The following is a 55,820-nucleotide window of genomic DNA, read 5'->3' as shown; positions in this document are numbered from 1 at the left end:
TGCGGTCCTCGTCGCCGAAGATCACCTGCAGCGGTTTGCCGAGGACGGCCGGCCGGTCCGGGAGCGCCTGTTCGTCCAGATAGGCGCGGGACGCCTGCATGGACGTGGCGACCGAGTGGAAGGTCATCCCGCGCAGATCGTCCACGACCTCTTGGGGAATCCGGTAGCCGGCGGGGAAAGCCGTGCCGGCGAACCGGCGGATCTGTTCGTCGGCCGGTGGCCACTGCGCCGGTGTGAACGCGGCGGGCTCCGGCGCGATGAAGGCGTTGAGACCGGGGCCGTGTTGATGAGCGAAAGGGCGGCCACCAGGTCGGGCCGCTGTTCGATGAGAGCGGTGGCGGCATAGCCGCCACTGGAATGGCCGACGACGAGGGCGCGCTCGACGCCGAGCCGGTCCAGCGCCGCGCCGACGGTGCGCCCCTGCTCGGGGACCTCGTAGCCGCGGTCGGACGGTTCGGCCGAGCGGCCGTGTCCGGGCAGATCAATCCGGATGACGCGGTGGGACCCGGTCAGCAGCGGAACCAGCTGGTCCCACGAGCGGGTCGAGGAGGCGGAACCGTGGATCAGCAGGAGCGCGGGAGCATCGCGAGGGCCGTCCTGGCACACGAGGATATCGCCGCCGGGCAGGGGCAGAATCGAAGCCTCGGTGGCCTCGGAGTCGGCGTTCACATCAGGTTGTCCGTCAGGGAGAGCCATGGGCCCACCGTCGTCGCGGGTGTGCGTCGATGGCTTGGACAAATGTTCCCGGCCGCACTTCCGTAGTGTCCGCTGCCATCCAAGCGAGGCGTTTGACAGTGAACCCAGTCGTTTCGGCTTCCTTGCCGGCGAACCCAGTCGTACGAGGTGACGCTCGGGGTGCTGGGTTGCCCTACCGGTCGGGGTGGATCTTGCGCTCCGTGTCCAGTCTGGGCGTGCTGCGCGGATGCTCGTGCGGGCCAGGCGGAATGCCGCGGGCGAGAAATCGCCCGCGGCAGGTCGGGGCTCCGCGTGGCGGGGTCAGAACTGGTTCTCGCCGCCGTTGACGTGCAGGGTGGTGCCGATCATGAAGCTGCTGTCCGCGGAGGCGAGGAAGGCCACGGCGGCGGCGATCTCCTCCGGGCGCCCCCTGCGGCCGATCGGCACTCCCGCCGCGAGTTCCGCCTTGACGGCGGTCGCGTTCTCCTCGCCGATGGCGATGTCGACTCCGGGGGTGTCGATCGCGCCCGGCGCGACCGTGTTGACCCGGATGCCCCTGCCTTTCAGCTCGTTGGCCCAGGTCCGCGCGAGGGACCGGATCGCGGCCTTCGACGCCGCATACAGGCCGAAGGTCTCCCTGCCGTCGTCGGCGCGGATGGAGTCGTTAAAGATCACCGAGGCGCCGTTGTTGAGCAGCGGCAATGCCTTCTGCACGGTGAGCAGTGTGCCCCGGACGTTGACGCCGAAGATCTGGTCGAACTGTTCCTGGGTGGCCTGCTCCAGCGGTGCGAGTGCGGCCATACCCGCGTTGGCGAAGAGCACGTCCAGACCCCGGCCTCGGTCACGGATGGCGTCGTACAGCCGGTCCAGGTCGGCCGGCTCCGATATGTCGCCCGGCACCGCGGTGACCGCGGAACCGATCGACTCGACGGCCCTGTCGAGCGCGTCCTTGCGCCGACCGGTGATGAACACATGGGCACCCTCGGACGCCAGCCGCGCGGCGGTGGCCAGGCCGATTCCTGTGCTGCCGCCGGTGACGACGGCGGTCTTGCCTTGCAGATGTCCCATTGCTTGAACTCCCGAAATTTAGATACCGATCGGTGCAGAAAGAAAACGTAGCACTTCTGCACCGATCGGTATCGAGGCGGTAGGATGAGCCCGTGGAGATCACCCGGAGAGCGCCGATCGGCCGGCCGAGAGGCTTCGACGCAGACGAGGCCCTGGAGCGGGCGATGATGGTCTTCTGGCAGCAGGGCTACGAAGGCGCCAGCCTGACCGACCTGACCAGCGCCATGGGCATCACCCGCAAGAGCATGTACGCGGCCTTCGGCAACAAGGAGACGCTGTTCCGTAAGGCCCTGGAGCGCTACACCGAAGGCCCCGCCGCCTATGCGGCCCGCGCGCTGGAGAAGCCGAGCGCCCGGGAGGTGGCCACGGCGTTCCTCGCCGGCTCGGTCAGCACGACCACCCGCCCCGGCTGCCCCGCCGGATGCCTGGGCGTGCAGGGCTCGCTGGCCGCCGGCGACTCCGGACGGGCGGCCCAGGATGCCCTGATCGCCTGGCGCGACGACGGCCGTGCTCGCCTCCGCCACCGGTTCCAACAGGCCGTCGACGAGGGTGATCTGCCCTCGGGCGCGGACCCGGAACTGCTCGCCCGCTACATCATGACCGTGGCGAACGGCATCGCCGTCCAGGCCGTCGGCGGCGCCAGCCGCTCCGAACTCCAGCAGGTGGCCGACGCGGCGTTGCGAAACTGGCCACCCGTCTGACAGCAGACGCCCGCAGGAGCGTGTCGCGACCTCGGAAGCGAGGAACCGCACCCAAATTGACATCGCCAGCCCACCAGCTTGGACAATGAAGTTAGTCGCCGCAGGTCACAGGAGCGTCGTCGACTGACTTCGCTGTCCACGGAGACGTAGCAGCAGCGTTGCGGATCTTGGGGACCGTGGATGTTCACGAGAGAGAGCAGCAGGCGGGCGGTGGTCGGTCAGCGAGGCGGTCTCCGGTGGAGATCTGTCGCTATCGTGTTTCCGTGACCGGCCCTGTGCAGCGTCCCCTGTTGTTTCTCGATGTCGATGGGCCCCTCATCCCATTCGGCGCGGTGTCCCATCCCTATCCGGTCTATGCGACAGGTCCTGAACCGCTCGGTGCCGACGCGAATCCGCTTCTCACCAGGATCAATCCCGAGCACGGACCCCGGCTGGCGGCACTCCCGTGCGAGGTGGTCTGGGCGACGACATGGATGGCTGACGCGAACGATTGCATCGCCCCCCGCATCGGTCTGCCACAGCTGGCAGTGGTGGGCTGGCCGGAGCCGTCCGACCTCGATGACCAGGACGAGCGGAACGGACTGCACTGGAAGACCCGCGCACTTGTTGAATGGGCTGCGGGGCGCCCGTTCGCCTGGGTCGACGACGAGATCACGGACACCGATCGGTCATGGGTCGCTGCCCACCACCAAGGACACGCCCTGCTGCATCGTGTCGATCCCCGCCACGGTCTGAGGGACAGCGACTACGTGGCTCTCGACTCGTGGCTGCGGCAGCCGCGCTGACACGGTCGGAATCGCTCATCCAGGGGCCGGGAGGCGCTCTACCGGCGGACCGCCGAGATCAGCCCGCCGGGCCGTTCCTCGCGCTGCGGCGGGGTACTGATCGGGCGGCCGTAGGCGGCGGCGCGTTCGCGCAGGGTGTGGCTGTCGGCCTCCCAGCCGTGCCCGGCCAGCCAGCCCACCGGGTCGTCGGGCATCTCCGAGATCCACATGGACGCCGCCGACCCCGGTGCGGCGTCCGCGCCGAAGCGGTCGATCACGCCGCGTGAGCCCAAGGTCAGTCCCGTCCGACCGCCTGCCGCCGACTGCGCGCTGATCCGGGCCATGAGTAGCTCCACCGCATCCTCGGGCAGATAGATCAGCAGTCCTTCGGCGACCCACGCGGTCGGCACGGCCGGGTCGTGTCCTGCGGCGGCCAGTGCGCCCGGCCAGTCCTCACGCAGATCCACCGCTACGGTGATCCGCTCGCAGCGTGCGACGGCCTGCTCCTGGCGCAGCACCGAAGCCTTGAAGTTCAGTGGCGCGGCGGTGTCGACCTCGAACAGCCGGGTGCCTGTGACGCGCGGTTTCCGGTGGACCCGGAGGTGGCCTGAGCCTGGAACCGGATCGTCCTCAGCCGCGGCCGCGTCCGGGTCGGCCACCTGGCGGCCGAACTGGGATGGAGCCGCAAGCCCCTGTGGTCCCGGTTCCACGCGCAGACCGGTATGCCGCCCAAGCGCGCGGCGAACCTGGTCCGCTTCGACCACGCCGCCCACCAACTGGTCTCGGCCAGGTGAAGGCCGCTACGGCCGAACAGCGACGGCATCGATCCCAGACGCCCGCAGCTTGCGGGCCAGGAACTCCATCTCGGGCATCGTCCCTGAGTAGGTTCCCGCCGCGACGTCGCTCAGCACGGACTTGACGTCGGCCAGACCAAGGCCGAGCTCTGCCCGCAGAACGCGCATGATCTCAGCGTTCCTCGCCGATGGATCCACCTGAAGGCGCGCCGGCCCACACTCGGAGAGCAGCCGGTCCCGCAGCGTGGCAGGCAGGTCACCACTGCACGAGGCCACCGCCGATCCGCAGGCTGGACAACTGGACTCCGTGTCCCAGCACAAGGAGCCATTCACCAGGGCCTGGACGCCCCAGCACTCCAACTCCGCACCACAGTCCGGGCACCCAGCCGAGTACCTGATGGACTGGACGACCGTCTGCTCCATCCCCGCCCCCTCAGGGAAACGAGGTTAAACGACAAGCCGGGAGATGGTCCCGGCACTTCACTGTTCTCCAAGGCTGCGGAGAGGAGCGGGCGATGGTCCTGGCCCCACAGTGCCGGCTGGACTCCGGCGCGTCTGCGGGCCCAGTGGCGGTTGCCGGGCCCGCAGCGTGATCATCACGTACGGTGATCGGGAACGTCGGCCGCTGCGCCACGAATCCCGTCATCGAGTCATCGAGTGACCGAGGAGGACTGAGTCCCCATGACAGCAACTGTCGGCAAGGCCGCTCTGATCATCGGCGCGTCACGTGGGCTGGGCTACGCGCTGACGGCGGAGTACCTGGCCCGGGGCTGGCGGGTGACCGCGACCGTGCGGGGAACAGGGCGGAGCGACTTGCGCGACCTGGCAGGGAACGCCGGTGACCGCCTCGTGGTGGAGACGGTCGACATCACGGTTCCTGAGCAGGTCGCGGCGTTGCACGAGCGTCTGGCCCAGACGACGTTCGACTTGCTGTTCGTCAGTGCCGGGGTGACCAATGCCCCCGAGGAGACCGTCGCCGACGTGCCCACGGAGACCTTCGTCCACCTGATGGTGACCCATGCGCTGAGTCCGATGCGCGTGGTCGAGACGCTGCAGGATCTCGTCGCCCCGGAGGGCACGATCGCGGTGATGTCCTCGGGCCAGGGCAGTGTCGCCAACAACGACAATGGCGGCTTCGAGGTCTACCGGGCGAGCAAATCCGCGTTGAACCAGTTGATGCGCAGCTTCCCCCGTCTGCTGGTAGGGCAGCCCTGGAGGGCGGCTGCACGGTCGGCGGGGTGCGTTCGTCAGGCCTGCGGAGCCGCGTTCCGGGCCCGGGGCCTCAGCTGTTGGTCAGAGTGCGGTCGAGGAGGGGGAGCAGGCGTTCCCAGTGGTGCTGCAGTGCGGAGGGGCTGAAGGCTGCGGTGTCGGACATGGTGAAGCCGTGGACGGTATCGGGGTAGATCTCACAGGTGTGGCTGACACCTGCGGCGTCCAGGGCCTGGTTGAGCTCGCTGAGGGTCTCGGGGGACATGTCGCCTTTGGCGAGGCCGAGGTGCACCTGGGCGGTGACCTCGGGGAAGTCACGGTGCGGGCTGTCGGGCGCGTCGGTGACCAGGGGGCTGGGGTGGAACCCGGCGACGGCGGCGACCTGGCCGGGGTGTGCCGCTGCGGTGCGCATCGCCAGGGCACCGCCCATGCAGTAGCCGACCGCGGCGACCGGTCCGGCGCTGACCTCGGGCTGGGCGGTGAGGAACCTGAGGTAGGCGTCGGCGTCGAGCAGGGCACGTTCGCTCGTGTGCGCCTTGACCATGGGCATCACCTGGGCGAAGACCGCGGGCCGGGTCTCCGCTCCGATGTGCTCGGGGAGTTCGATCACCGGTGCCCGGCCGTGGCGGTAGAAGATGTTGGGGACGAGCACGTAGTACCCGTGCCCGGCCAGCTCACGGGCCATCTCCTCCACCACGGGCCGTACGCCGAAGGCGTCCGGGTACAGCAGCACCCCGGGGTGCTGCCCGTCACGGTCGGGGAAGGCGGCGAAGGCGTCGGCCTGGCCGTCCGGGGTGGGAATCAGCAGCGTCTTGGTCTTGGTGGGCACGTTGTTCCTTCCTCGGGCCGATGCGTGTGCACAGGCCCTTTGCAGAACAGAGTCGAGGTCGCTCACAGCGGTGTCGGATGTCCGCCGGGTCCTCGCCTTGATGCTCGCGCGCTTCGCGATCGCAAGTACGGTACAACCAGCATGGTAATCAACGCAATGATCGTTGTACTTTATCCTCGGCGCATACCTTGACCAGGGCAGTAGCGGCAGAGAGGGAAGCCACCCATGAGGCAGGGCATGGCGGAGAAGCGGTCGGCCATCGTGCAGGGCGCGCGCAAGGTCTTCGGGCGTGACGGCTACACGCGCACGAGCATCGACGCGATCGCCGAGCAGGCCGTGGTCTCCACCCGCACGATCTACAACCACTTCCCCGGCGGCAAGGTCCAGCTCTTCAGGGCCGTGGTGGTCGAGGGTTCGGAGCCGGTCGTCGAAGCGCAACTCGACGCGATCGACCGGCGGTTGCACAAAGTGACCGCGGCCGACCTGGAGCAGGACCTCGTCGAGTTCGTGGCAGCCTGGATCGCCGCGTCGCACCGATTCGCCGACCACTTCGCGGTCATCCGGCAGTTGCGGGCCGAAAGCGCTCATGTCCCGCGGGAGTTCCTCACGGCATGGCGGCGGAGCGGGCCGCAACGGGCGTCCGACGCGCTGTCCGGGCGGTTCGCGGCGCTGGCCGCCGACGGCCTGCTCGCGACGGATGATCCGGCGCGAGCGGCCCGCCATTTGCTGCTGCTCACGGTGGACGAGATCAACGAGGTCGGTTTCGACGGGGCGTTGCCGCTCTCGGAGGAGGCGGAACGCGCGATCGTCGAGTCGGGCGTACGGGCCTTCCTGCGGGGATACGCGCCGCGTTGACTTGGCTTTCGCCGTGCGTCCGATCGACATGCCACTCGCACAACACCACACCTTGGCACGGTACTTGATCGCCGGAGGGTACCGGTTCGCGCCGGTGCGAGACCCGCTGCATGCCAGGCCGTACGGGCTGGTGGGCGATGAGTGTCGGATCACGGAGGTACCGTGTCCGGACTTGAGTTCGAGCTGGCTGTGGCAGCCGCGCGAGGAGACAAAACGATGAACGAGAACACGCTGTCCGCACCGCATCCCGCGAACGCGCATCCAGCCCGCGTGTACAACGTCTGGCTGGGCGGGAAGGACCACTATCCGGTGGATCAGGAGGCGGCGGAGCTCGCCGCTCGGGCCAACCCGACGATCGTGCCGTCGGTCCGCGCCAACCGCGCCTTCCTCGGCCGCGCCGTACGCCACCTCACGGGGGCCGGGGTCCGTCAGTTCCTCGACATCGGTACGGGGATTCCCGCCGCGGCGAACACCCACGAGGTGGCGCAACAGGCCGCCCCCGAGTCGCGTGTTGTCTACGTCGACAACGACCCGATCGTGCTCTCCCACGCGCGGGCGCTCCTGGTCAGCGGCCCCGAAGGGCACACCGACTATGTGCAGGCCGATGTGCGGGACGTCGACACGATCCTCGACGCGGCCTCCCACAACCTGGATCTGAGCCGGCCGGTCGGCCTCATGCTCATCGCCGTCCTGCAGTACATCAAGGACGCCGAGGACCCCTGGGACGTCACCCGCCGGCTGCTGGACCGCCTCGCGCCGGGCAGTTACCTTGCGCTGTCGCATCCGGCCGCCGACGTCACGGCTCCCGAGGTGGCCGAGTCCATGCGGATCTACAACGAGCGCGCCGCCAACCACGCCTCGGCCACTCCTCGCACCCACGCAGAGGTGAAACGATTCTGCGATGGCCTGGAGATCCTGGAACCGGGAGTGGTCACGCTGACCCGCTGGCGTCCGGGCCCGACCGACGCCCCCGACGACACCCTTCCCATGTGGTGCGCCGTCGCACGCAAGGCGTAACCGGGACGTCCTCGGCGACCGCCGTACCCGGCCACCAGCAGTAGAGGCTGAGGCTCCCGTGAGACCCCCCGTCGGCCCGCCGCAGCGGAGACCGGCGGGGGCTCTTCGTGTCGTGAGCGGGGTCCTCTCGTTGGTGGAGCTGTGACCCGGTTCTGTCCGGCCGGTAGCTGTTTGTACGGGTACCGGGACGCGGTGCCGGGGATGAAGGAGGAGCACGATGGGCGTGGAGACATGGGGCGCGGGCGGCGGCGCCGGGCGTACGGGTGCGCGGGCGGCCGCGGTGCTTGGCGCGGTGGCCGGGGCGGCACTGCTTCCGGCAGGTGCCGCTCACGCGAACGTCATCGGGATCGGGAACGCGGCGTTCGGCAACACCTGCGTCAGCCAGGGCAGCGCGCGGACCGCGGGAGCCACGGTGAGCGGGAGCGGGCTGGGGAGCGGGAACCAGGCCGGTCTGCCGCTGAGCCTGCCGCGCAACCACTGCGGCAACAGCGGCATCGTCTGCACCGCGGTATTCATGTCAAGCGTGTGAACGGGACGGAGAGCGGGCCGGTGCGCGACCGGACGGTCGCCGGCGGGGCGGCAACGGTCACGCCCGTGGGGGAGCGGGCGGTGGCTGCGCTTCTGTCCCTGAGCGGGCAGGCGCTGCCTCTGCTGCGCCAGTGGGTCGGCGCGGAACCGGACTGCGGTGTGGCACGGGCACTTCTCGCGCTGGCGACCGCCGACCGTTGGAGCGATGCCGAGCTGAAGGCGCAGCTGACGATCGCGCACCGGGACGCGCGGTCCACCGGTGAGCGGGAGGCGAGCCTGGCGTACGGGGTGTTCCTTCATACACACCGGCAGTACCCCATGACGGCCGATCACCTGGTGGAGCACTTCGCCCGCTGGCCCGCCGATGAGCTGGCCGGACTCATGCTGGGCGCGTTCTCGTCCTGCGGGGATGCCGCCTACCGCGCGCACGGCGACGCCCTGACGGAGCGGCAGGCTGCGCTGGCCGGACCCGAGAGCTGGCCGTGGCTGAGCTGGCTGGCGTCGGCCAGGGCGGAGCAGGGCCGGGTGGAGGAGGCGCACGAACTGGCGGAGCAGGCCTTGGTCCTGCATCCCCGCTCGGGTGTGGCCGCGCACGCCCTCGCCCACGCGGAGCACGAGCGGGGAGGCGGCGGCGCTTCCGTGGCGTTCCTGGACGCGTGGCTGCGGGCGGATCCCGAAGCGGTGCAGTCACGGCACCTGAACTGGCACGCCGCGCTCCAGGCCATCGCCTGCGGCGATTTCCCGGACGCGCGTCGGCGCGCGGACACGGCACTGGCGCGTACGGATGTCGGCATGCGCGCCGCGACGAACTGGCGCCTGCTTCTGGTCGGACAGTCTCCGGCCGACCGAAGCGATACGGACCACGTCCGGGCGCTGCTCGCCGCACCGGGCGGGATGGCGGAGATCTTCCACACCTTCAACCTCGCCCTGGCGCTGGCAGTGGAGGCCGCCACCGACGACCTGCGCATCCTGGCCCGCAGGGCTGCCGCCGACGAACGTCCCGACTACCGCGACGTCCTGGCTCCTGTCGTCCTGGCCCTGGCGGAGATCACCGCGGGCCGCCCCCGCGCGGCGGTGGACCTGCTCAGCCGCCTGGGCGACGACGCGGAACGGATCGGTGGTGTGCGGGTGGAGCGCGAGATCATCCAGGACACACTCGCCCGCGCCCTCGTCGACGCGGGCGAGCACGTTCGCGCGGCCGGGTTGCTGCACCACCGCACCACCACCCGCCGCCATCACACGTACGAGGACCTCCTCCTCGTCGCACGGGCGTCATCCGCACCTGCTCAGGCCGCGGTCGTGAGCGCCGCGCGGGTCACGGGGTGAGTGAACTCCTGCCCGGCCCCGTAGCGTTCGACCGCGTGCAGAGTTCCACCGCGCGGCGCGGCGTGAGACGGCGCGGACGTACGTCAGGACGTGCGCTCGTGGACCATCTGGCGCCGGAGGCTGAGAGCCAGATGCTCCGTCATGGCCTCGGCGGCGCGATCCGCCTTCCTGCGGAGGATCGCGCGCACGACACGATCGTGTTCGGCCAGCGTCGGATCCTCGGTGGCCTCGGCGCTGGTGAGCCGGAAGATGTGCAGATGTGAGTGAAGCCTCTCGACCGCGTCGGTGAGCAACGGCCGGTGCGACGCTGCGGCGATCGCTTCGTGGAAACGCTGGTCCAGAGCGGCGAAGTCGCGGTAGTCCGCGTACCGGCCCGTGGGTCCGGGAAGCGTCCTCATCTCATCCGTGATCCGCTCGATCGCGTCGAGCTGCTCCTCGGTGGCGTTGGCCGCGGCCAGTGCCGTCGCCCTGGGCTCCAGCAGCATTCGCATCTCGAAGAGTTCCTCCAGCCCCTGTCGCGTCAGCAACTCGGTCGCGCGGTACCCCGAGAGCGACCGCTTCACCACCAGACCGTCGGATTCGAGCCGGGCCAGGGCCTCGCGCACGGGCGTCGGCGACACGCCCAGGGCCCGTGAGAGGGCGTCGATCCCGACGCGGGCGCCCGGCGCGATCTCATGGTCCATGACCATGGCCTTGATGTCCTCGTAGACACTGTCGGAGAGCACCTGCCTGGCGGGCGCAGCGCTCGGCGTCTTTCCGCCCGATCCCGCGGAACGGTCCTGTGGTGGCATCCGTTCTCCTGTTGCTCGGGACTCTTCGGGACATACGTAGTTTAGCCAAGCGGCGACGGGGGCCGGGCCGAACTCCGAGGTGGGGGCTGCCGGACGCGATCGGGCCGGTGCCGGCCGGGCCGGGAACTCCCGTCGTGACGGCACCCCCGGCCATGACCGGTCACTCCATGAGGAACACCTGCTCCATCGACGCCCACCGTTCCCCGGGAGCCGCTTCCGGCACCGGCTCCTGGCACGGATCGGTGAGCCGCCACCACGCCTGGGTGGACTCGTCCGCGGCCATCAGGGCGAGATCGACGGCCAGATCGCGGCCGTGGTACTCGAAGTATCCGAAGAGGCGGTCGCCGAGGAGATGGATCGAGTAGTTCGTGATGTGACAGGCACGCAGCCGGTCCAGCACCGGCTGCGGCACCTGGCGGTGCAGCTCGCGGTACCGCCAGCCACTTCGCCAGGCTCACCCTCTGCTGGTTGCCTCCGGAGAGCTCGCCGGCGTTCTGCCCGAGGCCCGAGGCCCGAGGCCCGAGGCCGGATACGCGGATACGCGGATACGCAGACGGTCGACGAGATCCTGCGCGACACCCCGCTCCTCGCGCGCGGAGACGAACCCCAGGGCCCTGGCCGGCTTCCGCCACACCGTCACCGTGATGTTCCGATGGATGGGCTGGTCGAGGAAGACGCCCTCCTCCTCGCGGTTCTCGGTCAGGTACCCGATACCGAACCGGTGCAGCGCCTGCCGGGGCGAGCTGATCCGGACGGGTTCGCCGTGCACCCGGATCTCCCCACCGGTGCACCGGTCCAGCCCCAGTACCGCCTTGACGAGTTCACTGCGACCGGCTCCCACCAGACCGTACAGACCGACGATCTCGCCGGGACGGACATCCAGGGAGATCTCCTCGTGACCGTCCGCGGTGGAGAGCCGGTCGAGGGAGAGCACCGGGGGCGCGGACGTGTCGACAGCGCGGGGCTCCATCTCGGTGGCCGAGTGGGAGCGGCCCACCATCAGGCCGACCACGTCGTCGTGCGTGTGGTCCGCGAGCGGTGCGGACTCCAGCACCGACCGGCCGTCACGGAGCACCGTGACGGTGTCGCAGACGGCGAAGACCTCTTCGAGCTTGTGACTGACGAACACGACACAGGTCCCCTCGGCGGTGAGCCGCCGCACTACCTCGAACAACCGGTCCGCCTCCTGCGGGGAGAGCGAGGCTGTCGGCTCGTCGAGCAGGAGCACCTTGCTGTCGGTGTGGAGCGCCTTCGCGATCTCCACCAACTGCAGCTGTGCAAAGGAGAGTTCGATGACCGGGTGGTGCGGATCGATGTCCGGGCCCAGCTCTGCCAGGCACCGCTGCGCGGGCGCTGTCATGCCGTCACGGTCGACGAGCCCGCGGCGTGGGGGAGGGGCTTGCAGCGTGATGTTCTCCGCGACGGAGAACCCGGGGATGAGGTTGCGCTCCTGGTGGACGACGCCGATGCCGGTGCGCGTGGCTTCCAGCGGGGAGCGCAGCTGGACCTCCTCGCCCCGCCAGCTGAGCCGGCCGCCGTCGGGGGCGTGCACACCTGTCACACGGCTGGAAGTACGGGTGCGCCCCGCCGGGAACGAGTGCCACCTTGGTGCCGGATCCGTCGGCTGGGCGGGCGCCGCCGCCGGCCTGGCCCGCCGCCTGTGTCCGGTCACCCGCGGGCTCTCCCGAGGTCCGTACGGTGCACGCGGAGGAAGCCAGGAGAACCGCGACGGCGAGAACGCCCGGAACAACAGCTGTGGCTGGGGTACGCATCTCCACCACCTCCTCAAGAATCAAATAGGAAATTGCTGTGTGATGGTTGACGAGAGGGGGCGCCCCGTCAAGGTCTGCGACGCGATTCGTCGGCCCGCTGGAGCGCGGCGCCGTCGACCTGAGGGCGAATGGCGCACCAAAGTCCCCAAAAACCGCAGGTGAAGGGCGTGTTCTGATGGTTGGCCACTGTGTGACGCACCTGTCCGGCATCGCTGTGGAGGTCTAGTCGGCGGCTGCCTCAATTGAATCGATCGATAAAAATCGTATAGGAAAGCTTGTCAAAATCATTGACAGGACGTGCCCGAGCCGCTGCACTTCTGCCCAGGCGCCGCCCCGCGGCCGTCGGACCCCCATGATTCGAGCACCGCTGCCCCTGAAGGAGCCGCAGTCCATGTCCCGTCGTTCGCCTGCTCAGCCCCCCGCCCAGGACGAGATCGGTATGTCGCGTCGCGGCGTGCTGCGCGCGGCAGCCTCGATGACGGCGCTCGTCGCGCTGTCCGCACTGCCGGAATTCAGCACGGCCGCTGCCGCGGTGACACGGCCCCAAGCCCTCTCGTTGGTGCCCGAGAGCGAGGCGGTGACCCTCTGGTACACCAAGCCCGGCGCCGAGGACCACAGCGTCGAGCAAGGACTGCCGATCGGGAACGGCCGGCTGGGCGCGCTCGTCACCGGCGATCCCTCCCACGACGCGATGATCCTCACGGACGCGACTCTGTGGACGGGCCACGCCAACGCGGCGCTCCAGGCGGACGGACAGTTCCCTTACGGCGCGGGCGACTTCGGCACGTTCGGGATGCTGGCCAAGACCGTTCTGAAGATCCCGGCCCACACCATCGGGGCGATCAGTGGCTACCGCCGCACGCTGGACATGAGCAACGGCCTGGTGACCGCTTCGTACCAGGCGGGCGGTGTGACCTACCGCCGCGAGGTGTTCTCCAGCCATCCCGACGATGTGATCGTGGTGCGGCTGTCGCAGAGCGGCGGCGGCTCCTACACGGGGTCCCTGGCCCTTTCCGGGACGCGCGGCGAGACCGTGTCGGTGAACGCGGGCTCCGCTGAGGCGTCGTTCTCGGCCGCGCTGCCGAACGCCCTGAAGTACGCCACGGTGGTGAAGGCGAGCGGGAAGGGCGGCACCGTCTCCGCGTCCGGCACGGAGGTGACGTTCAGCAACTGCACCGAAGTGCTGCTGGTCCTCTCCGGCGGCACCAACTACAAGGCGGACGCGTCCGTCGCGTACAAGGACACCTCTCTCGTGCCCCTGGACGTCGCCCGTACCAAGGCCTCGCGGGCGGCGACGGCCGGCGGACCGGCGCTGCTGGCCACGCACGTGTCCGACTTCCAGCGGCTGCAGCAGCGCATGACGGTGAACGTGGGCACGTCGTCCGCCGCGCAGCGGGCGATGGACACGCCCGCCCGACTGACGGCCCGCGCTGCGGCCGGTTCCGCACCCGACCCGGAACTGGAGGCCTCGTACCTTCAGTACGGCCGCTACCTGACGATCTGCGGCTCGCGCGGCAGCCTTCCCACCAACCTCCAGGGGCTGTGGCTCGACAGCAACGCTCCGTCCTGGATGAGTGATTACCACACCGACATCAACGTCCAGATGAACTACTGGCTGCCGGACCGCGCGGGCCTGTCCGAGTGCTTCGACGCGTTCACCGACCACTGCGTCGCCCAGCTGCCCGGCTGGCAGGCCACGACGAAGGACCTGTTCCAGGACTCCCGCAACCGGTTCCGCAACACCTCCGGCAAGGTGGCCGGCTGGACCCTGGGGATATCCACGAACATCTGGGGCGGCAACGGCTGGTGGTGGCACCCGGCCGGCAACGCCTGGATGTGCAACTCCCTGTACGAGCACTACGAGTACACCCTGGACGCGGCCCACCTGGCGAAGATCTACCCCCTGCTCAAGGGCGCCTGTGAGTTCTGGGAGTCACGGCTGATCACCACGACCGTGACCGACCCCGCGACCGGTGGAACGAAGCAGGTCCTCGTCGACGACCACGACTGGTCACCGGAGCACGGACCGGAGGACGCACGCGGCATCACCTACGCGCAGGAACTGGTCTGGCAGCTGTTCCAGAACTACCGGGCCGCCGCGGCGGCACTGGCGAAGGACGCCGCCTACGCCGCCACCGTCTCCGGGCTCCAGGACCGGCTGTACCTGCCCGAGGTCAGCGCCACCAGCGGCTGGCTGGAGGAGTGGATGAGCGACGACAACCTCGGCGAGACCACGCACCGCCACCTGTCCCCGCTCATCGGGCTCTTCCCCGGCGACCGCATCGACCTCGAACACGCACCGGCGGAGCTGATCGCGGGGGCCACCAAGCTGCTGGAGGCACGAGGCATGGCCAGCTTCGGCTGGGCCAGCGCCTGGCGGGCCAGCTGCTGGGCGAAGCTGAAGCACGCGGACAAGGCCTACGAACTCGTCCTGGACGTGATGAGGCCGTCGGTGAACTTCAGCAACGGCAGCGCCATCAACATGTTCGACATGTACAGCTTCGGCAACAGCTCCGTCTTCCAGATCGACGCCAACTACGGCACCCCCACGGCGATGATCCAGATGCTGGTGGAGTCCCGTCCCGGCCAGGTGGAGTTGCTGCCGGCGCTGCCGCGTGCGTGGGCCGCCGCCGGTGCCGTCACCGGGATCGGGGTCCGCGGCGGCCTCACGCTCGACCTGCGGTGGAAGGACGGACAGGTCACCGAAGCGACGCTGCACGGGGCGGCGGGCACGTCCACCGACGTCGTCTTCGGGGACTGGACCGGTCACGTCACCATCCCCGCCGCCGGCTCCGCGACGCTCGCCCCGCCCGCTCAGTACACCGTCTTCCAGCTGGTCAACCGCAAGACGGGCAAAGCGGTCGACGTTCCCGGCGCCTCCACCGCCAACGGCACCGGACTGATCCAGTACACCCCGAGCACGGCCGTGAACCAGCAGTTCAGGTTCGTCCCCGTCGGCGAGGGGCGGTACGAGATCTACACCACGCACGGCAGCACCCCCCTGGTCTGGGCGGTCTGGGGCGGCTCCTCGGACGCCGGCGCCAAGATCACCCAGTGGACGCCCGAACACAGCACCAGCCAGCAGTGGAGGATCGCCGACGCCGGCGACGGATACGTGACCCTCACCTGTGCCCGTAGCGGCAAGGTCCTCGGGGTCACCGGCGGCTCCGCCGCCGACGGCGCCACGGTCGAGCAGCAGACGGCCGACGGCGGCACGGGCCAGCAGTGGCGGCGCGTCGGTAGGTGAACCCCCGGGCAAGGCGGTAGCCGAACCACCGTATGGCGGTAGCCGAACCACAGGAGGGGCGGTCGGTGACCGCTGCGGACGGACCTCAGGAGGAATCAGTGCACCCCCCCCACGCACGCGGCGGAACACCGACCGTCCACCGACACCGGTCGGCATCGGGTCGTCCCCGCTCAGGAAGGGCGGTCGCGTCGGACTGTGGGCGGCGTTGCTCGTCGGCGCCGTGCTCGCCTCGCTCGTAGCGCCCGCGCCGACAACGTCTGCCCGGCGCCCGGCACCACCACGCAGGTGCGCGCCGTCCCGTCCGCCGCGCCCTACTCCACCTCACTGTTCTTCTACCGCGGCTCCTCCGGGGTCCTGATCAAGGACAACACCTTCGACAACGGGCTCAACCTGCGTGCCGACCTCAGCTCCACCGACGCCGCCCAGGTCAGCACCGACGAGGTGACCAAGGACGGCACCGACCGGATCCTGCCGCTCGTGCCCTCGGTCACCTACGTCAGCGGCGACCGCCACGTCGCCACCGTGGACCGGAACGGCAAGGTCACCGCCAGGGCGGCCGGCACCGTCACCATCACCCCCGTCACCAGCAGCCGGTTCGGCGACACCCGTGGCACACCGGTCACGCGCGACGTCGGCAAGCACGACTGCGGCACGCCCGCGACCACCGCCGCCGTCGGGAACGGCAGCCGAGCCGCGGGACCGGCCTCCGCCCCTGCACGAGCAACTCCCTGACCACCGGGGGAGCGGGCGTGTCGGTCAGGCGAACCTGGCCGACACGCCTCCGTCGACGGCCCAGTCTGGGAGGCGTTCATCGCCGGGGACCTGGCCTTCCACCAGGCCGTGGCCGCCCTCGCCGCGTCGGGCCTCTTCTCCTTCGTCCTCACGGCGATGAACGGGATCCTGCTCGATTCCCGGCGCGCGAGCTACCGGGGGAGGGAACGCCGCGGCGCCACGCACGAATCCACCATCGAGGCACACCAGCACATCGTCGATGTCATCGCCGACGGCGACGGCGACCGTGCAGCCGAGGCCATGACCGCCCACCTCGCGGAGACCGGTCACGACCTCGGACTATGACGCCGCCCGGACGGCTGTCAGGGCAGCAGCCTCAGCCGTGCGGTGCCGCTCCAGCCGGCGGGCAGGGTGATCGCCGGATCGACGTAGTTGCCCCAGGCCAGGTCCGGGTAGTTGAGGCGGGCGCTGACGATCAGGCCGACCCCGGGGGCCCGGCTCGGGAACGCGTCGCTCGTGAGCGCCTCGAACGCGTCGAGCACCACATGAGCCCCGGTGGCCGCCGTGTTCCTGCGGCCCGTCACACGGAGGGTGACGGTGTGTTCCCCCTCGGCCAGCCCCGTGCGTTCGAAGACCCGCTGCTGGAACTGCTTGCCGGAGGCGTAGAGGTCCACCTGCTTGGCTGCGCCGCCGTCGACGGAGACCTCCGCGATGCCCTCGCCGGGGCCCTTGGGGGAGATGACGCGGATGCCCGTACCCCAGAACGTGGCCGTCGCGCTGTCACCCGGACCGTCGTTGAACGACTCGGTACGCCCGAGGTCGCCGCTCGTCCATGAGGCGGACGAGTCCGCATGCGTCCACGACCCGCTGTAGGTGACCTGTTCCGAGACGTCGTCGATGACCGCGTTCACCACCTGGAAGGCGTCGACGAGCGCATGGGCGCCCTTGGACGAGGCGTTCTTGGTACCGGTGCACTCCACCGTGACGACGTGCTGACCATATGTCAGCTGTGCGCTCCGGTAAACGAGTTGGGCCGGAGTCTTGCCCGGTCCGTAGAGGTCGACCGTCGCCGCGGGCTTTCCGTCCACGGAGATCTTCACGATGCCGAGGTTGTCCGCCTTCGTGGAGTACAGCCCTACGCCCGTGCCCGTGAACTTCAGCTCCGCCGTCGCCCCGGCCGCGTCGGTGAAGGACTCCGTGCCGAACAGATCGCCGGCGGTGTAGTCCGCGCTCGCGTCCGCGTGGGTCCAGGCGCCCGTGTAGACGACCGCCGGGGACGCGTCGTCGATCAGGGCCGGATGATCCATGGGTGGCAGCCGTACCGAGTCGGTGCCGTCGGACTCGACCTGAACCCCTGCTCCTGCCGCGCCCGTTGTGGCCTTGGCGACCCTGATCCGGGCCTTGGCGCTGCGGAAGTCGTTGGTCCAGTGTGCGGCGCCGTCCTTGCCGAACAGGAAGTAGCTGCGGGTGTCCTTCGCCCACGCCCAGTCGGGCCGCGTGCGGTATCCGTCGGTGCCGGAGGCCCGGTTCTTGGTCGCTGTGCCGCAGGCCCGTCCGATGTGGTCGTCGGGGTACGCCGTCCACTGGGCGTCCCGCTGCCAGCTCAGGGTGTCCGTGCGGTCGGCGAGGACGTACCGGACGCCGACGTCGCTGACCTGTCCGGAGGGCGGATTGGCGATCGTGTAGGCCGTCGTCAGCAGGCCACGGGGGCTCACGGACACCTTGATGGTGGTGTCGATGGTGCCGAAGCGCCCCTTGAGGGTGATGACCGCCTGGCCGTCGGACGTGGCGGCGGTCGCCGACGTGCCCTTCCGCTGGCCCGGAACCGAGCGGGAGACCACCAGGTCGGGGCCGCTGGAGAGGACCTTGTGGCCGTCTGCGGACGCCTCGGCGAGACGTGCGGTGAGCTTGTCGAACACGACGGTGAACGGCGCGTCGACACCCGTGACCGTGATCGCGTCCGTGGTCTCCTCGACGGTGGGCGCCGCGCCGCTGTCCGACGGGAAGGACGGCGTCGTACGGGTGTTGAGCCACAGGCGGTACTCGTCCACGAGTGCCGTGCCGCGCCGGAAGGTGAGCCGGAGCGTGTCGCCCGGTGACCAGGGGCCGGCCGGGACGGTCAGGGTGCCGCTCTGCCTGGGAGCGATGTCGATCCCCTGGAGGGTGCCCGATCTGCTGCCGATCTGCCAGCTGACGGCCAGTTCGCCGAGGTTGCTGTGGTCGTGCCAGTTCTTGACGGGCACCGCGATGGCCTTTCCGGCGGTCAGACCGGTGAGCACCCCGTCGGCGATCTGCACGGGGGAGAAGGCCTTCTGGGTCAGCCAGAACTCGGGCTTGCGGCGCCGCCACAGGTCGATGATGCCCCATTCGCCGTACCCGACGGGCCCGTTGGACAGATGGAACACCTCGTCGATGGCCGCCCAGATGGCGCCGCCCACGACGCCGTCCGTGTCGCGGAACCTGGCCGCCAGCTTGGCGATGCTGTGGCCCCAGAAGTCGCGTACTCCCGGGTCGGCCTTCAGCGTCTGCGTGTTGTAGCACGGCACATGGGCGAACTCGCCGTACTGGATCGGCTGTCCGGGGTTGCCGTTGGCGTTCTGGAGACTGGGGTAGTGGCCGCTGTGGATGTCGGTCTGGTCGCCGCCGTTGTGCTGTCCCATGTCCTCGAAGAGCGTCGGACGCGACGGGTCGGTCTCGTGCGCGTAGGTGTTCTCCGAGGCGAAGTTGCGCCCCATTCCGCTCTCGTTGCCGACGGACCACTCGATCACGCACGCGTGGCCGCGGTCGCGCTCGATCATCTTGGCGAACTGCGTCATGTACTGCTCGGTGTAGGCGGGATCGTCGACGGTCGCCTGCTCGAAGCAGACCGGCGCCTCGACTTCCACGTAGAGACCGAGGCGGTCGGCCGCGTCCAGCAGCGCCGGTGTCGGGGGATAGTGCGAGGTCCGGATGAAGTTGCAGTTCGCCTCCTTGTAGAGACGGGCGGCCTGCTCCTCCATGGCCGGGTTCGTCGAACGGCCCCGCTCCTCCGTGATGCTGTGGTGGCAGACCCCCAGCAGGTGTACCGGATTGCCGTTGACGACCAGGCGGTTGCCCTCGACCTTGACCCGGCGGAAGCCGACGGCCCGCGTCACGGTCTGCGACATGCCTCCAGCGGTGAACTTCGCCTTCAGGGTGTAGAGGTTGGGGTGCTCGGCGTCCCATTTGAGTGGCGCCTTGACCGGGATCACGGCTTGTTGCTGCGGATCCGTGCCGGTCGGGGTGATCTTCGACGGCGTGATCGCCGCCGGCCGGCCGCTCGGGTCGGTGAGCGTGAGCTCGGCTATTCCGCTCTGGCCGGTCCGGAACGCGGCCGCCGCGGTCACGGTCAGCGTGGCGTCCTTGTAGGCGCTGTCGAAGGCCGTGTCGGCGTGAAGCCTCGTGAGATACGAGGCGGGCGGCGCCACGAGCGTCACATCGCGCAGGATGCCGCCGATGATGTGGTGGGCGTAGTCGGGCTGGCCCGCGATGCTCGTCGGCCGGTCGGTCACGCCGAGCGTGACGACAGCCTCACGGCCGGGGACGACCAGCGAGGTGATGTCGGCGTACCACGTGGTGAAGCCGCCGTCGTGGGTGCGCACGGCGGTGCCGTTGACCCACAGCCGGGCGTAGTTGTACACGCCGTCGAAGCGGAGCGTGACGCGCTTGCCGGCGAAGTCCGTAGGCACGGCGACTTTCACCGCGTACGTAGACGTCGCCGGCGAGGGTTCCGGCTGCTGCCAGGCCCTTCAACGCGCTGCGACGGGAGAACGTGCCGGTCGGATCGGCGGGGTCCGGGGAATCTGAAGGCTTACTGCGGTGAGGGAACGTCACGTCAGGCCCTTCTTGGCAACTAGGCTGCTAAGTGGATATAGGGGTGTTCGAAGCGGGTGGCAATACCTGGGGGAACACCGCTGAGGATTCCCGGGAGGACGTGCACTCCCGGCCTGCCCAGGGGGAAGCGACCCCTGATGCGGTGGCAACGGCTAATTCTGGGTGATCGGCGGATTCCCACTCCGCGCTTTCCGGCGCAGGCCTCCGAGGGCGCTGCGACCGTCACGGTCGCAGCGCCCTCGTCCGTGCCCCGGCCCGGGAGGGTTCTCCGCGCGGGGGCGGATCAGTGCGGTAGCCCGACGGCCCTCTCGCCGCTGCGGCGCTGCTGGATGACGACGGCGACCACCAGCAGGGCGCCCTGGGCGACGTTCTGCCAGAAGGAGTTGATGCCCTGGACGGTGAGGCCGTTCTCGAGGGCCCCCAGGAGCGCGACGGCGAGCAGGGTGCCCCCGATGCCGCCCTTGCCGCCCTTGAGGGCTGCGCCGCCGAGTGCGGCGGCGGTGATGGCCTTGAGTTCGAGGCCCTCGCTGCCGGAGGTGGGCTGGCCGGATCCGGTGCGTGCGGTCAGCAGGATGCCGGCGATGGCGGCGACGATCCCGATGAGGGCGTAGACGCAGATCAGGTACTTGTTGATGTTGATGCCGGCCAGTCGGGCGGCGGTGTCGTTGCCGCCGATCGCGTAGATGTTGCGGCCGATGTCGGTGTACCGCAGCAGAAGATGGACGAGCACGGCGACGACGATGAGGATCCAGACCATGACGGGCAGTCCGGCGATCTTCCCGCGGCCGAGGAAGATGAAGAAGTCGTTGTTGAGGACATAGCCCTGGGCCCGGCCGTCCGACAGGAGCTGGGCGAGGCCCTTGTAGGCGGCGAGACCCGCCAGGGTGGCGATGGTGGGGTTGACCCGGCCGTAGACGATGATCAAGCCGTTGAGTATGCCGATGAGCAGGCCCACGCCGATCGCGGCTGCCATGCCGAGGAAGGCGTTGGTGTTGGTGCTGGTGAAGACCATGGCACTGACGACGGATGCCACACCGGTCTGCGAGCCGACGGAGATGTCGAGCCCGCCACAGATGATCACGACGGTCTGCACGATCGCGAGCAGGCCGGTGATGGTGGCGGCCTCGGCGATGACCTGCATGTTGGACAGGCTCAGGTAGTTGTCGTTGAGGATCCCGAACAGAACGAGCACGAGGATCAGCGCGCCGACGAGGCTGATGTTTTGCCCGCTGATGCGGGAGAGCAGCTTCGGCCGGGAGGAGGCCGGTCCTTCCGACGGCTCCTTGACTGCTGGGGAAGGGGCGCTGGTGGTGGTCATGTTGTGGCTCCGGGGGTGCGGGTGCTGATGATGTCGTCGGCCATCGCGAGGGCGAGGATGGATTCTTCGGTGGCCTCGTCGTGGTTGAGCTCGCCGGTGATACGGCCTTGCTGCATGACGACGACCCGGTCCGCGAGACCGAGGAGTTCGGTGAGTTCGGAGGAGATGACCAGCAGGGCGACGCCCTCGGCGGCGAGGTCGGCGATGATCTGGTAGATCTCGGCCTTCGCGCCGACGTCGATGCCGCGTGTCGGCTCGTCCAGGATCAGGACCTTCGGCTTGCGGGCCAGCCACCGGGCCAGCACGACCTTCTGCTGGTTGCCGCCGGACAGTTTGCGCACCTCGTGGTCGATGGACGGTGTGCGCACGCGGAGCCGGTCGGTGTAGTGCTGGGCGAGTTCCCGCTCGGCGGCCCGTCGCACGAAGCGGGAGCGTCGCAGCCGGTTGAGCACGACCAGGGAGATGTTGGCCCGGACGGACTGCTGCAGGAAGAGGGCCTGGGCCTTGCGTTCCTCCGGTGCGAGTCCGAGTCCGGCCCGGATCACCGCGCCGGGGCGGCCGCTCGGCAGGGGGGTGCCCTCGAGGGTCGCGCTGCCGCTGTGGACGGGCTGGTCGCCGGCGAGGGCCAGGGCGAGTTCGGAGCGTCCCGCGCCGATGAGGCCGGCCAGTCCGACGACCTCGCCGGCGTGGACCTGGAGCGAGATGTCGTGCACGTCGTCGGTGGTGAGGTTCTTGACGTCCAGTACGAGCCGGTCGGTGGCGACCCGCTGACGTACGAACATGGTGGACAGGTCGCGGCCCACCATGAGGCGCACCAGCTCCGCTTCGTTCGTCGTGTCCGCCTGCTGGACGCCGACCAGGCTGCCGTCGCGCAGTACGGCGATACGGTCGGCGAGCTGGAAGATCTCCTGCATGCGGTGCGAGACGTAGACGATCGCGATGCCCTGGTCCCGCAGCCGCCGGATCAGGGCGAACAGGGCGTCCACCTCGTGCTCGGCCAGGGAGGAGGTGGGCTCGTCGAATGCGATCAGACGGGCCGTCGTACTGCCGGTGAGGGCGCGCATGATCTCGACGAGCTGGCGTTGTGCCGGGGTGAGTTGTGAGCCGAGGAGATCGGGGTCCAGGACGCCGGCGAAGCCGAGCCGGGCCAGGTCGGCGTTGATCCGGCGGCGGAGCTCTGCCCGGTCGAACCGCCTGCCCGCCTTGCGGGGCAGCGCGCCCGCGTAGACGTTCTCGGCGACGGAGATGTGCGGGATGATCTCGGGTTCCTGCGGGATGATCCGGATCCCCGCCGCGCGCGCCCTGGCGGGGGAGTCGAGGGTGATGCTCTCGGCACCCTCGACGACGTGGCCCTCGGTCGGCTGGTGGTCCCCGGTGAGGATCTTGAGCAGGGTCGACTTGCCCGCACCGTTCTCGCCCATCAGCGCGGTGACCTGACCCGGTGGGAAGTCGAGCGTGATCCCGCTGAGCGCCTGCACGGCACCGAACCGCTTGGTGACGTCCGCTATCCCGATGGACCCGGAAGGAGGTACGGCGTCGGGTGGTCCGTCGGAAGGGTCTGGGCCGGCTGTCGAGTGGGGGGCACTTGTCATCTGTCGATTCACCTCGAAGGCATGGCGCGCAGTGTGGTCAGGGTGCTGGGCCGGCGTGGAGCGCGGCCGCTTCGGCCCGTGGCGGCGAACACTGGTGCGACCACGGGCCGAAGCGGGGCGGGCCGGGTCAGCTGCAGGTGAGTCCGGAGGACTTCCAGTTGGAGTGGTCGATCATCTTGGTGGGGGCGAAGGCCTCCTTGGGGAAGTCCTTGCCGTTCTTGAGCTTGTCGTACATGGTCTGGACCGCCAGGGCGCCGACGTCCTTGCCATTGATGAAGAGGGCGGCCTTCATGCCGGTCTTCTTGTCGGTCTGCCATTCCTTGCAGGCGAGGTAGGCGCCCAGGCCGACGCCGATGACGTGGTCGGGACCGATCCCGGCGTTCTGGAGCGCGGTGACCCCGCCCATGGTGTTCTCGTCGTTGCAGCCCCAGACGACCCAGTTCTTGACCTTGGAGTTCGCGGTGATCGTCGCGGCGATCTTGTCCTGGGCGCCGGTCGGCGTGTTGTCGGTGGCCACGTTGATGGTCTTGACACCGGGAACCGTGGCGTCGAATGCCTTCTTGGCGGCCTTGACGCGGTCGCCACAGACGGTGACGTCCTGCTTCCAAGCCGAGACGACCCGCGTGTCGGCGGCCTGCCAGCCGGCCTTCCTGTACTCCTCCGCGGCGCGCTTGCCGACTTCGGTGCCCATCTGGGCGCCGCTGAAGCCGATGCGGGACACGAGGTCGTCCTTGCCGCACTTGGCGGGGTCGGGACCGGTGGTGCAGATCTGGTCGTCGGAGGTCAGCAGGGCGACCTTGCCGTCCTTGGCGGTCTGCGCGACCTGAGGTCCCACGGCCGGGTCCGGGACGACGATGATGACGCCCTTGGCCTTCTGGGCGACGGCGGACTGCACTTCGCTGACCGTCTTGTTGGCGTCGTTGCCCAGGTTGACCACCTTGAGGCTGATCCCGAGCTCCTTGGCCTTCGCCTTGGCGCCGGCCGCCTCGCCCACGAAGTACTCCTGGTCGCCCTGCTTCTGCAGGTACGTGATGGAGATCTTGCCGTCGACCTTGCCGACGGAGTCCTCCCCGGAGTCCTCCTTGCCCGATGAACACGCGGTGCTCAGGGCGAATGTGAGCAGCAGGCCGGTGGCGACGGCGACGTGCCGACGGGATGAACGGGACATGGAACGCTCCTTTGAGCTGAGGCGACCGCCGCGCATCGCGCTGGAGGGGTCGTGTGGTGACGGTGTGGCGTTGAAGGCCGCCGGAGGTGCCGACGAGCCGTCGATGGAACAGCACCCCAAAAGGGCCCACAAAACAACAGAGTCGAACGTGTTCTGTGAATAACACGCTTGTCTCGGGGCTGAGTCAAGGCCGCGTGCGGGGGCGAGACGAGCCTGTGATGTTTCAGCGCCGGATCGCGCGTGTGACCGGGCGGGGGTTCCCGTCATGTGGGGGTGGCGTCGGCCGGCCGGAGGCCGGCCCTGCTGTCCGGCGTTCCGCGCGTTGCTCAACGGCCGCTCCTTGGAGACCTGTTCGTCGATCTTCCTGAATTCGTCATTTGATAGCATCATTAAATTCGTCGAGGCAAGCCCCCGCGTGGTCACAGCGCGATCGCGAACGGCCCGCCCAGCGCGGCATAAGCGCGTCGAAGGGACATACATGGCAGAGCCAGAAACGCCGTCCGCCGCAGTTCCCGCGGTTCCCGCCGCCCCGCGAGGGCCGTTGCGCAGCCGCGCGTGGTTCGGCGACGGCGGCAAGAACGGATTCATCGCCCGACACCACCTGCGGGCCATGGGGCGCGGAGGCCACAACTTCGACGGGCGTCCCGTCATCGGGATCTGCAACACCTTCTCCGAACTGACGCCGTGCAACGGCCATGTGCAGATACTCGCGGACGCCGTGAAGCGCGGGGTGCTGCAAGCGGGCGGATTCCCACTGGAGTTCCCGGCCATGTCGCTCGGCGAACCGTTCCTGCGGCCGACGTCGATGCTCTACCGCAACCTCGCGGCCATGGAGATCGAGGAGCAGATACGGGCCAATCCGATCGATGCCGTCGTGCTGCTCACCGGCTGCGACAAGACCACGCCGGCCGCTCTGATGGGCGCCGCCAGCGCGGGCGTACCCGCCGTCGTCCTCACCGGCGGACCGATGCTCAACGGCCGGTTCCGGGGCCCGGGACGTGGGCTCGGGAACCGACATCTGGCGGATGACGGAGGAGCTGCGCGCCGGGACGGTCTCGCAGGAGGAGTTCACCGAGTTCGAGTCCTCGCTGAACCGTTCCGCGGGCCACTGCATGACCATGGGCACGGCCTCCACCATGGCCTGCCTGACGGTGGGCACGATGCTGCCGGGCGGCTCCGGGCTGCCGGCCGTGGACGCCCGGCGTGGCACGCTCGCAGAAGAGACCGGCGCACGCGCCGTGGAGATCGCGGGCAGCGAACTCGCCCCGCAACGCATCATGACGCGGCACGCCTTCGAGAACGCGATCCGGGTCAACGCGGCCATCGGGGGATCGACCAACGCGGTGGTCCACCTGCTCGCGCTCGCCGGCCGGCTGGGCGTTCAGCTGGAACTGGACGACTTCGACCGGCTCGGAGCCGAACTGCCCCTGCTCATCGACCTCATGCCCTCGGGGCGCTTCCTCATGGAGGAGTTCGCCTACGCCGGTGGACTGCCGGCCCTCATCAACGACCTGCGGGACAGCATGCACGCGGACGCCATGACGGTCACCGGCCGTTCACTGGTGGACAACTGCCTGGGCGCGGAGGTCTACGACCGCGAGGTGATCCGGCCGTTCGGCAACCCGGTGCAGCCGGCCGGGCGGGGAACGGCCGTCGTCCACGGCAACCTCGCCCCGGACGGCGCGGTCATCAAGCAGTCCGCCGCCGCACCGCACTTGCTCGACCACACGGGCCCCGCCCTCGTATTCGACAGACTCGAGGACTACCTCGCCGTCGTCGAGACACCCGACCTCGACGTGTCCCCCGAGACCGTGCTCATCGTGCGGAACACCGGGCCCCGCGGCTACCCGGGCATGCCGGAGGTGGGCAACCTGCCGTTGCCGAAGAAGCTCCTCGACGCGGGGGTACGCGACATGGTGCGGGTGTCCGACGCCCGGATGTCCGGCACGGCCTTCGGGACCTGCGTCCTGCACGTGGCACCCGAGGCCGCGGTCGGCGGACCGCTGGCGTTCGTCCGCACCGGCGACCCCGTCAGGCTCGACGTACCCGGAAGACGGCTCGACGTACTGATCGACGACGCCGAGCTGGAACGGCGGCGCGCCGCGTGGCAACCGGAGAAGCCGCCCGTCACCCGCGGCTGGACCCACCTCTACACCGAACACGTCACACAGGCGGACACCGGAGCCGACCTCGACTTCCTCGTCGGCGCGACCGACTCGGCCCCGCCCCGACAGGCCTTCTGAGGAGCCTGCATGGCCGCACACACGGACAGGTACACCGACATCGACACGCTCGTCCGCGGAGTCTCTCCCGTGCTGGAGGTGCCCTTCCACCGCGACGGGGCACTCGACCCCGACGGGTTCATCACCGTGGTCGACCGGGTACTCGCCACCGGCGTCGGCTCGGTGATGTTCCCCGGCTTCGCAGGTGAGTTCCACAAGCTCGAACCCGCGGAACGGAAACTGCTCACCGGCCTCCTCCTCGAACGGACCCGGCAGCGCGAGGACGTCGCGGCCATCGTCTCCGTGCCGGACCACGCCACACGGGCCGCGGTCAGCCAGGCACTCCGGACCGCCGAACTCGGCGCCGACGCGCTGAACTTGCTTCCCCCGCACTTCCTCGCACCGTCCGCCGGCGCGGTCTCGGCTCATCTCCGCGCGGTACTCACGGCGGTCGACCCACTGCCCGTCGTGGTCCAGTACGCCCCGGCACTGACCGGGACGGCACTGGACGCACCCACACTGCACCGCCTCGCGTCCGGGCATCCCAACCTGCGCTGGGTCAAGGTCGAGTCCGCCCCGCCGGGAAGGCTGATCGCGGCCCTGGCCGCCGGCGCCCGTCCACTGCCCTCACTGGTCGGCTACGCCGGGCTGCAACTTTCCGACGCGCTGCGCCGAGGGGCGGTGGGCGTACAGCCGGGCTGCTCCTTCACCGAGCTGTACGTCGCGCTCTGGGACAGCTGGGAACGCGGGAACGAGGCGGAGGCCCTCGCACTGCACACCCGGATGCTCCCGTACCTCTCGTACTGGATGCAGAGCGTGGAGCTGATCATCGCCGCGGAGAAGGAGATCTCCGCGCGCCGCGGCTGGTTCGCGTCCGCGCACTGCCGGGCGCCGGGATACCCGCTCGACGACGAGGAGCTGAGGATGATCGACCGCTTCTGCGCGGAGTTCGCCCCGCTGGTGCCGGAGCTTGCCCCATGAACGCCGAAGTCGTCGTCCGCGGCGAGGCGATGCTGCTCATGCTGGCCGAACCGGGCGTGCCCCTCGAGCGCGCGCTCTCGTTCCGGCGCTCCGTCGCGGGCGCCGAGAGCAATGTGGCGGCCGGCCTCGCGAGGCTGGGGCATACCGTCCGCTGGCTCGGCCGGGTCGGCGACGATCCGGCGGGACGCGCCGTGCTGGCGCAACTCCGCGCCCAAGGCATCGACACCGCACACGCCATGACGGACCATCAGGCTCTCACCGGAGTGCTCATACGCGACAGCCACCCGGCTCGCGCGATCGATGTGCAGTACCTGCGCACGGGTTCGGCCGCGTCCCGGCTGTCGCCGCACGAACTGGTGCCCGGCCAGTTCGAAGGGGTGCGGCTCGTGCACATCACCGGGATCACCCCGATGCTGTCGGAGTCGGCGCACCGCGCGACACTGCGCCTCGTCGAACTGGCGCGAGCCGCCGGGGCACGGCTCTCGTTCGATCCGAACATCCGCCACAAGCTCGGCTCGCCGAGCCGTTGGCGTGAGGTCGTCGGGCCCCTGCTGGCTCAGGCGGACGTGGACGCCGTCTGCCGGACCGGCGCGGCACACCACGAGAGGGAGTACAGGAGTCATGTACCGATGGGAGACGGTCCAGGCCGTCACCGCGCAGCGGGTGTTCGGCATCGTCCGTACGGCGGGGCCCGACGAGGCGGTCGCGGCTGCGGAGACCCTGCTGGAAGCAGGCCTGCGCGCGGTGGAGGTCGCCCTCACGACTCCGCGCAGCCTCACCGCCCTGGCCCGTCTCACCGAGACGCACCCCGAGGCGCTGCTCGGCGCGGGCACCGTCATCGACGGAGCGGCGGCACGTGCGGCCGTCGAAGCGGGCGCCCGCTTCCTCGTGTCGCCGAGCCTTCACCCCGAAGTGATCCGCACGGGCCACCGCTACGGGGTTCCGGTGTTTCCCGGCGTCGCCACACCGACCGAGATGGTGCGGGCCCTGGAGGAGGGCGCCGACGCGCTGAAGCTGTTTCCCGCCTCGGCGTTCTCACCGGCCTGGCTGCGCGACGTACGCGCCGCGCTTCCCCAGGCACCGCTGCTGCCCACCGGGGGCGTGACGACCGGGAACGCGCCGCAGTGGATAGCGGCGGGTGCGGTGGCCTGCGGAATGGGTTCGGCCCTGTCCGCGGGAGGGGCCCGCAGCGCGGGGGAGCGGGTCAGTACCCTCCTGCGCCGGCTCGCCGGAGCCGGGTGACCTCACCGGACGGCAGAATTGACCGTCATCGGCTCTATGCGGAAGCGACGAGGAGTGGCATGGAACTACACGGACTGCATGGGCAGGTGCTGAGCCGGATCGGGAAGTCCCTCGCCGCTGAGGAGATCCGCGCCGGTGAGGTACTGCGGCTCGAGGACGTACAGGACAGGTACGGGGTCTCCCGTACCGTGGCCCGTGAGGCCGTCCGCGTCCTGGAGTCGAAGCGGGTGGTGACCAGCCGGCCTCGCGTGGGAATCACCGTGCGGCCGATGAACGAGTGGAACCTGTACGACCCACAGGTCATCCGGTGGCGCCTGGCCTCCCCCTCCCGAAGCGCCCAGCTCCGCGAACTGGCCGAGCTGCGCGCCGCCGTGGAACCATCCGCCGCGGCACTCGCCGCGATGGGCGCTTCCGCCGATGCCCGGACGTCACTCGTCGCGCTCGCCCAGGCGATGGCGGGTGTCGCGCGGGATGACATCCAGGGCTTCATAGCGGCCGACCTGGCCTTTCACCGGGCGCTCCTGAACGCCTCGGGCAACGGCATGTTCGCCCAGCTGTCCGAGGTCACGGAGGAGTTGCTCGTCGCCCGCCGCGACCTGCCGCTGATGCCCGACCATGTGGACGCGGACGCGGTACGGCGTCACCTGGAGGTTGCCGAGGCCGTCGCCGAAGGACGCCCGGAAGCCGCGGCGCAGTGCGTCCGCGTGATCGTGGATGCCGCCCACCTGGAGGTGGAGCAGCTGTTGGGCGGGGGCGGGCACTGCGCCCTGGGCGGCGGCTGACGGGGGACACCGGCGTCCGCTCCACCCTCCGGTTCCCGTCCGGCCCGGCCTCGGTCCCGTCGCGGATACGCCCGCGTGCCGTGTGGCTCCGTCGTGTGAGGCGGAGGCCACGCACCGGCGCGGTCAGCGGCTCCGGGGGAGCGCTCTCGGTGATGCTGGGCGGATGGTCGACGAGCACGAGTCCCCGCAGCGGTCGCGAGTCCGGCCTCCCCGCCGGTTGCCCGGCCTGGTTCCGCGGACTGTCGCGGGACAGGTGTTCCTGCTGCAGTTGGTGGTGGCGTTCGTGCTCGTCGTCGCCACTCTGCTGGTGCTCGTGGTCCAGGCGCGGCACCGTGCCACGGGCGAGGCGCGGGACAAGTCGCTTGCCGTGGCAGTGGCCTTCCGGGACGCACCCGGCACCGCCGCTGCGATGCAGTCGGCGAACCCTACCCGGGTGCTGCAGCCCAGTTCGGAGAAGATGCGCAAGAACGCCGGCGTCGGCTACGTCGTCGCGTTCGACCCGAACGGCATCCGCTGGTCCCACCCCGACCCGAGCCGTATCGGCGGCCACGTCACCGGCAACTTCGGCCCCGCGCTCACGGGCAAGCCCTTCCAGGAGACGTTCGACAGCGCCCTGGGGCGAGCCGTCGACACGACGGTCGCCGTCTTCGACGACAAGGGCCGGGTCGTCGGACTGATCTCGGTGGGCATCTACGTCAAGAGCGTGAACGAGATGGTCTCCCACCAGATGCCGGCCCTTCTCGGCGTCGCGGGTGCGGTACTCCTGCTCGCCGCGGCCGGGTCGGCGGTCGTGAGCAAGCGGTTGCGCCGCCAGACCCGTGGGCTGGGGCCCGCCGAGATGACGCGCATGTACGAGCACCACGACGCGGTCCTGCACTCGGTACGGGAGGGTGTGCTCATCATCGACGACCGAGGCGTGCTCACACTGGCCAACGACGAGGCGCGACGCCTGCTCGACCTGCCGCGCGACGCCGAGCAGCGCGAGGTGACCGGCCTGGGCCTGACTCCGGACACCACCGAACTGCTGGCCTCGGGCAGACCGGCCAGCGACGAGGTCCACTCCGCGGGAGACCGGCTGCTCGCCGTCAACCTCCGTACCGTCGAAGGCGGAGGAGTCCACCGGGGGAGCGTGGTCACCCTGCGCGACACCACCGAGCTGCGTGAGCTGGCGGGCCGGGCCGAAGTGGCACGGTCACGGCTGCAACTGCTCTTCGACGCCGGGACGCAGATCGGCACGACGCTCGACGTGGTGCGCACGGCCGAGGAACTGGCGGCCGTGGTGGTGCCCCGGTTCGCGGACTTCGCCACCGTGGAACTGCTGGATCCCGTACTGCACGGCGAGGAGCCCGGAGCATCCGCCGCCGGCATGCGCCGCACGGCAATGGCGGGTATCCACAGCGATCACCCTCTCTGCCCGGTGGGGGAGACGCTGCACTTCCCTCCCGGCAGTCCCGCGGCGCTCGCCGCGACCGGCGGCCGGGCCGTCCTCACGGCCGACCTCTCGGCCTCCGAGGGATGGCTGGCCCACGACCCGCCACGGGCCCGAGAGGTCCTGGACCACGGCATTCACTCCCTGGTCTCCGCCCCCCTCCAGGCACGCGGTGCGGTGCTGGGCTGCGTCAACTTCTGGCGCAAGGACAAGAGCCCCTTCGAGCCCGGGGACCTGTCCGTCGCCGAGGAACTCGCGGCCCGAGCTGGCGTGGCCATCGACAACGCGCGCCGTTTCACCCGCGAGCACGCCATGGCGGTAACCCTTCAGCGCAGTCTGCTGCCTCGCGTCCTGCCCACGCACTCCGCCCTGGAGGTGGCCCATCGCTACCTCCCGGCCCAGCCGGGCGTGGGCGGCGACTGGTACGACGTGATCCCGCTCTCCGGAGCCAGGGTCGCCCTGGTGGTCGGCGATGTCGTCGGCCACGGCCTGCACGCCGCGGCCACCATGGGCCGGTTGCGCACCGCCGTGCACAACTTCTCCGCCCTCGACCTCTCACCCGACGAACTCCTCGCCCACCTCGACGACCTCGTCGGCCGCCTCGACACGGAAGGGGACCGCGACGTCGAGGTCTCCGGCGCCACCTGCCTCTACGCCACCTACGACCCGGTCACCGGGCACTGCACCGTGGCCAGGGCCGGCCACCCCGGACCGGCGCTGGTGCTCCCCGACGGCACCGTCACCTATCCGGAGATCCCCGGGTCCCCGCCGCTCGGGGTCAACGAAGGGCTGCCGGTGGAGACCGCCGATCTCGTACTGCCCGAAGGGAGCACGCTGATCCTGTTCACCGATGGGCTGGTCGAGCGGCGCGACCGCGACATCGACGCCGGAATGGAGCTCCTGCGCACCACGCTGGAACGCTCGGGCGGCCTCGGTCCGGAGGCCACCTGCCAATCGGTCCTCGACGCGCTGCTGCCCGACCGGCCCACCGACGACGTGGCCCTGCTCATCGCCCGCACCCGCCTCCTGGACCCCGGCCGCGTCGCCGACTGGGACGTGCCCGACGACCCGACCGCCGTCTCCGGAATCCGCGCGGAAGCCGCGCGTGTGGTGAACGAGTGGGGTCTGCAGGACGCCGCGTACTCGGCGGAACTCATCGTCAGCGAACTGGTCACCAACGCGATCCGCTACGGGTCGCCGCCGATCCGGCTCCGTCTGCTGTACGACGACGACATCCTGATCTGCGAAGTCGCCGACGCCGGCAGCACCGCCCCGCACGTACGCCGGGCCGCCGTCACCGACGAGGGCGGGCGCGGCCTGTTCATCATCGCCCGGCTCGCACACCGCTGGGGCACCCGCTACACGGCACGTGGCAAGGTCATCTGGGCCGAGCAGTCCCTCGGCACCGGGGTACCCGCCGGCAGCCTCGACGGTGAAGCGCTCCTCGACCAGTGGACGGACGAAGCGTGGTGAGCGCTTACTCACCTGGAGTGTGAGCGTGGGTGAGCGCTCACTCATGCTTGGCACCGCGCCGGCGACCCGACGTCAGGAAGCGCGACGGACCCGCCCTGACGGAGCGCCGGCCCGCAGCGCCGGAATGCGGCACAGCAGTGCCGCGGCCACGCCACCGGCAGCCCAGGCCGCCAGCGTCCACAGCGGTCCGCCGGCGCCGTTGCCACCGAAGTAGGCGACCGAGCGTGCGGCGTCCAGGCCCGCGCCCGGCGGCAGTGCCGGGCCGATCGTGCGCCAGAACGCGGGCAGCAGCTCGGTGGCGTACACCCCGCCCGCGCTCGGCATGCCGAGGACGACCACGACCAGGACGACCAGAGCGACAGCGACAGCCGGCACTCCGATCAGCTCGTGCAGAGCGAGGGTGAGCGCTCCGACCGCCAGAACCAGCAAGGACCCGATTCCCCACAGCGCCCAGAAGCTTCCCGGTACCGCGTGCAGAAGAGGCCTGGCGACCAGCGCGCCGAGCAGTCCCGCAACCACCGAGTACAGCACCAGCACGCCCATCGCGGCGGGCGTGCGGCGTGCTCCGCCCTGACGGCCACCGCCTCCGAACGACAGTGCCCAGCCGCACAGCATGCCTCCTCCGCACCAGCCCACGACGAGCGAGAAGGAGGAGACGGAGCGTGCGTCGCCCGGTGCGAACGGAACCACGTCCTGGACACGCACCGTGCGCCCGTACCGCTCTTCGGCAGTGGCGACACGCGCGGCGAGTTCCTCGGCGAGCGACGGGCCCGCCCCGCCGGCGACCAGCAGCAGATCGGCGCCGCCGCGTGGGGAGAGAAGAAGAGCGCCGTCCACCTCACGATCCCGGATCTGTTCCCGGGCGGCGGCCTCGTCGGCCACCCGGCGCGGATCCACCGGCTCACAGTGGAGCAGCGCGAGCCGGTAGAACGCGTTGTCGGCGATCTCTGTCGTGGGGGCCGTGACAGCCAGTGGAACGCGGTGCGCGGTGGGATCGCGGAAGGCGCCGACGCACGACAGGACAAAGGCTGTCTGCAACACCAGCACCCCGATGACCAGGAGTGCCGACCGCCCGCTCACCATGTCTCTGATGCCGCGGAAGCCGTCCGGCGAACGACCGCCGAGACCACCGTCCGATCGCTGCGCCGCCATACGCCCAACCTCGACGCAAGCCGCTCGCCGCGCAGCCGGGGCGGGTCCGAACGGCTGATGAAGCCCGGTCGAGCAGACCCGAGGACGGCACGGCCGGGGTCAGCCCGCGGGTGCCCGGCCGGCCCCGGCGGCTTCTCTCATTCGGTGTGTGACGTGCGGGTGGCGATGTGGATGTACTGGACGTCGAGTTGGTTCGCGATGTTGTCCAGGGCATGGGCGAGAGCGCGGACGGTGACGGGTTCGAGGCTGACGTCCGCGTCCTCCTCCATGACCAGTACGGGCATGCCGTCACCGGTGCTCGCCTGCCAGGTACGGGCGATGGACCGCAGGAGCGCGGTGACGTGATCGGCGGGCACCGTCAGCCGCCCGTCGGATTCGACGCTGACCTCGGGCGCCGCGAGTTGCGCGTCGTGACCGTCGCCCTCAGAGCTCATGCTGCCCATTCCGTTCGGCCGATCGGTGACTGAACTGCGGCGCGGGGGTGCGGATCCGCAGGGAGCGGAGGTCAAGCCCCTGCGGGAGGGCCGAGCCCGGTGTCGGCGTCGATGATGACCCGCACGTGCGCGGGACGCAACTCGGCTGCGTCGGGCGCGGGGACCCGAGGACGAGCGGCGGGCCATCACGGCGTCCTCAGGAGACCGGCACCCCGTCACGGCCCGATGCGGACGGCGTCGCACCGTCGTCCTGCACGGAGGGAGCGGCGTCCGCGGTGCCGGGCGTCACCGGCGCGGGTGCGGTGAGCGTCTCCACGTTCCGCATCTCGGGCACGGGGGACTCGGCCGGCGCCACCGGCGCGCGGCCCAGGCCCCGTATCGCCGGGATGGAGAGCATCACGGCGATGCAGACGAGACCCGTGCCTGACGAGAAGAGCAGGACGCGGTCGGCGCCGGCCAACTCCGCCGCCGGACCGGACAGGGCCCGGCCCAGCGGAATGACCATGATCGATCCGGCTACGTCGTACGCGGAGACCCGGCTGAGGACGGCCAGCGGGATGTGGGACTGCACACTGGTCGCCCACATCACCCCCCAGAAGGCGAAACCGCAGCCCGCGATCATCCCGGTGACCGCCGCTACCGGGAAGGACCAGCCCAGCGCGGGAGCCAGCGGGTTGAGCGAGAAGAAGAACATCGCGCAGGCCCCCGCGACCAACGGCCGCCGCGGCCGGACCCGCATGCCGAGCAGGCCGCCGACGATGGTGCCGGCGCCGTCGGCGGACGCGATCCAGCCGAAGCCGCCGGCTCCGTGCTGCTCGGTCAGGAGCGCTGCGCCCAGGGGCAGGGACGGGCCGAAGACGAACAGGCCGTAGACCGCCCATACGGCGATGACCCCCCACAGCCAGGAACGGGAACGGAACTCCTGCCATCCGGTGGCCAGGCGCTGCCAGATCGGGTCGTTCCCCTCGTCCCGGGCCGTGCTGAGCTTGCGCAGGGGAATGAGGCCCAGCGCGCTGAGGGCGTACGCGGCCGCGATGGCGAGGTAGGAGCCCGCCACGTCCCAGTAGGCGACGAGCAGTCCGGCGAGACCGGGGCCGATCAGTGTGCTGATCGCCTCGGAGATCCGCAGCAGCGCGTTGGCGCGCTGGATGTCCTCGGCGACCTGGGGGATCATGCTCGCCAGCCCCGGCTGGAACATGGCGGTCGCCGCGCCGCTCAGAGCCATCAGCGCCATGATCTGCCAGAGCCGTATGTCGGTGGTGACCAGCAGCGCGGCCAGGGCGAGCATGGCCAGCATGCGTACGGCGTCGGCGCCGACCATCATCACCTGCGGGGTGAACCTGTCGGCGAGCACGCCGCCGAACAGGACCAGCAGGGCGATCGGGGTCATCCACGCGGCGAGCGCGTAGCCCACGCCGCCGGCGCCGTAACCCGCTCCGAGCACGGCGGTGGTGAGGGAGACCATCAGCATGCCGTCGGCCAGCAGCGAGGTGCTGCGGGCGGTGAAGAACAGCCGGAAGCGGTGGGAACTCCACGGGCTGGGGAGGGCGTCAGGTCGTGGCTGTTCGGTGGAGTCGTCTCTGGTCATGTCACATCGTCCGGTCGCGGCCGGTCCCTTCCATGAGAATGTTCCGGCTGAGCCACGCAGAGGTGAGGTCGGTCCGGGCCGGCGGGTCCTGGACGATCACGTACCGGTGCGGGGCCAGCCGTCCGGGGTTGCCGGAGAGGGTCTCCATCAGTGCCGCGTGGACCCGGCCGGGTGTCAGCGAGACGTCGCCGGACGCGATGAACGCCGTGAGGGTCCGGGAGTCCGGGTCCTGGCCGTCCACGGACCCCGTGGTCACGTGCACAGGCAGCCCGCCCAGCGCCGCCGCCAGGCCGTCCGCCACATCCGCCGGTGAGACCCAGCAGCCGTCCACCTGCTGCCAGCCGGCGGGACGGGTGGGAGGCCGCACGCCCGTCACCTCGGTGAGGGTGTCAAGCGGTATGTCCGCTTCGGCGGATGCCTCCAGGAGCTTGACGAGACCGGTCAGGAAGCCCTCGGCAGCCGTGCCCGGGAAGAGCTGCGCGTCCGTCCACAGACTGAGGTGGAGCAGCGGCGTGGTGGTGTGGACGAAGCTGAGGAGGCGGGTCGGCAGTACCTGCTCCGGGCCCAGTTCCAGTTCCAGGTCCGGCGCCTCGGTCTCCCGTGCCACGACGGGCGCGAACGTCGTGGGCAGAGAGCTGATGTCGTTGAACACGACATCGCGTGCGAAGTGGCTGCCGCGCTCGGACGTGACGGACCCGATCATCTCCCACAGGGCCACGGCATCGAACTGGCTGTGCCGGTAGGCGTTCAGGCCCGCGCCCCACGCCTTGCGGAGCAGCGCGTCGAACGAAGGCACCTGGACGTCGAGGAAGAGCAGGGCGTCCTGGGATACGGGGGCGACCGACCGGGCGAGACGGGTGGTGAACCGGTTCGACGTCGGCACGGCGGCCACGCACGAGGTCTGGCCCGCCCGGTGGGCGACGAGCACGCACCACGCCGACAGCAGCACGGTGGACGGCAAGGCGCCGGTACGCTCCGCGGTCCGGGCCAGCGCCCGGCCGCCCCTGAGTGAGCGGAGCGTCAGCCGGCGCTGCACATTTTCTGAGCCCACCGCGCCCGGTTCGGCGAACATCGCCTGGGGTCCGGTGCGCAGGACCCGCTCCCAGTACTTCAGGGACGCCGCGGACTTCCGTCTCCCGGCCGGTGCGGCCTCCTCGGCGGCGAGGTCCAGTGGCGTGAACGCGGTGACGGGAGGCAGGGATTCGCCGGCCAGCAGCGCCAGCCACTCCTCGCGCAGGACGGCGAGGGCGCTGCCGTCGGTCGCCGCGTGACTGGCCGCCAGGGCGACGAAGCGCGGTGCGCCGCCGACGAGGAGGACCGTGATCCGCAGCGGGAAGTCGCGGTCGAGGCGGAACCGCTCGGAGCGGGCGGCCTGGGCCACCTGCTCGGCGTACCGCGCAGGTTCGACGGAGAGGTCGGTGTGGTCGAGGACGGTGATCTCGAACGACCCCTCGGCAGCAACCCGCTGCTCCCGGTGTGCGGGGCCGGGGGAGCGGGGGAACGTCGTGCGCAGAGCGTCGTGGCGTAGGGCCAGGAGGCGCAGCGCGTCGGTCACCGCGTCGAGAGCGGTCTCCGGGGGCACGGGCCACACGTCGTGGATGTTGATCTGCTCCGGCTCGTCCCGCAGGATGCAGCGGATCATGTTCGCCTGGCCCATGGTGAGCGGCCCGCGGCCCCTCGCACCGTCCGCGTAGACGACGGTGAGGGTGCGGGTGCGGGTGCCCAACGGCCGCACGGAGGGAGCGACCGCCGTCACCGGCGTACCGTCCGAGGAGTCCGGCGCGTCGTGGGAGCGGTGCCCGGTGGGTTGTTCATGTGATGCCTTTCGCGCCCTGGGGCGGTTCAGAGGGACGGAGCCGGCGAGGCCGCGGTCAGCCCGGTGCGGCGCGCGGTGCGGGTCAGGGGCTCCCATGCGTCGATCAGCAGCGCGAAGTCGTCCATGTCCGTGCGTGCGTGGTCGAGGAGGCTGCTGCGACGGGCGGCGAACAGGTCTGCGGCGCCGGTGTAGCGGCCGCCCAGCGAGCGGTAGCAGCGCTCCAGCACGTCCAGGCGCCCGGAGTTCTCCGCCGGATCCAGCGCTGCGGCCTCCCGGACGTAGCGGGCGACTGCCGGGGCGCGGACGTGCCCGGCGTCGTCGAGCAGGGTGCTTCCGGCTGCTCGCATCCGGGTGTACACGGCGTCCAGGTACGGCGTGGACAGGATGAACTTCGCCAGCCGCAACTGGTAGGCGAGGAATCCGCTCTCCGAACGCCGTTCTCCGGTGTGGTAGTTGACGATGTGCCGGTTGTGCAGGACGCCGGGCAGCCCGGCGTCCTGCACCACATGGATGAGGAAGTAGTCGCTGCCGATCGTGTCGAGGGCGGGCGGCAGCGGCACCCGGCCGTACACCTCGCGGTCGAAGGCGATGTTGCACATGTCCACCCGCGTCGCGGCGACGAGCGTCAGTGTGGTCAGGTCGTCGGTGAACGGGGTGGTCCCGGCGCCCCGGAACGAGCTCTCGACGAGACTGCGTCGCCAGATCTCGGGCTGTCCCGAGGGTATCGAGAGGCCGATGACCTCGTGGTACACGGCAGGGTCGAGCCGGCGGATCTCCTCGACGTCCACGGACATCTCGCCGACGAACGACCCGCCGACCAGGGACACACGCCGGTGGGCGTACGCAGGGTCCAGCCGCCGCCGGGTCACCAGGCCGGCCGCTTCGGACGCGGGGAGGCCCAGCGACCGCAGCTCGTGGTGGAGGGGGAAGACGGGGGCGCCGTCTGCCGTCTGGTAGCGGCTGTCGGAATCCCTACGGTGGGTGGACGCGCAGCCCAGGGCCTCCGCGATCAGGAACGCGCGGTTGGTGCAGGCGCCGTAGGAGACGCCCTGCGGGAGCAGCAGGTCGAGCACCCGCTCCGGCCGGGCGACTCCGGAGCGGCTGATCACCGCCCGCAGCAGGGCTCGTTGGGCATCCTCGTCCATGTGGTGGACGATCACACCGGGCGCGGGGGCCAGCGCCTCGACCCCCTCGCGATGAGCGGCGCGCACCGGGGCGTCGGCGGAGTCGAGGATCAGCAGATGGACTTCTGCCCCGAACTCACGGGCGCCGTGCGCCGCCTCCTCCGCGACGGCGGCGATCGTCGCCTCGCAGGCACGGTCGGTGGGAAGGGTCAGACAGACACGACGCACGAGGACGCTCCGCCCCGCTCGCCGTCCGCCGGGTTCGTGGCGCTGCCCACCGCGGCGCCGTCGTCCCGGGCGTCCTGCCACGAGGCCAGCCCGAGAAGGCGGCTGCCCAGCGGGGTGAGCGCGGCGGTGGGGTACCGCTTGGACTCGTGCAGTACGGGATCGCCGACGAGCGTGCGGTTCCAGCGCGGCGTGCGCAGGTGCCGCCAGGACTCGACCCTCGACTGCCGCAGCCGGGAGTGCTCCTCCAGGGCGGGCATCATCGACAGGTACTGGACCGCCCGCACCCCGTCCGGGGAGATGTTGCGCGCCACGCCGTGCGCGAGGAGGCCGTTCCAGATCAGCAGGTCGCCCGGGTGCAAATCAGGCCGTACGACGGGCAGTTCGGTGCGGTCGATGGACGGGCGCAGCGGATCGCGGCCGGGGCCCTGGCGGATCCTCCACTCGTCGAACTGCCTGAACAGCTCCGGGCAGCACTGGAATCCGCCCGTCTCCGGGCTGGTGTCGTTGAGCGCGATGATGCCCTGCACGCGCTGCGGCGGGACGCCGAGCGTGGTGTCGATGTCCCAGTGCAGCTCGATGTCGAAGCCGCGGTCCGTGGGTTCGATCAGAGCACGGTCGCGGTTGCGGACGTTGGGCGGATTGAGGTTCAGCCGGTCCAGCGTCACCCACAGCTCTTCGCAGTCCCACACGTCGGCGAACGCGTCGTACACGCGCTGCGCCTGGCGGTTGTCCCACAGCAGTTGGTGGTGGTACGCCTCGACGAAGCCGTAGACGTGCAGTTGCTGGTCGAGCTCGGAGCGGAAGGGCCGGTCCTCGTACCAGCTGTCGGGGCGGTCGGGGTCGAGCCCCTGGAACTTCCAGGTGAAGTCCAACAGTTGGCGTGCCGCCTCCGCCGGGACGGCCTCGCGCACGATGACGTACCCGTACGTCTGCCAGTGCGCGAAGTCCTCCTCGGACAGCACCCGCAGGGGTTGCGTCTTCTTCAGCTCGCGCAGGGTGCTCTGCGCGAGGTAGGCCTCACCGTCCGCGCTGAAGTACGGAGCGTCCGTCGCCGCCCGGTGTAAACGGGGGCGTCGACGGTGGGTAACGGGGGGCGTCATGGGGTCCCTTCCAGCGGAACTTCGGTGGATGCCACATGGGGGCGCGGCGGAGTGCGGCCCCGGCCGAGGGCACGGACGACGGCAGCACGGGGCGGCCCTCGGCGGAGCGATGGCGTGAGGCGGCGTGTACGGATGGCTGCTGCGGGCGGAGATGAGCGTCCACGTCGCTGAGCAGAATTGGTCCAGACCTGCTCTGCTGTCAAGTGGATGCCGAGTGTCGCGACGGATGTCACAAAGGCGCACGGCCGCATCCCGAAATGCCCTCATGCCGAGCCAAGTTGAGTCAGCACCTTTGGTCTAGACAAGTCGTCGGATGCTGGCCTAAGGTCCCACTGCGCGGCTCCGGCCCCTGCCTGTTCGACCACCCCAGAGGAGCACTTCTTTCATGAGCACAACCGGCATCACGGTCCTGCCGGACGGCGGTCTCAAGAGCCCGGGGCCCGGCCTGATCCCGCTGGACCCGGTGCACACGGCCCTGTTACGCGGCCTGGACACACTCCTCACCCGCCTCGCCGGACGCCTCGGCGCCCCTGAGGTGGTGGGCCCGCCGCTGCTGCCCGCCGACGGGCTGACCAAGCTCGACTACTTCCGCAACTTCCCTCAACTCGGAGTTTCCGCAGGGGCCTTCACTCCGGAAGCGCTGGACGTCCTCGCCGACGGCGGCCCGCCCTCCGGCCTCCCCCTGCGGCCCACCGGCTACCTGCTGCCATCGGCGACCTGTTACGGACTGCTGCTCTCCCTGGAAGGGAGCGATGTCGGGGACGAGGGGCTGCGCCTCTCCGCCACCGGCCGCTGCTTCCGCAACGAGACCCACTACGACGCCCTGCGCCGGCTCTGGGGCTTCCACATGCGCGAAGTCCTCTACCTCGGCACCAAGGACGGCGCGGTCGAACACCTTGAGCAGGGAGCGGAGTTCGTACAGGAGACCGCAGCGCTCCTCGGCCTCGAACTGACCCGCGCCGCCGCCGACGACCCGTTCTACGACAAGGGTGGCTCCCGGGCCCGCCTGATGGCGCTCGACCCGGTGAAGCACGAGTTCAGCGCTCCTGACGGGACGGCCATCGCATCCGTCAACCGGCACCGCAACTTCTTCGGCGAGCGGCTGGACATCCGCGCGGGCTCCCACGGACCGGTGTACAGCGCGTGCGTCGCCTTCGGCGTCGAACGCTGGGTCCACGCCATGATTCTGGCCCACGGCAGCCCCGAGCAGGCGCTCGAAAGACTGAGCGCCGCCGGCATCTGAACCCCCGGAGCCTGGGCTTCGAACGGCCACAGGAATCAGGAAATCCGCGAAGAGCAAGGAGCGACCGCGCCCCATGGAACGTGTCATCGCATGGCTGTACGAGAAGAACCCCGGACTCGACGAGGAGATCGCCCCGGACGAGGACCTGATCGAGGCACGCCTCATCGACTCGATGGACTTCCTGGAGTTCATCGACCTCCTGGAGGAGATCTCGGGCAGCAGCATCGATCTCCAGGAAGTCACCATCGACGACTTCCGTACGCTCGACCGCGTACGGGAGCGCTTCCTGACCCCCTCCGTCGCGGCCGCAGGGTGAGCGCCCGACCGTGACTGACACCGCGCCCGCGCCACAGCCCGCACGCCAGCCGGCTCTGGTGACGGTCGCGGCGACCGGGGAGGTTCTGGACCACCCGGACCTGGACGAGAGCCTGCTCCTGCCGTGGGAGCTGCGGCGACTGGCCAGGATCCGGGTGCCGAGCCGCCGCGACGACGTGGTGGCGGCCCGCCTGCTGGTGAGGCTGTGCGCCGCGCGCTTCACAGGGCGGGCCCCGAACGACACGGCACTGGAGCAGCACTGCCCGGAGTGCGGCGGACTCGGACATGGCCGGCCGTCGTTGCGTACGCATCCCGGCGTCGGCCTCTCCTACAGCCACGCCGACGGCAGGGTGGCGGCCGCCGTGGGGCCGGGGCCGATCGGCGTCGACGTCGAACCCATGGACCGCCGTCCCGGCCCGGTACCAGTACTGGCCCGGCTCCTCCCGGAGGCCGAGGTCCGGGCGGCCGCAGACCACGCCGACCCGTGTTCGGCGCTGCTGCGGCTGTGGGTCCGCCACGAGGCACGCCTCAAGGCCGGCGACGACACGCTCCTGGTACGGGACTGGACCGATCGCCGGTGCGGGGCGTTGGTGGCGGTGGCGACCGCCGGACCACTCCGACGCGGCTGAACTCGACGCACGGTCTCGGCGAATGCCCACGGCATGTGCTCGAACGGTTGCCCGTCCGTCCCCCGCTGTCGTCGCACCCATGGTCCGCATCGGATCTCCGATGGCCGGGATCGGTATCTCCACCGGTAGCTCTATTGGCACTGCTGTGGCGTGCGGGTCTAACGTCGTGGGTGTCGCCCTGGTGGCGCCCGGCGAAGGCGCCTTTGCGGGGCGGCGACCACGCAGGCCGGAACCCTCCAGGAGAGCACATGGCGAAGATCCTTTTTGTGATGACCGGCGCTGACCAGCGGACGCTGGCCGACGGCGGCAAGGTCCGCACCGGCTTCTGGGCCGACGAGGCGGTCACCCCGTACCAGGCGTTCAAGGCCGCGGGCCACGAGATCACCGTGGCCACTCCCGGCGCCGTGGTTCCGCCGGCGGACCCGTCCAGTCTCAGCGCTCGGGCCAACGGCGGCGAAGCGAACGCTGCCGCGGTCCGTGCCGTGGTGGAAGGCGCTGCGGAGTTGCGCAGCCCGCTGGCCCTCTCCGACGTGCGGGCGGGGGACTTCGACGCGGTGTACGTTCCCGGCGGCCAAGGCCCGATGGAGGACCTGGCGGTCGACGCCGACTCCGGTCGCGTCCTCACCGAGGCGTTGGAGGCCGGCCTGCCGGTGGGTGTGGTGTGTCACGGTCCGGCCGCGCTGCTGGCCGCACTCAAGGAAGACGGCACCAACGCCTACGCCGGCTACCGGATCACCGCCTTCACCAACACGGAGGAGCAGTTGGCCGGTAACGCCGAGACGGCGAGGTGGCTGCTGCAGGACCGGCTTACCGAGGCCGGTCTGAAGGTCGAGGTGGGCGAGCCGTGGGCGCCGCACGTCGAGGTCGACCGTAACGTCGTCACCGGCCAGAACCCTGCCTCGTCCCGCCTGCTCGCCACCGAACTCCTCAAGCAACTCGCCTGATACCTGGGGAGCTTGAACCTTTCACGGCCCGAACGTCGAGGGCACCTGATGTGGTTGACCCGGCCGCAAGGGCTGAAGGGCGGCGCGAGCTCGTAGCGTTGCCGCCCGTCGCACAAGAGAGCCCGGAGGCGGTTGACGCGGCGGCGGGTGAGGGCGCGGAAGGCCTGAGTGCGGTGCCGATTCTCCCTGCTCGGACCGCACTCAGCTCTCCATAAGCGTCCAGTCGCGAGGAAGGTCGACGGACAACATGGCCTTGACCTCGGCGGGTGGGAAGTCCGGCCGGCTGCGCTCCGCTTCGTGCCGGCGGTTCAACCGCCGGTCCAGGAAGCGTTGGGCGCGGATCAAGCCGTCCGCGGCCGCAGCAGGGCTCACTTGACCGTCGGCCATGGCCCTGCCGTATTCATTCAGGTCGAGGAGACGGTAGGGGTGGTCGGGCGGCCCGACGATGACGTCGATCCACAGGTCGTCGACCCGCAGCAGCTCGCTGTCCTGGACCACAGCCACCAGGTCGCAGTACCACCAGCCTTGCTGCTCAGGAGGGAAGAGGACCGGCTGATTGATCTGAATCCCGTCGTCGAGCAACACGAAGCTGCGATGGATGTAGTGCTGACCTTGCTGCTCGAAGCCCCAGTCATAAGCCACGACACCACCACCTGGGCCCGCCGCCAGGTCACCACCGACCCGGTGCCCTGCGGATGATCCGCGACCCTCGTCGCTATTGGTCTCACGACCCTGTACACGTCCAGCAACGTGATCATTCTGGCCCGGTGCGCCGCGTAGGGAAGCACTCACGCGGCGGATTTCCACGAGGGAGGCATTGTCATCGCGCGGGACAGTTCGGCGTCGTATTGATCGGCGTCGAAGTGAAAAGTCGGAGGGCGCGACTCCCCAACGGGCACTTGCCAGTCTGACCACTCCACGATTTCGCCATGGCGCTGTACGACCACGGACAGGTAGCCACAGCATCCGCCCGTGCACTCGGGCTCACCCAGCACTACACGTCGTTCCTCGCCGGTTGCCCAGAGGGGACTCAGGCCATCGGCAGGCAGCGCCTCCTCGGCAAACGGGCCGCGGCCTCCCTCTCCGACCACCGCTGCCACCACATCCTCGCCATCGACCCGGCAAGACAACTGGGCAGCCCATCGGGGGCCCGGCCGGCCGCGCACTGACCTCAAGCCGATTGAACACCCAAGCACCCTACGGGAGTAAGGGCCCGCCACAGTTCTGTTTGTACGGCCGGATGCGGGCGTCCGGCCGGCTATCAGGCAACGTCCGAAGAGACGGACGCTGCCTGATGCGGCACTAGCATGGAGGAGGGCGGACGGACAAGGCGGAGGGACGAGACGGTGGCACCACAGGACACGATGGCGGGCGGGGGAGCGATTCCGCCCGGTGGACGTCGGTTCGTGGCGGACACTCTCGGCTATCTCGCTGGACGATGGCGAGTCGAGCGGACCGTGTACGACCTGGCCCAGGACCGGTGCGGCACTTTCCGAGGTACGGCCGACTTCACACGCGAGGAGCCCGGCGTCGAACTGCGGCATGTGGAGCGGGGAGAGTTCACCTGGGGTGGGGAGACCCGGCAGGCCTCCCGCGAGCATCTCTTCGAGCCAGCCGGTGGCGGGGCAGCGTTCGTACGGTTCGCCGACGGCCGCCCGTTCCACTCCCTGGACCTGCGTGACGGACGCTACGTTGCCGACCATCCGTGCGCCGAGGACGTCTATCGGGGCGAGTTCAGTGTGCTCGCCCCGGACTGCTGGCGGGTGGTGTGGACGGTACGCGGCCCGGCCAAGGATCTGCGGCTGGAGACACTGCACCACCGGATCTGAGACCGCCGCAGCCGATCGTCCGGAACGCCTGGCTTGATGGCCCTTCCGCAGGCCGCGGGCCCGCCGCGGATTCGGAGTGGAGCCGAGGCGTGTATAGGGACACAGGGAATGCAGCGGGACTGTGGGCTGTCTCGACGTCGTCGGCCGCATCATGACGTTGAATTTCTGGCGGGCCGCCCTTGGGAATCGCTATGAGCATGGTGGTCTCCAGCGGGGCGGAATCTTCTCGGAAACCATGAACTTTCATGCAGGTCGCACGCAGTTCGTCCCCGACTTCTCTTGCGGGCTGTGGCCACTACGGGCTTTACGGCTTCCGTGCGCTTTCGGGTTGACGTGCTGTTGGCGTCGACAGCCAGCACGCCCCCACTCCGAGAGGCCGGGGAGTCGGTGTTCATTCGTCCGGATGAACACCGAATGAAGCCGACTCCGCTGCTGGCGTGGCGGGCGATGGTGTTGCGGTCGGTGCATTCAGGGGAGGGAACATGATGGAGCGTCTGCTCGCCCCGCACGAGGCGGCCATTGCGCCACTTCTTGCCGGTCCGCACGTCGATGCCGGCGATCCGGCAGGCTTCCTTGCTGCTGTAGCCCTGCTGCATGAGCTGGAAGTATGCCGCCCGCTCACGGGTCAGCTTCTTCCGTCCCTGCGGCTTCCGGTCCTTCCGGATCTCGAAGTCCATCGCACCCCCTCAGCTGGGGCGTTGCGACGACCACTGGAACCCAAGCTGGGAGCAGGGCCCCTTGCTCCGTATCACTGTGCTCCGCGAGCCGGGCCGCCCCGGTCACAGCCGGGTGGTCATGACGCTTCCCCGGGCCTTCGCCGACGCCATGAGTTACCTCGCTGTCCACCGACGCCTGTGGGCTCTCTACACCGCGCTGTCCACCGGCCGGCCCGCACCCGACGAGCTCGTCCTGCCGGTGCTGGGCCCTGCGCTCGACGATCTGCTCGCGGCGCGATTCACCCCGCAGTAACTGAGTGACTTCGTCGGGGAGCGCGCGGCTGGACACCGAAGCACCGCCCACACTGCTGCCCACCCCGGCCTCCCGCAATGGTGGCCCCGGCCCTGGCCGGAGCTTCGGAACCATCACTGTCAGTCGATCAGGCAGTGCAGCTCTACCGTGCAGCCCCCGGCAGCGCAGCCGATTCGGCAGTCGGTGGACGGCCGGGTGAAGGACACCCCGTTCCCGGACGGCGGCGGGGGACCGCGGCCTCCGGTACGCGGCGCCGCCGGGTTCACAGACGAGTCCGGCGGTCCTCCGGTCGCGGCTGCACGGTCCCGGCGTGACGATGGTTGAAACACCACCATGAGGAGGCCTGGTGAACCACGGAATCAGCGTTCTGTTCCGGGCAATACCTGTGCTCATGGGTGCCGTATCAGCTGGATTGGGCGCCTATGTATTGACGCATGCCTCCGGGCCGAGTGCGCGCGTCGCCGGCCTGGTACTCATCTTCCTGGCGGCCATCTGTCTCTGCCTCTTCGCCACGGCGGCAACGATCATCAGGCAGCTCATCGGCCGCTACACCAGACTGGACCACCTGCTCTACCCGGCGTTCGGCTTCGCGGTCGCCGGTACTACCGTGGGCTACGGGCTCAGCCTGCTGATCGGGAACCCGACACCGCCTGATTTCATTGCCGGACATGTGATCTTCGGTGTAGGCATGATTTGCTTGTGTGTCTCGTGTGTGGCCACAGCCTCTACCCGATTCGTCCTGATCGCCGAGAACTCGGCGCTGCCGGAGGGTTCACCACCGCGCTCGCCGGCACCTTTCGGTCCGCCCACCGTGCTGATCCTGCTGACGCTTCCGATCCTCGCGGCCCTGGCCACCTGGGCGTGGGCCTTCACCCTGTTGGCAGGCGGGGGCGGCGGAGTCGCGGCGGGACGGTTCACCGCCGGGCACGTGATGATCGGCCTGGCACTCGTCTGCACCTGTCTCATCGGACTGGTCGCCAGCATCCTGCGGCAGATTCAGAACACCTACACCGCGCAGGAACGCATCCTCTGGCCCGGATCAGCCGCTGTCCTGGGAGCCATCGGCATCATCTGGGGCCTGATCGTTATCGCCGCGCACAGCCGGCCCGCCCAGCTGTCCGCCGGGTACGTACTCATCGGACTGGGACTCATCTGCTGGAGCATCCTCAGCAAGGTGCTGCTCCTTGCGCTCGTCTGGCGGCGGAAGGCCCCCCTGGCGAACCGGGTTCCACTGATTCCGGTCGGTACCGCTCTGCTCTGTCTGTTCCTCGCGTCATTCCTCTTCGAAGCGGCTGATCCCGCAGTGCTGGTCGCAGCCCGGGTCCTGGTCGGCCTCGGCGGCGTCTGCTTCTCGCTCTTCTCCATCGTCTCCATCCTGGAAAGCGGAACCGGTGGCGAAGGAGACAACGGGAAGGGCGGAACCACGCCGACGACCCGGGCCGGAAGGCCATCGCCCGGCACCGGCAGCACGGTCTCCGCCAACGACGGTCAGAATTCCACGTGACGCCTCACCGAACCTCGTCGAAGACGCCATGGGCAAGCAGCGCTCGCCTGCTGCAGTTGGACGCGGCCTGCCAGGCGGTCGGCGACCCGCGTCTGGTTGCGTTTGGCCTCGCGGAGCGCGCCGGCGCGCAAGCAGGCACCGCTGCTCGCTCTCGACTTTCACCTTCCGGCCGCAGGCATCCCTGATCGTGTGGTGGGCGCTGGAAGACGACGGGACGCGCCGGGTCATCGAGCGGGCGCACGAGCCGGCCAGCGCCAGGGCATTGCGCTGGCTGGAGGATGAGGTCGCGGAGAGCTGGTGGTCCTCGGGCGCGCGAAGACGCCGGCCCTCGTGGTCGCGGCGTTTAGGCACTTCGACAACCGGGACGGGGCCCCGCTCCTGCGCGACCACTGCCTGGTCCTGAATTGTGTGCAGCGCCTGGACGACGACGGGGAGCCGGTGTGGGGCGCCGTGGACACCCGCCGCCTCTACCACCATGGGGTGGCGGACGGGACGCTTTACACACTGGCGAGGTGCGCGAATCCTTCGCTCGCCGCCACGTCCTGGTTGCAGCGCGCCGGTACCTCATGGAGACCCTGCGCGGCCGTGGGTTCACGCGCGGCCTGGACGACTACATCGCCCACGCGACCCTCTCGCGGCACTCCCGTCAGGTCCCCGTGCCGCAGAAGGGCCGTCGGGCCCCGGCGCCGGACCGGGTCAGTACACCGCCGACTTCGTCGAGCCTGACCGGTGGTGGATCGTCGGCGCCGACGGGAAGCCGGAGTCGAGCCGGTACGAGCGGGCCCGGGTCGCCGGCCTCGCCTTGCAGAACGCGATCCGCACTGCCCGCATCGCACCCGCCGCGCAGGACGAAGCCCAGGCCGCGACACATCGGCCACCGACGCTCACTCCGGCGCAGTGGGCCGCCGCCGTCCACGTCCATCAGCAGGCCGCGATACCCGAGGAGTACTTGGGGGCCGTACGACCGATCCCGCGACGTGGGTGCACACGCCGAAGAACCTCGCCCGGCTGGCCGCCTTCACCCTGGCCGCCGAAGCCCGGGGCCACGTCGTCGCGGACGGACCGCAGCCGAAGCAGCCGGCCAAGGACGGCCGACCCCGTCCGCCAGCAGCGGCACCACACCACGCAGCCCGATCAGGGCAGGGGAGCGGGCCCCAACCGCTGCCTCACCGGCACCGGACTCACACTCACCGCATAGCCGACCACAACACCAAGAGCTCAGCAGTCGTCCTTGTGAACCGCGTCGGTTGAGACGTCAGCTGGAGCGCTGATCAGCTGCTGGAGGTGGTGAATGAAGTCCGGATCGTCGAGACGGGAGTCGGTGACACGGTCGCGCACATCGGTGAGGAGCCATTCCACCAGCTCCGCGGTGGCGTGATACTCGCTGTAGAACCCCAGGCTCAGGTCGGTGATCTCGTACTCGAACAGCACGTCGGCCAGTTGCCCCGACCCGGGCGGAACGATGAACGACTACATGATGAAGGCAGTGCTTCACGACCGCTACGGAGGCCCTGACGTGCTCTGCGCGCGGGCTGTGTGCCAGGCCCTCCGGCGATCATGCCGAGGAAGATCATGGTGGTGGCGGGCCGAGTTGAGGTGGGGAGGCATGCCGGGCCGCTGAGGATCCCGTCCGGTCAGCGAGTGCTGTACCCGGTTTCGAGGAGGTTGCGCAGGGTGGGGAGGGCGTCGTCCCCGATCGGGGCGTTGCGGGTCCAGGCGAGGAGGAGGGTGGCCAGGAAGAGGTCCCTGCCGCGTACGGTGGGACGGGCTGTGCCGTGCCGCTGAGCGGCGTCGACGAAGTCGTCCGTGATCGCGACCAGCTTCTCGCAGTTGGCGGCGAGGGGAGAGTCGTAGGAGGCGAGTGCCGTGAGGACGGGTTCGGGCAGGCCGCTGAAGGTGCTGAGGTAGTCCTCCAGGGCCCGCATCCAGCGGCGCAGGGCCTGGTCGGCATTGGCCGCGTCTTTCAGGGACGGCAACTGTTCCAGGAGTGCCTCGCCGTGCACGTCGAGGGCAGCGGCCAGCAGTGCTTCCCGGGTCGGGAAGTGCCGGTAGAGCGTGGCGGGCCCGACGCCAGCGTCCTTGGCGATGGCCTCCAGTGAGGTGCCGACGCCATGCTCGGTGAAGTGCCGTAGCGCTGTGTCGAGGACGCGGGCCCGGTTGCGAACGACATCCGCCCGGGGTTTGCGCGCCACCGGCTGCGAGGCGCTCACGGCTGTTCCTGCGGGGTGGGGCGGGTGATGAGCAGCACTCCGAACATGAAAAGGATGCTACCTCCGTTTTTTCGTGATAGAAAACGGATGCGGCCTCCGGATTATCAGCCGGAGCCTGTCGGCCGCCGGGCGCAGCCGTGCTCACGTCCCCTCATGTGCGGTGACACACCGAGGTGTCCCCCCGTCCTCCAGCGCCGAGAGGCGCCCGCAGGGCTGCGCCGGCTCGCGGCCGCCTCCCACCGCAGAAGGAGAAATCGCAGTGCCTCGAACGCTCGGCCTCATCGGCAGCGGACTGATCGGAACCTCCCTGGCACGCCTTGCTGTGGCGGCCGGAATGAATGTCGTCCTCAGTAATTCCCGCGGGCCCGACACACTGGCTGACCTGGTGACCTCGCTGGGCGAGGGGGCTCGTGCGGCGACCCCGGACGAGGCCGCCCGTGCCGGTGACCTCGTCGTCGTCACCATCCCGCTCAAGGCCTACGACCGGCTGCCCGTCGCGGCGCTGCGCGGCAAGACGGTCCTGGACACGATGAACTACTACCCGCAGCGCGACGGCCGCCTGGCGGAGCTGGACTCAAGCGAGCTCACCTCCAGCAGCCTCGTGCAACGCCACCTCGCGGGCTCGCGTCTGGTGAAGGCGTTCAACAGCATCGGCTCCAACCAGTTGTTCACCCTCGCTCGCCCCACCGGAGCGCCGGACCGCAGCGCCCTGCCCGTCGCGGGCGACGACGAGACGGCGAAACAGGAAGCGGCACAGCTCTTGGACTCCCTCGGCTACGACACCGTGGACACGGGCACGCTGGCCGAGAGCTGGCGCAGCGAACCGGGCACGCCCGTGTACACCAAGCCGTACCTCGGCGAACCGCCCGCCGCTCTCACCCCTGCCGACTACTTCCCCTGGTTCCTGAGCACTCCCGGGGTGCCCGTTCCGGCGGCCCGGGTCCGCGAACTGGTCGCCGAGGCGGAACGGGGGCGTGCGGGCGGGGTACTGCCGCAGGGCGCGGGAGACAGCCAGGCCAGCCCCTGACCGGTCCCCTCGGCGCCCCTTAACCGGGCCCTGGCCTAGGTCGGCGGCCAGGACCAGCCGGCCGTCCGCCGCCCGCGGCAGAGGCACCCCGGCCAGGGCCCGTCGCGGCCGGGCCACATCGACCCGGCCTGCGGACAGGGCGTCGTAGAGCCCGCCGTGGCCGCGACGGTGTTCACTGAGCGTTTTCAGCGTTGCCTCTCCAGGGTGAGGACGGCTTTGGCGATTGACGTCATGCGGTTCGGGCTGCATCGCGATCTTCGGAAGATTCGCCAGGACTTGAGTCGTGCCATACGGCGTTCGGCGGGAGCTCGGGACGCGGCCAGTGCCCGGTTGACCGTCCGTTCTGTCGGGGTCAGCTGGCCGTTGGGTGGGCGTCTGCGTCCGGTGGTGACCCAGGGGCCGGCGCCCGTGTAGGCGCGGTCGGCCAGGATGGGGACGCCCTGGCGTTCGCAGATCCGGATGATCCGGTGGGTGCGGGCCGCGGTCAGGTCGTGACACCGGCCGGGCAGGGCCGGTGAGATCCACAGGATCTGGCCGGCAGGGCATGTCACGACCTGCACGTTCACGCCGTGGCGGCGGTGCTTGTGCGAGTAGTCGGCCTGGCCGTCGCCCACGCGGTCGCACTCGGCGAGCGTCCCGTCGAGCAGCACGTACGCCGGGTCGGTCTCACGCAGGACCTTCAGCAGGCCCGGGGACCGGTCGGCCGGGAGCTCGATGACCACGGTGGTGTAGGCGTGGGCGGTGCCGACCGATAGGCCGAAGGCCGCGGCGATCTGGGCCAGGGTGTCGTGCTTGCGCAGGTACACCAGAGCGACGAGCGCGCGTTGGTGCGGCGGGAGTTTGCAGCGGCGTTCACCCTCGCGGGTGACGATGAGCATCGTGACCCACTCGACCAGCGCATGAGGCAGGTCGAGTGCGGCAGGATAGGGAACCAACGAGGCACCAGCACTGATGAGTTGAGACTTCGAACACCTCCCTCAACGGCACGGGTGCCTCGTGCGTTGCGGCCTCACCGCCGTCACCCGACCGTTCAGACTCGACTCGGCCGCGTGGCCCCTCGTCGGCGGCCGCGCAGGGTCTCCACGAGCGCTCCAAGAACGAACGACTGTACCAACGCGCTGACGACAACCCCGCCGACCAAGAACCAGACGGATGCGTGTATGCCTCCGATCGCACCGACTGCCCCCGCTGCCAGCAGGGAGCACGGGGCGGTGAGAAGGAACGGCCAGATCCCGACGATGCCGGGATCGGAGACCAGTGCGGCCACCCCTTCGAACACGACGGACACCCCGACGAGGCCCAGGTAGACGGCGGAAGCAGTATTGGCAAAGGTCAGACGCAGCAGAGTGCGAGAGTTCATCGATTCCCCCAAAGGATCTTGTGATCCACATGCTCCCGGCGGAACCACGGCACGGTGTGAGTACCAGTACTCAAGTCTGGTACTCACCAAGCAGGTCAGGACAACCGCCTCGCGAATTGCGGGACGTGCTCCGAATCCGAGACCAGGGCCGTCAGCCGGATCGATTCAGGAAACGCGGCTCACCATGTAGGCGGTGCCTACCCCGTCTTCCTCGGGTGAGTCCGCCTGGATCGCGAGACTCGGCCCGGCCGTAGTGAAGTCGAACCCTTTCGTCATCGGCTGCGTGCAGTCGACGCGCTCAGCTGTCCTGGCGGCGCCTGAGGAGACCGTGAAGGTGACCGAGCCCTCCCCTGCACACGCCACCTCCACCCGCAGGGCCGTGCCGGACTCGATGCTCTCGTCCAGGTTCTGCCCGGGCACTGCGAGGGTTCCCGCCGAGACCAACCCCTTCTCGTCCGACTCCAGGCGCTCCGCCATGCTGAGCAAGTCGCGGGCCTCCTCGTTCAGCTGCTCCCTGCCGGACCGGGAGGGCGGCTGCACTACGGGAGCCACGGTGGAACTCGCCGCCCTCTCGGGCTGCGAAGCCTTGGACGCCGGAGGCGAGTCAGAACAGGCGGATGCCATGCCGGTAATCAGCGCGACGGCAGTCAGAGCACTGCCAGTGCGGCGGGTGAAGCGGTACAAGAGGTCCCCCGAAGTGCACTCAGAAGCCAAACAGGTGTACAGAACAAGGTGATCATCCCGTGTGCACACCCGCATCACCCCTGCGATCTGGGGCATCGGCACCAGATCGGTACACAGGTGCGGCGCGCTTCTCCCGCAAGAGGCTGTCCCATACTGGCCGCAGCCATCCTGGGGGCGACGGCGATGCGGGGTGAGAGTGTCGTGACGGTGCAGGTACTCAATTGCGACGACAGCCCGTTGGTGCGGTGAGAGCTTGCAGCGGCGGTCACCCTCGCGGGTGACGACTGCTCCCTCAACGGCACGGGAGCCTTGTGCGTCGCGGCACCGCCCACGCCTACAGCCCCGTCACCCGATCGGTGGCCACACTGAAAAGGCTCACTGACCAGCGACAGTTCCACGAGCGACCGGACCGGGCCGTCCGCGCACAACACGCGTCCGGGAGTTCGAACAGCGCGTCCGCACGCTTCTTCAGACAGGAGTAGAACTCACCCCGGAAGCGGGACAGTCCCGCAAACAGATCTTGTCGGACAGCATGATGCGACAGTCTCATCCCCACGGCCTTCGTGCTGAGCTGGTGTGTTCCTTGGTCGGATCACATGCTCAGCCGAAGGCCGCCCGCACGTACAGCAGTTACCACTCCGAGTGATCAAGTACGACGCACCGTGTAGATCCCGGCCCGCGAAGGAAGATCACGCAGTCGTCTCTGCACAGAGCGGGTCTCCGCCAGGACCGCGTCGACCAGCTCGAACGGCACGACGGCCGTCAGCTCGCCCAGATGCCCGGGCGTGAACCGGCCCGCGGCCACGGTGACCGGACGGGTGATGGCCATCACCGGGGCCGGCAGGACCTGATGAAACGGCAACGGAGCTCCTCGAGTACAAGCTGTCTTGGACGACTGCCTGTCCCAACGAGCTCCGTTGCTCTGCGTCAAAGATCCTTCAACTGGCTTGCGTGACCTGCGGAAACGTTAACTACCCGGCCTTGGGTCAAGGCCCGTTGGCGGGTACGGGCCATGCTGGTTTCAGTTCCAGGTTTGGCCGGCTGGTTCTTTGGTGGTGCGGTTGAGCCGATTGAAGAAGTTGGTCAGTGCGATCTCTAGGTTGATTGCGTTGATCTGTTCCTCGGTGAAGTGGGTGTTGGCGTCTTCCCAGATTTTGTCGGTGACGCCTTCTGCGCCGTCTTGCAGTCGGGTGGCTCCCTCGGTGAGTGCCAGTGCTGCGCGTTCTGCGTCGGTGTAGAAGGGGGCTTCGCGCCAGGCTGCGACGTTGTGGAGCCGCTCGTCGGTTTCACCGGCTTTCTTCGCTTGGGTGACGCCGGCGTAGATGCATGGCGAGCAGCTGTTGATCTGGCTGGCGCGGAGGTGGACCAGGGCTAGCAGTTTCGGGTCGACGCCTCCGGCGGCGATTGCCTTGTGGAGGTGCTGGACTGCGGTCCATACGTCGGCGTTTTTCGTGTTCTTGTTCTTGAGTCGGTTTTCCATGTGGAAGTGCGCTCCTTCATCGGGTTGCGTTGTGGGGTTTTCGCCTGTCACTCCTATGACGGAGCAACTTCCGGAGAGGTAACAACATGCCAGTCGCACATCTGGATGAATCGTGCGGCTTTTTCGGAGGCTTCGATGTTCAGGGTGCCGTGTGTGTTTGTGGTTGGCTGGCGGTGATGGTGGTGTGGCTGCCCTTGGCGTGCTGCGTGTCGGTGGCTTTTTCGCTGGGGCCGCCGATGGCTTGTGCGTGGACCGTGTGCAGTTCGGCGGTCCGTGCGTGGGCGTTGGCGAGTTCCTCGCTGGTGTCACGGGCTGTCTGTGCACGGGCTGTATGCGGTTGGGCCGTTCGCGGGTGGGCGTCGGCTGTCTCCGCGGAGGCCTGAGATGGGTTGTTCACTGCTGTCACGACACGTCCCTTTCGCTCTCCGGGTGCTGTCCGGTCGGAGTCCCGCCGTACGGAGTGCCGCTGGTGCGGTGTGTGCTGGTGGGGTGTGGCGCGCGCGTGATTCAGCGGGGTGGAGGGGCCGGCTGCTATCGCCAGCTGTACGGGGAGTGGTAGACAGTGCGGGCCCGTTCCGGTTCCCACCGGGGGGCCGGGGGTGGCCGTACGTCGCTGTTCTTCTCGTCGCGTGCCGCGAGCAGTGAGCACAGCACGGCGGTGACCGCGGCCAGTTCCGCGTCGGTGGCCCGCCCGCGTTCCACCCGGAACGTGGGCGTGGTGCCGGTATCGCCCATTTTTTTCTCCCTCTGGGTCAGGGTCACGGTCCGCCACTTGCCTGGAGGAGCGCTCCGGCCCCGCTTGAGGATCGCCCGGGACCGTCATCGGGGGTGCTGGCCGTGGCGTGGGGCCGGGGGAGGGCCGGTGTGCCGGTTTGGAGGGGCCGGCGCTGGGCCCGGGCTGTTTCCCGGGGCGGCTGACGGGGCGTCGGGTGTGTTCCCGGGGTATGCCGGTGAACGCCGGGAGGTGTCCGGACCGAGGAGGAATCGAGACGCACCGTTCACGCGGCCGTGTCCAGCGTGTTTTCCATGGACGTCACCATTTACATGACGGCTCTGCCGCATGACAGCCCGGACGCGTCGTTGGCCTTGTGCCGTGACGTCCTTGGCTTCGAGGTCCGCAGCGATGTCGGACAGGGCAGGATGCCGGATCACGGCCGGTCCGGCCGGTCAGCCCGGTACGTCGGTCTTTCGGGCACTGTCTGCCGCCGATCCGGGTGTCATGCGGGATGAGCGCCGTAGTGTCACCGGGATGATGGCCAAGGGTGCCTGGGGGTGGATCCTGCCGGCCACCGCGGGCCTCGGCGCCACGTTGTAGGAGGTGCAGGCCGGTGACAGTGAGGCCGTTCAGGAACCGGCCGGGCAGCCCTACGGTGTCCGCGGCTGTGCCTTGCGTGATCCCGCGGGCAACCTGGTCCGTGTCCGGGAGCTGTGCTGAGTCCTGCGGGCAGCGGTGCGGCTGCGCGGGCGGCGTCGCGACCGTCCATGAGGCGCACCGGGTGTGCGGGTCCGGGTCCGGGTTTGGTGGGTTGGTGTGTGTTCTTGGGTGTTTGGGGTGTCCGGCCTCGGCCGGATGCTCAGGTATCCGGGGGTGTGGGCCGGTGCGGGGAGACGAATGGTGAGGGGGAGGGTTTTCGTGTGGAGGCCTGTGGGGTGGGTGTGCCTGCCGGGTTTCTCGGCCGGCAGTTCCGGGCTGTTTGCGGTGTGGTGCTGTACGGGTATCTGAGCTTGATCTTTAACCTCGGGCTTCACTCGACCTGCTGATCTGGAGTTCTTCGCGGGACGGCCGAGACGGCCGTTCTCCACGCTTCGAGATGTCG

At 69.7% G+C, this 55,820-nt stretch carries 54 protein-coding genes and 7 pseudogenes (1 of these 61 running past the window's edge); 28 read left to right on the top strand and 33 right to left on the bottom strand.

The window, feature by feature from the left end; all coding sequences use genetic code 11:
* From ACIQM0_RS19535 to ACIQM0_RS19525, 3 genes are all read right to left on the bottom strand, one after another.
* On the bottom strand, positions 1–145 hold the beginning of the coding sequence (locus tag ACIQM0_RS19535; protein WP_401288144.1) for an alpha/beta fold hydrolase. The gene continues 158 nt to the left of window position 1, outside the view; the window shows 145 of its 303 coding nt (coding positions 1–145); its start codon is at positions 143–145; the stop codon falls past the left edge of the window.
* Complete coding sequence (locus tag ACIQM0_RS19530; RefSeq protein ID WP_401288142.1) at positions 124–696, bottom strand: alpha/beta fold hydrolase; 573 nt, start codon at positions 694–696, stop codon at positions 124–126. Before ACIQM0_RS19530 ends, ACIQM0_RS19535 begins: the two co-directional genes overlap by 22 nt.
* Positions 697–996: 300 nt before the next feature.
* Positions 997–1,743, bottom strand: a complete 747-nt coding sequence (locus ACIQM0_RS19525; RefSeq protein WP_401288140.1) for an SDR family oxidoreductase — start codon at positions 1,741–1,743, stop codon at positions 997–999.
* Positions 1,744–1,835: 92 nt separating this feature from the next.
* Here ACIQM0_RS19525 and ACIQM0_RS19520 point away from each other — a divergent pair, with 92 nt between their 5' ends.
* Both ACIQM0_RS19520 and ACIQM0_RS19515 read left to right on the top strand, forming a co-directional pair.
* A complete protein-coding gene (locus tag ACIQM0_RS19520; RefSeq protein WP_265691172.1) occupies positions 1,836–2,444 on the top strand; it encodes a TetR/AcrR family transcriptional regulator in 609 nt (202 codons plus the stop codon).
* 263 nt (positions 2,445–2,707) lie between these two features.
* The gene (locus ACIQM0_RS19515) at positions 2,708–3,229 is read left to right on the top strand and encodes an HAD domain-containing protein (RefSeq protein WP_401288138.1); all 522 of its coding nucleotides are present in this window, start codon (positions 2,708–2,710) and stop codon (positions 3,227–3,229) included.
* A gap of 38 nt (positions 3,230–3,267) precedes the next feature.
* Here the strand turns inward: ACIQM0_RS19515 and ACIQM0_RS19510 are convergent, their stop codons facing one another.
* On the bottom strand, positions 3,268–3,918 hold the full coding sequence (locus tag ACIQM0_RS19510; RefSeq protein WP_401288136.1) for an SAM-dependent methyltransferase: 651 nt from the start codon (positions 3,916–3,918) through the stop codon (positions 3,268–3,270).
* Positions 3,919–4,008: 90 nt separating this feature from the next.
* Positions 4,009–4,170, bottom strand: coding sequence for a hypothetical protein (locus ACIQM0_RS19505; RefSeq protein WP_401288133.1), 162 nt, complete (start codon positions 4,168–4,170; stop codon positions 4,009–4,011).
* A 513-nt stretch (positions 4,171–4,683) separates the two neighbouring features.
* Here ACIQM0_RS19505 and ACIQM0_RS19500 point away from each other — a divergent pair.
* Positions 4,684–5,358, top strand: coding sequence for an SDR family oxidoreductase (locus ACIQM0_RS19500; RefSeq protein WP_401288130.1), 675 nt, complete (start codon positions 4,684–4,686; stop codon positions 5,356–5,358).
* Here the strand turns inward: ACIQM0_RS19500 and ACIQM0_RS19495 are convergent.
* Positions 5,285–6,040, bottom strand: a complete 756-nt coding sequence (locus ACIQM0_RS19495; protein ID WP_401288128.1) for a dienelactone hydrolase family protein — start codon at positions 6,038–6,040, stop codon at positions 5,285–5,287. The genes ACIQM0_RS19500 and ACIQM0_RS19495 overlap by 74 nt on opposite strands.
* A gap of 225 nt (positions 6,041–6,265) precedes the next feature.
* On the opposite strand from ACIQM0_RS19495, the gene ACIQM0_RS19490 reads away from it, so the two are divergent.
* From ACIQM0_RS19490 to ACIQM0_RS19475, 4 genes are all read left to right on the top strand, one after another.
* The gene (locus tag ACIQM0_RS19490) at positions 6,266–6,895 is read left to right on the top strand and encodes a TetR/AcrR family transcriptional regulator (RefSeq protein WP_401288125.1); all 630 of its coding nucleotides are present in this window, start codon (positions 6,266–6,268) and stop codon (positions 6,893–6,895) included.
* 216 nt (positions 6,896–7,111) lie between these two features.
* Entirely contained in the window at positions 7,112–7,912 is an 801-nt protein-coding gene (locus tag ACIQM0_RS19485) for an SAM-dependent methyltransferase (RefSeq protein ID WP_401288123.1), read from the top strand.
* Positions 7,913–8,129: 217 nt separating this feature from the next.
* The gene (locus tag ACIQM0_RS19480) at positions 8,130–8,441 is read left to right on the top strand and encodes a chaplin family protein (protein ID WP_401288121.1); all 312 of its coding nucleotides are present in this window, start codon (positions 8,130–8,132) and stop codon (positions 8,439–8,441) included.
* An 80-nt stretch (positions 8,442–8,521) separates the two neighbouring features.
* Positions 8,522–9,766, top strand: coding sequence for a hypothetical protein (locus ACIQM0_RS19475; protein WP_401288119.1), 1,245 nt, complete (start codon positions 8,522–8,524; stop codon positions 9,764–9,766).
* Positions 9,767–9,849: 83 nt separating this feature from the next.
* Here ACIQM0_RS19475 and ACIQM0_RS19470 read toward each other — a convergent pair whose 3' ends face one another.
* The 3 genes from ACIQM0_RS19470 to ACIQM0_RS19460 all read right to left on the bottom strand — a co-directional run bounded on the left by ACIQM0_RS19470 (position 9,850) and on the right by ACIQM0_RS19460 (position 12,118).
* Complete coding sequence (locus ACIQM0_RS19470) at positions 9,850–10,557, bottom strand: GntR family transcriptional regulator (RefSeq protein ID WP_401288117.1); 708 nt, start codon at positions 10,555–10,557, stop codon at positions 9,850–9,852.
* A gap of 160 nt (positions 10,558–10,717) precedes the next feature.
* The gene (locus ACIQM0_RS19465; protein WP_401288114.1) at positions 10,718–10,969 is read right to left on the bottom strand and encodes an L-rhamnose mutarotase; all 252 of its coding nucleotides are present in this window, start codon (positions 10,967–10,969) and stop codon (positions 10,718–10,720) included.
* Positions 10,970–11,011: 42 nt separating this feature from the next.
* The gene (locus ACIQM0_RS19460) at positions 11,012–12,118 is read right to left on the bottom strand and encodes a sugar ABC transporter ATP-binding protein (protein ID WP_401288111.1); all 1,107 of its coding nucleotides are present in this window, start codon (positions 12,116–12,118) and stop codon (positions 11,012–11,014) included.
* Positions 12,119–12,720: 602 nt separating this feature from the next.
* Here ACIQM0_RS19460 and ACIQM0_RS19455 point away from each other — a divergent pair.
* From ACIQM0_RS19455 to ACIQM0_RS19445, 3 genes are all read left to right on the top strand, one after another.
* Complete coding sequence (locus ACIQM0_RS19455; RefSeq protein ID WP_401288108.1) at positions 12,721–15,576, top strand: glycosyl hydrolase family 95 catalytic domain-containing protein; 2,856 nt, start codon at positions 12,721–12,723, stop codon at positions 15,574–15,576.
* A 285-nt stretch (positions 15,577–15,861) separates the two neighbouring features.
* A complete protein-coding gene (locus ACIQM0_RS19450) occupies positions 15,862–16,308 on the top strand; it encodes an Ig-like domain-containing protein (RefSeq protein ID WP_401288106.1) in 447 nt (148 codons plus the stop codon).
* Between the two features lie 78 nt (positions 16,309–16,386).
* Positions 16,387–16,653, top strand: coding sequence for an FCD domain-containing protein (locus ACIQM0_RS19445; protein WP_401288789.1), 267 nt, complete (start codon positions 16,387–16,389; stop codon positions 16,651–16,653).
* A gap of 17 nt (positions 16,654–16,670) precedes the next feature.
* Here the strand turns inward: ACIQM0_RS19445 and ACIQM0_RS19440 are convergent, their stop codons facing one another.
* The 5 genes and pseudogenes from ACIQM0_RS19440 to ACIQM0_RS19420 form a co-directional block, all read right to left on the bottom strand.
* Positions 16,671–19,754, bottom strand: a complete 3,084-nt coding sequence (locus ACIQM0_RS19440) for a glycoside hydrolase family 2 TIM barrel-domain containing protein (protein ID WP_401288787.1) — start codon at positions 19,752–19,754, stop codon at positions 16,671–16,673.
* A pseudogene (locus ACIQM0_RS19435) lies at positions 19,755–20,039 on the bottom strand (sugar-binding domain-containing protein); the annotation flags it as partial.
* Positions 20,040–20,443: 404 nt separating this feature from the next.
* Positions 20,444–21,478 (bottom strand): ABC transporter permease, encoded by a 1,035-nt coding sequence (locus ACIQM0_RS19430; protein WP_401288104.1) that lies wholly within the window; start codon positions 21,476–21,478, stop codon positions 20,444–20,446.
* Positions 21,475–23,070 (bottom strand): sugar ABC transporter ATP-binding protein, encoded by a 1,596-nt coding sequence (locus ACIQM0_RS19425; RefSeq protein ID WP_401288101.1) that lies wholly within the window; start codon positions 23,068–23,070, stop codon positions 21,475–21,477. The genes ACIQM0_RS19430 and ACIQM0_RS19425 overlap by 4 nt, the downstream gene beginning before the upstream one ends.
* Positions 23,071–23,197: 127 nt before the next feature.
* Complete coding sequence (locus tag ACIQM0_RS19420) at positions 23,198–24,238, bottom strand: substrate-binding domain-containing protein (RefSeq protein WP_401288099.1); 1,041 nt, start codon at positions 24,236–24,238, stop codon at positions 23,198–23,200.
* A 478-nt stretch (positions 24,239–24,716) separates the two neighbouring features.
* On the opposite strand from ACIQM0_RS19420, the pseudogene ACIQM0_RS19415 reads away from it, so the two are divergent.
* The 6 genes and pseudogenes from ACIQM0_RS19415 to ACIQM0_RS19390 all read left to right on the top strand — a co-directional run bounded on the left by ACIQM0_RS19415 (position 24,717) and on the right by ACIQM0_RS19390 (position 32,367).
* Positions 24,717–26,481, top strand: a pseudogene (locus ACIQM0_RS19415) (IlvD/Edd family dehydratase).
* Positions 26,482–26,490: 9 nt separating this feature from the next.
* Positions 26,491–27,441: a dihydrodipicolinate synthase family protein gene (locus ACIQM0_RS19410; RefSeq protein WP_401288097.1), complete on the top strand. Its 951-nt coding sequence runs from the start codon at positions 26,491–26,493 to the stop codon at positions 27,439–27,441.
* A pseudogene (locus ACIQM0_RS19405) lies at positions 27,438–28,010 on the top strand (sugar kinase); the annotation flags it as partial. The gene ACIQM0_RS19410 and the pseudogene ACIQM0_RS19405, both read left to right, overlap by 4 nt.
* A gap of 52 nt (positions 28,011–28,062) precedes the next feature.
* Positions 28,063–28,683 (top strand): bifunctional 4-hydroxy-2-oxoglutarate aldolase/2-dehydro-3-deoxy-phosphogluconate aldolase, encoded by a 621-nt coding sequence (locus ACIQM0_RS19400; protein WP_401288095.1) that lies wholly within the window; start codon positions 28,063–28,065, stop codon positions 28,681–28,683.
* Positions 28,684–28,742: 59 nt separating this feature from the next.
* Positions 28,743–29,465 carry a FadR/GntR family transcriptional regulator gene (locus ACIQM0_RS19395; protein WP_401288784.1) on the top strand — a complete coding sequence of 241 codons (723 nt, stop codon included), beginning with the start codon at positions 28,743–28,745 and terminating at the stop codon, positions 29,463–29,465.
* A 163-nt stretch (positions 29,466–29,628) separates the two neighbouring features.
* Complete coding sequence (locus ACIQM0_RS19390) at positions 29,629–32,367, top strand: SpoIIE family protein phosphatase (protein ID WP_401288094.1); 2,739 nt, start codon at positions 29,629–29,631, stop codon at positions 32,365–32,367.
* A gap of 72 nt (positions 32,368–32,439) precedes the next feature.
* Here the strand turns inward: ACIQM0_RS19390 and ACIQM0_RS19385 are convergent, their stop codons facing one another.
* From ACIQM0_RS19385 to ACIQM0_RS19360, 6 genes are all read right to left on the bottom strand, one after another.
* Positions 32,440–33,519 carry a DUF3533 domain-containing protein gene (locus ACIQM0_RS19385; RefSeq protein ID WP_401288091.1) on the bottom strand — a complete coding sequence of 360 codons (1,080 nt, stop codon included), beginning with the start codon at positions 33,517–33,519 and terminating at the stop codon, positions 32,440–32,442.
* A gap of 137 nt (positions 33,520–33,656) precedes the next feature.
* Complete coding sequence (locus ACIQM0_RS19380; RefSeq protein ID WP_401288089.1) at positions 33,657–33,953, bottom strand: hypothetical protein; 297 nt, start codon at positions 33,951–33,953, stop codon at positions 33,657–33,659.
* Positions 33,954–34,149: 196 nt separating this feature from the next.
* Positions 34,150–35,541 (bottom strand): MFS transporter, encoded by a 1,392-nt coding sequence (locus ACIQM0_RS19375; RefSeq protein WP_401288087.1) that lies wholly within the window; start codon positions 35,539–35,541, stop codon positions 34,150–34,152.
* A gap of 1 nt (position 35,542) precedes the next feature.
* Positions 35,543–37,297: a condensation domain-containing protein gene (locus ACIQM0_RS19370; protein WP_401288086.1), complete on the bottom strand. Its 1,755-nt coding sequence runs from the start codon at positions 37,295–37,297 to the stop codon at positions 35,543–35,545.
* An 86-nt stretch (positions 37,298–37,383) separates the two neighbouring features.
* On the bottom strand, positions 37,384–38,709 hold the full coding sequence (locus ACIQM0_RS19365) for a DUF6271 family protein (protein ID WP_401288083.1): 1,326 nt from the start codon (positions 38,707–38,709) through the stop codon (positions 37,384–37,386).
* Positions 38,691–39,809: a phytanoyl-CoA dioxygenase family protein gene (locus ACIQM0_RS19360; protein WP_401288080.1), complete on the bottom strand. Its 1,119-nt coding sequence runs from the start codon at positions 39,807–39,809 to the stop codon at positions 38,691–38,693. The genes ACIQM0_RS19365 and ACIQM0_RS19360 overlap by 19 nt, the downstream gene beginning before the upstream one ends.
* A gap of 385 nt (positions 39,810–40,194) precedes the next feature.
* Between ACIQM0_RS19360 and ACIQM0_RS19355 the strand changes: the two genes are divergently transcribed.
* The 4 genes from ACIQM0_RS19355 to ACIQM0_RS19340 all read left to right on the top strand — a co-directional run bounded on the left by ACIQM0_RS19355 (position 40,195) and on the right by ACIQM0_RS19340 (position 42,940).
* The gene (locus ACIQM0_RS19355; protein ID WP_401288078.1) at positions 40,195–41,052 is read left to right on the top strand and encodes a hypothetical protein; all 858 of its coding nucleotides are present in this window, start codon (positions 40,195–40,197) and stop codon (positions 41,050–41,052) included.
* A 73-nt stretch (positions 41,053–41,125) separates the two neighbouring features.
* A complete protein-coding gene (locus ACIQM0_RS19350) occupies positions 41,126–41,368 on the top strand; it encodes an acyl carrier protein (protein ID WP_401288076.1) in 243 nt (80 codons plus the stop codon).
* A 10-nt stretch (positions 41,369–41,378) separates the two neighbouring features.
* Positions 41,379–41,996 (top strand): 4'-phosphopantetheinyl transferase family protein, encoded by a 618-nt coding sequence (locus ACIQM0_RS19345; RefSeq protein WP_401288073.1) that lies wholly within the window; start codon positions 41,379–41,381, stop codon positions 41,994–41,996.
* A gap of 248 nt (positions 41,997–42,244) precedes the next feature.
* Positions 42,245–42,940, top strand: a complete 696-nt coding sequence (locus tag ACIQM0_RS19340) for a type 1 glutamine amidotransferase domain-containing protein (protein ID WP_401288071.1) — start codon at positions 42,245–42,247, stop codon at positions 42,938–42,940.
* 201 nt (positions 42,941–43,141) lie between these two features.
* Here the strand turns inward: ACIQM0_RS19340 and ACIQM0_RS19335 are convergent, their stop codons facing one another.
* Positions 43,142–43,582: a DUF402 domain-containing protein gene (locus tag ACIQM0_RS19335; protein WP_401288068.1), complete on the bottom strand. Its 441-nt coding sequence runs from the start codon at positions 43,580–43,582 to the stop codon at positions 43,142–43,144.
* A gap of 287 nt (positions 43,583–43,869) precedes the next feature.
* Here ACIQM0_RS19335 and ACIQM0_RS19330 point away from each other — a divergent pair, with 287 nt between their 5' ends.
* The 6 genes from ACIQM0_RS19330 to ACIQM0_RS19305 all read left to right on the top strand — a co-directional run bounded on the left by ACIQM0_RS19330 (position 43,870) and on the right by ACIQM0_RS19305 (position 47,968).
* Positions 43,870–44,109 carry a hypothetical protein gene (locus ACIQM0_RS19330; protein WP_401288066.1) on the top strand — a complete coding sequence of 80 codons (240 nt, stop codon included), beginning with the start codon at positions 43,870–43,872 and terminating at the stop codon, positions 44,107–44,109.
* Positions 44,110–44,304: 195 nt separating this feature from the next.
* Entirely contained in the window at positions 44,305–44,769 is a 465-nt protein-coding gene (locus ACIQM0_RS19325) for a DUF6314 family protein (RefSeq protein WP_401288782.1), read from the top strand.
* A 594-nt stretch (positions 44,770–45,363) separates the two neighbouring features.
* On the top strand, positions 45,364–45,738 hold the full coding sequence (locus ACIQM0_RS19320) for a hypothetical protein (RefSeq protein WP_401288064.1): 375 nt from the start codon (positions 45,364–45,366) through the stop codon (positions 45,736–45,738).
* A 346-nt stretch (positions 45,739–46,084) separates the two neighbouring features.
* The gene (locus ACIQM0_RS19315; RefSeq protein WP_401288062.1) at positions 46,085–47,242 is read left to right on the top strand and encodes a DUF2776 family protein; all 1,158 of its coding nucleotides are present in this window, start codon (positions 46,085–46,087) and stop codon (positions 47,240–47,242) included.
* A gap of 28 nt (positions 47,243–47,270) precedes the next feature.
* Positions 47,271–47,645 carry a relaxase domain-containing protein gene (locus tag ACIQM0_RS19310; protein WP_401288059.1) on the top strand — a complete coding sequence of 125 codons (375 nt, stop codon included), beginning with the start codon at positions 47,271–47,273 and terminating at the stop codon, positions 47,643–47,645.
* Complete coding sequence (locus tag ACIQM0_RS19305; protein ID WP_401288056.1) at positions 47,540–47,968, top strand: relaxase domain-containing protein; 429 nt, start codon at positions 47,540–47,542, stop codon at positions 47,966–47,968. Before ACIQM0_RS19310 ends, ACIQM0_RS19305 begins: the two co-directional genes overlap by 106 nt.
* Positions 47,969–48,460: 492 nt before the next feature.
* On the opposite strand, the gene ACIQM0_RS19300 is transcribed toward ACIQM0_RS19305, so the two are convergent.
* A complete protein-coding gene (locus tag ACIQM0_RS19300) occupies positions 48,461–48,673 on the bottom strand; it encodes a hypothetical protein (protein WP_401288054.1) in 213 nt (70 codons plus the stop codon).
* A 203-nt stretch (positions 48,674–48,876) separates the two neighbouring features.
* Complete coding sequence (locus ACIQM0_RS19295; RefSeq protein ID WP_401288052.1) at positions 48,877–49,452, bottom strand: TetR/AcrR family transcriptional regulator; 576 nt, start codon at positions 49,450–49,452, stop codon at positions 48,877–48,879.
* A gap of 259 nt (positions 49,453–49,711) precedes the next feature.
* Between ACIQM0_RS19295 and ACIQM0_RS19290 the strand changes: the two genes are divergently transcribed.
* The gene (locus tag ACIQM0_RS19290) at positions 49,712–50,479 is read left to right on the top strand and encodes an NADPH-dependent F420 reductase (protein WP_401288050.1); all 768 of its coding nucleotides are present in this window, start codon (positions 49,712–49,714) and stop codon (positions 50,477–50,479) included.
* A gap of 36 nt (positions 50,480–50,515) precedes the next feature.
* Here ACIQM0_RS19290 and ACIQM0_RS19285 read toward each other — a convergent pair.
* From ACIQM0_RS19285 to ACIQM0_RS19240, 10 genes and pseudogenes are all read right to left on the bottom strand, one after another.
* Positions 50,516–50,659, bottom strand: a pseudogene (locus tag ACIQM0_RS19285) (transposase); the annotation flags it as partial.
* A 5-nt stretch (positions 50,660–50,664) separates the two neighbouring features.
* Positions 50,665–51,414, bottom strand: coding sequence for a transposase family protein (locus ACIQM0_RS19280; protein WP_401288048.1), 750 nt, complete (start codon positions 51,412–51,414; stop codon positions 50,665–50,667).
* 95 nt (positions 51,415–51,509) lie between these two features.
* Positions 51,510–51,839, bottom strand: a complete 330-nt coding sequence (locus ACIQM0_RS19275) for an SCO4225 family membrane protein (RefSeq protein ID WP_401288045.1) — start codon at positions 51,837–51,839, stop codon at positions 51,510–51,512.
* A gap of 165 nt (positions 51,840–52,004) precedes the next feature.
* Positions 52,005–52,391 carry a hypothetical protein gene (locus ACIQM0_RS19270; protein WP_401288043.1) on the bottom strand — a complete coding sequence of 129 codons (387 nt, stop codon included), beginning with the start codon at positions 52,389–52,391 and terminating at the stop codon, positions 52,005–52,007.
* A gap of 324 nt (positions 52,392–52,715) precedes the next feature.
* Positions 52,716–52,808: pseudogene (locus ACIQM0_RS19265) on the bottom strand (IS5/IS1182 family transposase); the annotation flags it as partial.
* Between the two features lie 50 nt (positions 52,809–52,858).
* Positions 52,859–53,073 (bottom strand): annotated as a pseudogene (locus tag ACIQM0_RS19260) (transposase); the annotation flags it as partial.
* A gap of 96 nt (positions 53,074–53,169) precedes the next feature.
* Positions 53,170–53,385 (bottom strand): transposase domain-containing protein, encoded by a 216-nt coding sequence (locus ACIQM0_RS19255; protein WP_401288041.1) that lies wholly within the window; start codon positions 53,383–53,385, stop codon positions 53,170–53,172.
* A 159-nt stretch (positions 53,386–53,544) separates the two neighbouring features.
* A complete protein-coding gene (locus tag ACIQM0_RS19250; RefSeq protein WP_401288038.1) occupies positions 53,545–54,003 on the bottom strand; it encodes a carboxymuconolactone decarboxylase family protein in 459 nt (152 codons plus the stop codon).
* Positions 54,004–54,142: 139 nt separating this feature from the next.
* The gene (locus tag ACIQM0_RS19245) at positions 54,143–54,409 is read right to left on the bottom strand and encodes a hypothetical protein (protein ID WP_401288811.1); all 267 of its coding nucleotides are present in this window, start codon (positions 54,407–54,409) and stop codon (positions 54,143–54,145) included.
* A gap of 125 nt (positions 54,410–54,534) precedes the next feature.
* Positions 54,535–54,738, bottom strand: coding sequence for an acyl-CoA carboxylase subunit epsilon (locus ACIQM0_RS19240; protein ID WP_401288035.1), 204 nt, complete (start codon positions 54,736–54,738; stop codon positions 54,535–54,537).
* Between the two features lie 291 nt (positions 54,739–55,029).
* Here ACIQM0_RS19240 and ACIQM0_RS19235 point away from each other — a divergent pair.
* Positions 55,030–55,438 (top strand): annotated as a pseudogene (locus ACIQM0_RS19235) (VOC family protein).
* Positions 55,439–55,820: the final 382 nt, after the last annotated feature.

It is taken from the genome of Streptomyces sp. NPDC091387 (genome assembly GCF_044756945.1).
Classification (GTDB): Bacteria; Actinomycetota; Actinomycetes; order Streptomycetales; family Streptomycetaceae; genus Streptomyces.
This window is presented reverse-complemented; position numbering and strand designations above follow the sequence as displayed.

What these genes read in the sequence shown, in the direction of transcription:
- ACIQM0_RS19530 (WP_401288142.1), bottom strand. Translation starts at nt 696, where the DNA reads ATGGCTCTCCCTGACGGACAACCTGATGTGAACGCCGACTCCGAGGCC.
- ACIQM0_RS19525 (WP_401288140.1), bottom strand. Translation starts at nt 1,743, where the DNA reads ATGGGACATCTGCAAGGCAAGACCGCCGTCGTCACCGGCGGCAGCACA.
- ACIQM0_RS19505 (WP_401288133.1), bottom strand. Translation starts at nt 4,170, where the DNA reads ATGCGCGTTCTGCGGGCAGAGCTCGGCCTTGGTCTGGCCGACGTCAAG.
- ACIQM0_RS19500 (WP_401288130.1), top strand. Translation starts at nt 4,684, where the DNA reads ATGACAGCAACTGTCGGCAAGGCCGCTCTGATCATCGGCGCGTCACGT.
- ACIQM0_RS19490 (WP_401288125.1), top strand. Translation starts at nt 6,266, where the DNA reads ATGAGGCAGGGCATGGCGGAGAAGCGGTCGGCCATCGTGCAGGGCGCG.
- ACIQM0_RS19485 (WP_401288123.1), top strand. Translation starts at nt 7,112, where the DNA reads ATGAACGAGAACACGCTGTCCGCACCGCATCCCGCGAACGCGCATCCA.
- ACIQM0_RS19480 (WP_401288121.1), top strand. Translation starts at nt 8,130, where the DNA reads ATGGGCGTGGAGACATGGGGCGCGGGCGGCGGCGCCGGGCGTACGGGT.
- ACIQM0_RS19470 (WP_401288117.1), bottom strand. Translation starts at nt 10,557, where the DNA reads ATGCCACCACAGGACCGTTCCGCGGGATCGGGCGGAAAGACGCCGAGC.
- ACIQM0_RS19455 (WP_401288108.1), top strand. Translation starts at nt 12,721, where the DNA reads ATGTCCCGTCGTTCGCCTGCTCAGCCCCCCGCCCAGGACGAGATCGGT.
- ACIQM0_RS19430 (WP_401288104.1), bottom strand. Translation starts at nt 21,478, where the DNA reads ATGACCACCACCAGCGCCCCTTCCCCAGCAGTCAAGGAGCCGTCGGAA.
- ACIQM0_RS19425 (WP_401288101.1), bottom strand. Translation starts at nt 23,070, where the DNA reads ATGACAAGTGCCCCCCACTCGACAGCCGGCCCAGACCCTTCCGACGGA.
- ACIQM0_RS19420 (WP_401288099.1), bottom strand. Translation starts at nt 24,238, where the DNA reads ATGTCCCGTTCATCCCGTCGGCACGTCGCCGTCGCCACCGGCCTGCTG.
- ACIQM0_RS19410 (WP_401288097.1), top strand. Translation starts at nt 26,491, where the DNA reads ATGGCCGCACACACGGACAGGTACACCGACATCGACACGCTCGTCCGC.
- ACIQM0_RS19400 (WP_401288095.1), top strand. Translation starts at nt 28,063, where the DNA reads ATGTACCGATGGGAGACGGTCCAGGCCGTCACCGCGCAGCGGGTGTTC.
- ACIQM0_RS19395 (WP_401288784.1), top strand. Translation starts at nt 28,743, where the DNA reads ATGGAACTACACGGACTGCATGGGCAGGTGCTGAGCCGGATCGGGAAG.
- ACIQM0_RS19390 (WP_401288094.1), top strand. Translation starts at nt 29,629, where the DNA reads ATGGTCGACGAGCACGAGTCCCCGCAGCGGTCGCGAGTCCGGCCTCCC.
- ACIQM0_RS19385 (WP_401288091.1), bottom strand. Translation starts at nt 33,519, where the DNA reads ATGGCGGCGCAGCGATCGGACGGTGGTCTCGGCGGTCGTTCGCCGGAC.
- ACIQM0_RS19380 (WP_401288089.1), bottom strand. Translation starts at nt 33,953, where the DNA reads ATGAGCTCTGAGGGCGACGGTCACGACGCGCAACTCGCGGCGCCCGAG.
- ACIQM0_RS19375 (WP_401288087.1), bottom strand. Translation starts at nt 35,541, where the DNA reads ATGACCAGAGACGACTCCACCGAACAGCCACGACCTGACGCCCTCCCC.
- ACIQM0_RS19360 (WP_401288080.1), bottom strand. Translation starts at nt 39,809, where the DNA reads ATGACGCCCCCCGTTACCCACCGTCGACGCCCCCGTTTACACCGGGCG.
- ACIQM0_RS19355 (WP_401288078.1), top strand. Translation starts at nt 40,195, where the DNA reads ATGAGCACAACCGGCATCACGGTCCTGCCGGACGGCGGTCTCAAGAGC.
- ACIQM0_RS19350 (WP_401288076.1), top strand. Translation starts at nt 41,126, where the DNA reads ATGGAACGTGTCATCGCATGGCTGTACGAGAAGAACCCCGGACTCGAC.
- ACIQM0_RS19340 (WP_401288071.1), top strand. Translation starts at nt 42,245, where the DNA reads ATGGCGAAGATCCTTTTTGTGATGACCGGCGCTGACCAGCGGACGCTG.
- ACIQM0_RS19330 (WP_401288066.1), top strand. Translation starts at nt 43,870, where the DNA reads ATGGCGCTGTACGACCACGGACAGGTAGCCACAGCATCCGCCCGTGCA.
- ACIQM0_RS19325 (WP_401288782.1), top strand. Translation starts at nt 44,305, where the DNA reads ATGGCGGGCGGGGGAGCGATTCCGCCCGGTGGACGTCGGTTCGTGGCG.
- ACIQM0_RS19320 (WP_401288064.1), top strand. Translation starts at nt 45,364, where the DNA reads ATGAGCTGGAAGTATGCCGCCCGCTCACGGGTCAGCTTCTTCCGTCCC.
- ACIQM0_RS19310 (WP_401288059.1), top strand. Translation starts at nt 47,271, where the DNA reads ATGGGCAAGCAGCGCTCGCCTGCTGCAGTTGGACGCGGCCTGCCAGGC.
- ACIQM0_RS19275 (WP_401288045.1), bottom strand. Translation starts at nt 51,839, where the DNA reads ATGAACTCTCGCACTCTGCTGCGTCTGACCTTTGCCAATACTGCTTCC.
- ACIQM0_RS19250 (WP_401288038.1), bottom strand. Translation starts at nt 54,003, where the DNA reads ATGGAAAACCGACTCAAGAACAAGAACACGAAAAACGCCGACGTATGG.
- ACIQM0_RS19240 (WP_401288035.1), bottom strand. Translation starts at nt 54,738, where the DNA reads ATGGGCGATACCGGCACCACGCCCACGTTCCGGGTGGAACGCGGGCGG.